Source organism: Aliirhizobium wenxiniae (genome assembly GCF_014201355.1).
GTDB classification, from domain to species: domain Bacteria; phylum Pseudomonadota; class Alphaproteobacteria; order Rhizobiales; family Rhizobiaceae; genus Neorhizobium; species Neorhizobium wenxiniae.
Map to the genome: position 1 here is coordinate 56,640 of NZ_JACHEG010000010.1, position 57,671 is coordinate 114,310.

Here is a 57,671-nt window from a genome sequence, read left to right on the forward strand (position 1 = left end):
TGTCGTTAGCGGATCGCCTGGAGATCGAACTGCGGAGACGTAATCACAATCGGCTCGGCTTTGCCGTCCAGCTATGTCTGATGCGATACCCGGGTCGAGTGCTCGGAGCAGAAGAAACTACGCCTCGTGCCATGCTGAAATATGGTGCGGATCAGATCGGCGCCGCTCCAGACGAATTTGCCCTCTATGCACATCGTGAAGAAACCCGTCGGGACCATATGGCGCGCCTAATGGTCTATCTGGATACGCGGAGCGCGACGCTGCAAGATCGCCGCGCCGCGTTAATGGCGTCAATTCAAGCGGCAACCATGTCCGAGTGCTGCGATAGCTAGCTCTGCTGTCGCAGCGTTTCGCGAACGCGGAGTTCTTCTTCCGGCGATCGACACGATTAAACGCATCGGCGTTGCTGGCCGTGCCATAGCCCGGCGCCGGGCAGAAAGAACTCTGATTGAAGACAACCACTCGATAGGCTTCAATTATTGGAAAGGCTGTTAGAGGTTGACCCGCCGATCGGCCAGACGCGCTTCCGTTGGCTGCGTTCGGCACCAGACGCGCCGGCTGTGTCGAACCTCGTCGGGTTAACCGAGCGCATAGCTTTTCTGCGGCAGTTGGAGATCGTCTGGAACTGCAGGTGCGGGTATCATCCGGACGGTGGGAGCAGATGATCCGGGAGGGCAACGCAACGCCGGCCTGGCCTGCCAGCGACTTCAACGCCTGCCGTCGCTACGCTCTGATCGTGGCTCAAGTCATCAAGCTTTGTCAGAAGCTCACGGACGATGCGGTGACGATGTTCATCAAGCTGATAGGCAAGTTGTTCTCTCAAGCCAACAATCGAAAGAAGCAGCGGCAAATGGACTGCAGAGCGAATACTGCCAAAGCGCTGCGCATGTTTCTAGATACGATCACCGCCCTGCAGTCCGCCAATGACTATGGTCGGAACGCATTCGATGTTCTCGACCAAAAAGCCGGCTGGGACCGACTGCTTCGGATGAAGCCTGAGCTCGAAACGATGGTCGACGACAACGAGGCGCCGTCGTTGATCGTTGCAACCGAGCGATATGCGACCGTCCACAAATATGCCGGCGCGTTCCTCCTAGCCTTCACGTTCTGCTCAGCGCGTCGCCACGATCCGCTTCTTGCGGCAACTGCGCTGCTGAAACGGCTTTATGCCGAAACGGCGGACACTCCCGGATCGCGTACCACTCACCCACCTCTGCCAAACCGATCAGCCACTCATCTTCGATCAGGGAAAACCCAATCGTCGTCTGTACGAGGTTGCCACGCTCGCCGTTTTGCGAGACCGGCTTAGATCTGCAGAAATTTGGGGCGATAGTAGCCGATCTTTCCGGCCGATTGACGAACATCTGATGCCGCGGTCGACATTCATCACGATGAAGGAAGAGGATCGTCTCGGTTTGGGGGTCCAGAGCGACGGCGCGCAGTGGCGAAATCGCGCCTTCTTCCGCTCAAGGCTTGAAATGAGGCGGTAAACGCATTCGGTAAATAGCGTCTATTCCATCTTATCCATAAACGTTCTGCTTTGTCGTTCCCGCATAGTCAGCGTGTGCCCCGGATTGATCACGGAATTGTCGCCGCTCTATGTGCTGAACTTCCTATCGATTTGTTAAGGCTAGCGTCTTCTCAAAAGAGCTAATTCAACAGCTGTTAATCTAACTATGGCTCCCTGCTTCGACCGCGGGGGACCATACATGCATCGCTTACTCATTCTTTTTAGCTTCCTTTTCGCTATGGGACAATCTGTCCACGCCGCACCGACAGAGTGGCAAGTCACTATGACGACAAGACAGGTTAACTACACGACCGATTCGAAAACCTGGCTCACAGTTAAAGTCGGCGATGTAATTCCGAATAAGGCTTGGGTTTCCACAGGACCAAAGGGGAGGGTCCAGCTCTCTCGAGGCGTGGAGTCTGTTTCGTTTCAGCCGAACACGTTGGCAAGCATTACCACCTCCGGTTTTTTTCAAAAGACCACCGAGGTTCGCCAACAGACCGGTACGCTCGACCTCGAAATCGAAAAGCGTAGCAAACCTCATACCACGGTCCAAACACCTTACCTTGCGGCTGTCGTAAAAGGCACAGCGTTCCGCGTGTCAGTCACAAAGACGACGGCGAGCGTTTCTGTAACGCGTGGCCTCGTTCAGGTGAGTTCATTCGCCAGTGGTCAACGCTCCTCCTTGGGGCCTGGACAGCGCGCCGCCGTAGATGGCGTGAAAGGGATGACAGTCGCCGGGACTGTTTCAAAGCCTTCCATCAGTGCTGTGGAACCTTCGGTGGCCAGCGTGCGCTCGGTTGGCGCGACAGCTCTCAACGGACAGACACAGTCAGCGGACTCAAGCAAAAACTCTACGACATCTGGAGCGCCCGGCAGTCGTGCCGACGATGCGGACCATTCCAAAAGCGGCGAGAAAAGTGCCGGGGATGGAAACGGCAGTGGGAACGGCAACGGTAACGGCAACGGCAACGGCAACGGCAACGGGAACGGCAACGGCAACGGCAACGGGAACGGCAACGGCAACGGCAACGGGAACGGGAACGGCAACGGCAACGGCAACGGCAACGGCAACGGCAACGGGAACGGCAACGGCAACGGCAACGGCAACGGGAACGGCAACGGCAACGGCAACGGCAACGGCAACGGCAACGGCAACGGCAACGGGAACGGCAACGGCAACGGGAACGGCAACGGCAACGGCAACGGCAACGGGAACGGGAACGGGAACGGGAACGGGAACGGGAACGGGAACGGGAACGGGAACGGGAACGGGAACGGGAACGGGAACGGGAACGACTAAAGTCGTTACCGGGTGTCTAGGGGGATGTGATGCGTTTCTGGAGAAAAGTGAAAACGTCACTCGCTGTTCGGGCCGCGTTGGTCGCTCTTATGTGCGCCGTGCCAGTTTGGACGGCAGTAAAGCCATTCACCGATTACGTCGACAACGTGATTGCCAGCCTTCGTTTCAAAGCTTTGCAACGGCCGGCGAGTGGCGACGTTGTCTTCGTGGCGATCGATAAGAAAAGTCTTGATGCGATAGGCGTATGGCCCTGGCCACGCGGCATTCACTCGGAGATCATCGATCGACTGGCAGCGGCAGGTGCTCGTGACGTTTTTCTCGATATCGACTTCAGCAGCCCGTCGTCCGTCCCGGAAGATGAGAAACTAAGGCTGTCACTCATTGCTGCCGGCGGAAGCACTGTATTGCCTGTATTCCGGCAGCACGAAAGCGCCGTAGCAGGATCGGCCACAAGCGTAACTAGGCCGATATCCGCCCTCGCCTCGAATGCTTGGCTTGCGTTCGCTAACGTTGAACTTGCGGAAAGCGGGCTGATAACGACATTCAAAATGGCCGACCTATTGGACGGAAGGATGACGCAATCCGTACCTGCCGTATTGGCACAGGTCGACGAAACCTCTGGCACCTATCTCATAGATTATTCTATCGACCCTTCGACAATTCCAACTTTTTCTGCCTCTGATCTGTTGGATGGAACGGTTCCACTAAGCGTTTTTGCCGATAAGGCAGTGGTTGTCGGGGCTTACGCTACAGAACTGAAGGATGCCTACCCGGTACCAATGTACGGGCCTCTAGCGGGCCCCCTGATCCATATCCTAGCGACCGAAACGATTTTGCAGCATCGATTGGCATCGGGCGTCGACCAGACATTACCAGAACTGGTTCTCGCAGCAGCGCTTATTGGGATAGCCATCGGCTTCAGAGTGTATCGTCCCGTCGCTTTTATTGCGACTGCCGTCATACTGATCACAGCGATGGAAACCGTTGCATTCGTTATCCAGACCAATGACGCCTATGCAGTGCGAACGGCAAATGGCTGGATACTTTTAGGTCTTTCCCTCTTACTCGCCCTCAGCGAGAGAAGTAATTTCGCCCACGTCCGAAGCCGGATCGCCGTTGCTGACTATCAAACTTCAAAAATTACCCTCCAGTCCATAATCGCGGACAGCAATGACGTCGTCCTTGTTTTCGATGAAAATCTCTGCGTTCTCGATCGTAGTGCGTCTGCTGATGATCTCGACTCAGAGCATGAGGATGGCAACGACCACCGTCTAACTATTCCAAGCGCGTTGATGCCGCATGTCGAGGAGGCTGTCCTTCGTTTCAGAGCAGGCAGCGCGCCGACCTACTCAGTTTCTACAGACTTTGAGGTGGATCGCGGGGGTTTCGAGGCCCGTTTTGAAGCGTCAATTACGATATCCCGTTCAGAACGTCTCAACGATAGTGGCGAGCAAATCAACGGATTTATCGGAAGCGTTATCGCTCGTGACGTTACTGCCCGTCGAAAATACGAAGCGGACCTCCTTCGAATTTCCCAGGTCGATGAATTAACTGGGCTGCTCAACCGCCGAGAATTCATCAATCGCCTTCAGTCCATGATCGAACCGCAGGTTGTCGTTGCTGTTGGACTGCACAGATTTCCTGAGCTCAGTGCGACTCTGGGCCGCCCAGCGTGCGACCAGCTTCTGCGCGCAATCGCCAGTCGTTTGTCCAGCGTCTCACTCGTTTCGCATCTGGGCCGTGTCAACGGTGATTGCTTCGTGATGTCATTGAGTCTGCCGACCGGGGACTTCCACGAGATGCAAGCGGAAGCTATCCTGAGACAATTCGCGCTTCCTTTTGAAGCCGATGGGTCAGAAATCTACGTTGACGCTCGCCTGGGCATTTCATTGTTCGACGACATTAGGCTTACGGCCGCGTTCGCTGTGGACCACGCCGAAACAGCACTTATCGACGCGAGGTCTAACCCCAATTCCAATTGGATCATCTACGCTGAAAAACGTGCCCAGGATCAACTTCGAGCCAGAAAGCTCGAACAGGCCATGCGCGCCAGTCTGAGGCAGGACGAATTCTTTCTCGCATATCAGCCGCAGGTCGATCTCGCCACGGGACAGATGGTAGGTGCCGAGACGCTCATGCGGTGGAGGCATCCAGATTTTGGCTTGGTTTCGCCAGGTGAGTTTATTCCCGTTGCCGAGAGCAGTGGTGTCGTGTGCGACCTGGGAACATGGGCGCTTCGAAATGCCTGCGCAACTGCGATGACATGGCCACCTCATATGACAGTGGCAGTTAACGTCTCCCCCATTCAGTTTGCCAAAACGGATATCCTGGCGGAGGTTAAGAGAGCTTTGGCGGAAAGCGGGTTGGCCGCCCACCGACTTCACCTGGAGATCACTGAATCCGCTTTTTTGGATGGAACAGAGCGTTTATTGGGCGTCATTTCACAGTTAAGAAGTCTTGGTGTGTGCATAGCGCTCGACGACTTCGGCACCGGCTATTCATCACTCAGCTACATGGCTGGTTTCCCGTTGGACAAGCTGAAGATCGATCAGTCTTTCGTACGCAAGCTGACTACCGACCATCAATCTTTCCTGATCGTAAAAGCAGTGACCTCACTTGCTCATGGCCTTGGGCTGAAGCTTGTCGCTGAGGGTATTGAGAAAGAAGAAGAGCGGCGGATTCTTGCCGAGTTGAAGTGCGAGGAAGGACAAGGCTACCTGTTCGGTAGACCGCAGAGTGCTGAAGAAATTATGCAACAGCTAGCAAGCTTGAATAACACTGAGGCTGCCTGACTGCTAACGGAACTCTGAAGATGGGCATGATCCAAAGATACTGCGATCGAAAAATGACTTGAGCCCACAGCGTGCTTGATGGCGTTCGAACCATCGACCCGCCGAAGCAAGGTAGCGAGACCAACGAAGCGGCAGGAACACACCAGCTAGACGTGATCGCTACCGAAAACAGGTTGCTACTTCTGGATCTGACACATACCTCCAAAAGGGAAAGTGCCAACAGGCCAGGCCGTCAGAAACAGCGAGATCCCAAGCCGAACTCAGCGCCATCGCGGACCGCCGCTACGTCTGAGATCGCTAGGCACAGCTAGATACTCACTTGTCTAAGGCCCGCTGTCGTCTTGAGTGCCGGCTTCTCATCCCCCGCAGGACCGCATCAGAGGTGAATAGATCAACCGATTCCGCCTGCCCATTCCGTGCCTTCGGTCCCGAGCGTCGAACTTTCGCGATCGAAAACGGTCTGTTGTCATTGCAGAGCGAAGGACGTTGACCGGTATCAAACGCATGAGTATTCCCATTCGAGAAGGGGATCACATGACACAATCCAAAAGGACGCTCACTGCGCGCGTGCGTATTCCGATAACCGTCTGAGGACCTTCCTCGTGCAGTCGACGATATGACCCCTGCCGACCAGATGCCGACCAAGGACGATGATTTTCTGAAAGCTGCGTCACGTGCCAGCAATTTCGGCCGGTCGTAACCGGCAATGCGCCTTCTATTAGGGATACGGAATGAAGGTCTTTATCTACGGTACCCTAAAGCGCGGGTTTGCTCTGCACGACAAGGGCCTCAAATCGTCACGGTATCTGGGCAATGTCGTCACGGCTGTCCCCTATCCTCTCTACATCGCCGGAAGTTTCTTCGGCCCAATCACGCTCGATAAACCCGGAGACGGGCTGCCGGTAGAGGGAGAGCTGTTCGAGGTGTTGGAGGACACCCTCCCGAAGTTGGATGAACTCGAAGACGTCGGTCAAGAAGAAAGCTTTCGCAGCGCTATCCGCGTATCCGGATCCGGAACGGAGACAGCATATGCTATTTCAAGAGCGAGATCTGGCTTGACCCCGTTCATTCCAGCTTACTCAGCGACTACCAGGATCGGCGCTTCGTACCGGAGCGATGAGCGTGAGCCACCTGATCCAGATATTTCTGCCTTTCAATGTCGGGGACGCGCGTCAAATGATCGAAGCCGTTGAGAGCGAGCTGCTCGACCGGTTTGGAGGGGTGACGCTCAACATAAATTCGCCGGCCAAAGGGCTATGGGACAGCGGCGCGGGTGTTGAGCGCGACAAGATCATCGTCGTGGAGATCATGACTGAGGAGCTCGACCTCGGGTGTTGGCATAATTATCGTCAGCAATTGGAGCGGACTTTCGATCAGGACGAGATATTGATCCGAGCGGCCCAAGTGAGCCAGCTATGAGAGACGGTGGCTAGAAGCGGAAAAAATCGAACGGAACCGATAGCGCTTTGAAGGAGTTGGCGCGTGCCACTCCAAAGGAGCTATCATGGAAGGGACTGCCAACACCGCCGCCGCAACTCAGACCGCGTTTAGCCAGCTAGGAGCTCTGGCGGTCCATTATGGGCTCTCTTTCATAGGCGCGATCGTCCTGCTTGTCGGTGGCTGGATCCTGTCAGGCTTTATCAGCCGCTGGGCCTATAAGGGTTTATCTCGCATCCATGGGATCGACGAGACGCTTGCTCGATTTTTTGAGAAAGTCATTCATTACGGCTTGCTCATTCTCGTTTTCGTGATGGTCCTGGGTCAGTTCGGCGTTCAGACCACGTCCATCATCGCCGCGCTCGGCGCCGCTGGTTTGGCGATCGGACTTGCGCTTCAGGGCACACTGCAGAACATAGCAGCCGGGATTATGCTGCTCGTTTTGCGCCCGTTCCGGGTTGGCGAATATATCGAGACGTCCAGCGTCAAGGGTAAGATCGTGGATGTAGGCCTGTTCGCAACCGAGCTTCGGACCAGCGAGGGCCTCTATCTGATGGCACCAAACTCAACGTTGTGGAACACGCCGATTGTCAACCACAGCCGCGAGCCCGATCGTCGTCAGGAGCTTTCTATTGCAGTCGGCAATGACGTCGACGTCAGGGAGGTAAAAAACACCCTCCTCGAAATCGTCAACGCGGACGATCGTGTCAAGAACCAGCCGGCACCCCGTGTCTATTCCGACGATCTTAGCGCCGACCGAACCACCCTGAAGATCGAATATTGGGCTAAAACGAGCGACTGGACCGAAACTCGGTACGACATGATCGACGCTTTAAAGGGCGGTCTCAGTTCGAGAGGCATCGCTATCAAATAGCACCGCGGCCCCCCGTGACGCCCTTGCAGCGACGTCACCGGATCCTGGACGTCACTCGGCCTCGTCATGCTGGAATGAACCATCGCGCCGAGCGTCGTCCAAAGCAAAACGGCGACAATGTTCAAGGTACGCCGCCTCGTGGACCGCGACGAGGTCTACGACAGCATTCCATAACCACGACGGGGCTTCAAGCGACGACTGTCTGGTCCGCTCCAATTCCGCTTTCCAGCGTATACGGTCGACCGCGTTTAACTGCCGAGAATGCGCTACGCCGACTACACGAGCGAGAAACTCCGCAACCGTGACCGCCTCTTCCTGGCTCAACGTTTCGATCTCGATCTTCAAATCTTGCGGTAGCAATTCACGGACAAAAACCGACCGCTCCAGCAATCGGCCGGAAATCATTCGTGAGCCCAGAAACGGCGACAGCTTTTTTCGCCCCTTGCTTAACGCGTCCGGCGGGATCCAAGGGCATTTCTGCGGTAGGATCGCTCGGCGCGGCCGGCGCCGTCGCCTCTTTCACATCCATCAGGCAATAGCGCCCACTTTTTCCTTTTCCGAATTGAAGGAGCACGGCTATTCGCAGCCGACCAAGCGAGCTGCATCCCTTGCGCCAATAAGCGGCGTCCTTCACGCGAACCCGCTCGTCGCTCCCGCTTCTAAGTGACGCAACAAGCTGTTTCGCCTCCTCGCTCGAGAAGAACCTTTTTACCTCGACGGTTTCCTTTTCAGACAGAGGCCAAAACCGAGATCCAAGGGGGAGGACAGCGTCTCCTTCGATCCGTTCGTCCGCAAGATGCTTCCATGACCTGCGAGACGCGACATGCATTGTGTGTCGTACGACATCGGGCACTTCGATTTCACTGTGATCACTGGCAGCGCCCGGCTCGAACGCGGATGTATAGCCTTCCACCATCTTTTCGATCATCAATGCAGTGATGACGCCTGGCAGGTCTGAAGAACGAGCAGCCATCGCAAGCGATAGGCCGAGACGCACCAGGTCATGAGCGGGGTTGCCGATGACCGTCTGGTCGAGATCCCGGATCTGAATGGCAAGCTTGCCGTTCCCGTTTCCTATCGGGCCGAGATTTCCAACATGACAGTCGCCGCAGATCCAAATCGGCGGGCCATCCGGCAATTCGACCCTGTCGGTCTGTTGCAGCCATTCGTAGAAACGTCGCGTGCTACCGCGCATATAAGCATGCGCCGAGGCAGCCATTTTCCGGTTTTTATGATTAAGGAGAAGGCGAAGGCGGTCCTGCGGCTCGACTATGGTTTTCATGAAGTTTCCAAGGCAGAACGCACTCCGCCAGTAAGGTAAAATCTTGCTTTAGCGAGTGATGCCGAACAGGAACCCAATCGCACCCGCGATCGCGAGCGACTGCCAAGGTTTGTCGCGGATGATATCTCGTGCTCCATCGAGGCGATCGTTCAACCGGCCCACAACCTGATCCTTCAACTCAATGCCTGCATTTTCGGCCCTGCCCTGAAGGCTGAGCAACTCATCCTTCAACGCGGCGATCTCGTCCTCTGCGAAGCTGGTGCCTCTCTCGCGGGCTCGAATTGTTTCCAAAGCTCGGTCAACTAAGGGCGCGGAAACCGTCGAGTTTGCATATGGCTCAGCTGCTGGTGACCTTTGACCGGTGACGGTGCTGGAGATCGAAACAGGGTCTGACGCCGGGAAGGTATTTTCCAGACCTTCCTGTAGTTCGGTTCTCTCTCCTCGGCCGGCGTGCGCTTTCTCGTTTTCGAACGCGATCACTGCGGGTGATTTTGGATCCTGTGGCATGACAACCTCCATTTTTCACATCAACTCGCCGGAGCGGACGTCAGTTCCGCTCCGGAACGAACGCTGTAATTTCCCGTTTGATGGTGTCATTCGAAAGGATAAAGCCATGGAATGGAAGGGTCGTCGTCAGTCAGACAACGTGGAAGACCTCAGAGGTTCTGGAGGCGGGTTCGGTTCACGTGGCGGTGGCTTCAGGATCCCGATTGGAGGCGGCGGGGCTCGTGGCGGCGGGTTGGGTATCGGCGGTATCGTCATGATCCTGATTGTTTGCTGGATCACCGGCATTAATCCACTGACACTTCTCTCAGAAGGCGGAATGGAATTGCCCGGCACTCAGCAGGAAACGGTTAGCGGCACGCCGGCGAACGACGAGACGAAAGCGTTCGTTCGAACGGTCCTGGCAGAGACGGAGGACACATGGAACAACGTGTTCAAAGCGAATGGCGCTGAATATCAGGAGCCGGCATTGGTCCTGTTTTCAGGCCAGGTGCAATCGGCCTGCGGTTTTGCCTCGTCTGCATCTGGTCCGTTCTACTGCCCACAGGATCGAAAGGTCTATCTCGATACAGCTTTCTTCCGCCAGCTTGACCAGCAGTTCGACGCCGCAGGAGATTTCGCGGAGGCCTATGTTGTCGCGCATGAGGTCGGCCACCACGTCCAGAACCTCCTTGGCGTCCTGCCTCGTTTCAATGAAGCTAGGAAAAGAATGAGCGAGGTCGAAGCAAACCAGATGTCCGTGCGCGTCGAGTTGCAGGCAGACTGTTTTGCCGGTGTCTGGGGTAAGCAGACCGATCAAAAGGGGCTGCTTCAAGGCGGCGATCTCGAAGAGGCTCTCAATGCTGCTCAGCAGATTGGCGACGACACGCTGCAGAAGCGTAGTCAGGGCTACGTCGTGCCCGAATCGTTCAACCACGGAACGTCGCAGCAGCGCGTGGCCTGGTTCAAGCGTGGCTTCGACACCGGTGACATGAAGGCGTGTGATACCTTTTCTAGTCCTATCTGAAAACGGTCTTGCCGGTCCTGATCCATGACCAAAATGCGAATGACAAACCGCAGGAGGAATTATAGGTCAGGCCGAACGTATCGCTAAGTTTGAGGAAACCACGCGCGCAGCATTCGAAACCATCCTCCTCATTGAAGACGAGCCCTTCATCCGGTTGGACGCCGTTGACGCTCTCGGCGATGCCGGTTTCGAGATGCTCGTGGCCTCTTCCGCTTGTTCATATGACGGGATCGTCGGGCGGTTTGGCCCTTAAACACAAGATCAGATTGGAAGGCCTACTGTCGGGGGGGGTATTGCGTCGGGGTTGGCGCGGTCTTCTCAAGCCGGTTTGCCCCGCCAGACGCTTTTCTTCGAGAAGCCCTACGACTATTCTCGCATCATTGGAGCGGTTCGCCAGTTGGCCCGGCCGTAGGTGCCGCAACGGCAATGAACCTTCGAGACGAAACCGCATGCCCTTCGGCAGAAACTCAAGCGTGGTTTTGTCGCGGAAAGCGTTTTTAGTCTGACTGATTCCGCTGGACGATGAGCTGCTTGCTGTGACGTCCGTCGATGTCTTTCCGAAAACAGCCATGAACGGTGTGAGTGGCATCACGTAGTTCGAGTTGATGGTGACAACAAACCGCTTTCCGTTTGCTGAGGTCGTCGTTGTGACCGAGGCAATCGTCGCCTTTAAAATATCGTCGGCATCGCCAGCGGGAAGAAGGTGTTTTATTTGTCCTTTAAAAAACGTAAGAGCGAGCTCCTCGCCGCCTCAGACGTCGCGTTGGGATCACGCGCAAGAGATGTAGCAGCTGCCAGGTCCGCAGCATCGGTCGCCTCTTGCAGGTTTCGTTTCGAGACCATTATGTTCGAGATATCGAGTGCAAGACCTGCCGCTCAAAATAGCACAGGTAGCAGAACCGCTGTGAGGATTGCGAAATTACCTCTCCGATCCGCCAGCAGGCGCTTCAACACGATATAGTCCCCATCAAAGTAGATGTCCCTAATATTACAACAAACTTAAAAAGGCTTGAGACTAAGCGGGCTTATTTATGCCAACCGCCCAGTCACGGTTTGTGAATTAGCGGCCCGAGAGGTGTCTGAGTAGTAAATATGACCTGGCAGCACGCATGCGATTTTAAGTAATAGATAAAGATAGGTCGATTTCTTGCGAAATAACTCGATCAATATCTTTTAATCGTCTGGTTCCGTTGAAGGGATGTGAACCTGCGACCAGCGATATGATCTGATCTGATCTGATCTGATCTGATCTAAGTAGAATCGGCAAATGGTCAATCAAGTGGCAACAGTTGAATTGAGGCAGATTTAGGCTGTCGTTTTCGCAGTCAATTAAAGTTTAGTCATCTGGATGAAGTGGTTGGCTATCGCCGACCTTTTACGAGTGAAATCACCTCGCCTAAGCTACAGGGCTCCCGCAAACGGCCATCCTAGGGCCTACTCCCAAAATGATGCGTCCTCAGTGGCGTATTTCTCTGGCGTTCCGCCATCGCTCACGTAAACCGACCAATAGCTAGGAGCGACATCGGCAGCGTAGCCACCCGGATCGCGACCGAATGGCAGCCTGCCGTCCCGAAAGCCAATGGCGATCACCGCCCGGATGAAGCGGTTCCTGAATTGATCTTCAGTCAGATCAGGATAAATTCGCGCGTGCGTCATGCTGCTGAACCGCAATCCGATAACACGAGAACGTCAGCAATCCGCGACCTCTGACTTCCGACTAGCGAGGTGCCCCCAAAGACTAGGTCGACTGCGGCTTTGAAACTCGCCATTCGAACGCTCTCCGCTTCAAGGAGGCAAGCTTAGCCGTTTTGCAGTAGCTTATTCCACTGGGTACGGTGGCGTACATTTGGTCGGAGATCGTGGCAGCTTCGCGGTCCAGCATCAATTAGGTTGATGGAGCGACTGGCTGACCGATATCTCAGCGCCTGCGGCAGAATAGCGACAGGCCAGCACTGAGCAGGCGCGGCGCCGACCAAAATGTGTCTGAGACGGGACGCTTGACGCTGATCTCGGGAAGCGTCTCGACGGGATTGATCGGGGCAGGAACAAGCTCTTCCTTTGTCGGGGCAGCTCGCATCCCCATGCCCCACTCGAAGGCGGGGACGTAGCCGCCTTTTGGTTTGGTTATTACAACCGGTTCGCCTGGACCGGAGACAAGATAATAGTGCTCGATCCCCCGCCTGATCCGTCCGGCTTCTATGCGTACCGCTGGATCAGACTGCGCATCGAAGTTGCGCCTCCCGAATAGAGCAGCGTCCCTATCTCCGCGCTGAAACGCTTCGACCGCTGCGATCTCGAGTTTGTCGAGTTCTTCCGCATCCGCTTCAATCTTTCTCAGTACGTTGGCCTCGGCCTGTGGCAGCCCTTTTCATAAGAGTCGCTCTGTCGCCATTTCCCGGCGTCGCTCACTCTCCTCGTCGGCGCAGAATGCGTTGAGATGACGTTCTTCGCTGCGCATCACGAACAGCCTCGCTCGTCGGATCGGACCTCCGCGCCAAGTGCGAGCTCTTCCGCCATACTATCCAGTGTCAGATGTTCTTCGACCGCGACGCTTCTTCGACCGCGCTGCGGGTTGACATGATGAAGGCCCCGCCGGAAAAAGCCGTCAAAACGACCGTAACCTCGTAAGCCCAGTTGTTTGTCCTTTGCAGCATTGAGATCCGCTGATTTAGAGGGAACTAAATAGAACCTGCATTGTTTGAAGGGCGCGATCAGGCTTGAACCACCTGATCCACCTCCAGAAGTCGCTGGTACAGGTCCAATCTCCTCCATTCGATTGGACCTGTACGTGCCGCTTTAGAGTTTCCCCGAACCTCAACTAGACCCGCTCGGCGGGTCTTTTTGTTCTGCCTGATGATCGGAAAATCTTACTAGCTTAACATCTCGCGAACGCTTGTGGACGAAGCGTGGCTATCACCGGAACAGAATGCTCAAGCAAAGTCTGAACGGTACGCCAGCGTACATTCAAAAGAGGAGTTCGACACTCTATCAGGAAAGGATTATATACCAACTATCGTTACCAACCGGGACCGTTGGCGGTGGCGACTGAGGGTTACTAAGTGCGCTCGCCTTCGAAGAAGAGAGAGGAGCGTCATGCCTTCTTCCTTAAACGACAACAGCCATTCTCGTAGTTTCGACCTGCGCCCAATGTTGCGCGAGTGGGCATCAAGGTTCACACAGGACGCAAATCTCCGAGAGCGCATCGTGGACGCGACCATCTTTAAAGTCGCAGACGCGCCCGAGCGACTTAGTGGCTCATCCATCAGGAGATCGCTCTACAAGATCGTCGTTCGGACAGCGCAGGAAACTGTTGCGTCGATAGACCGGCGCAAGGGACCACTCGATGTAGAGATGTATCCGGACGGCGAGTTTTACGTTGTGCGCTTGGCAGACGGCCAAAAGTCTGAAGAGATGAAATTCATCAGCGAACGATCAGCGCGCAAGTACCTGAGAACACTCAAGCGGCGGTCTGTGATCACTCGGAAGGCGAAGCCCAATTAAGTTGCTTGCGGCTCTTCGTTCGTGAGCCGTCCCACCACTTCGTTTGCTTGATCAATCGCCTCATGTAATTGCATCAGGGGCTTAGAGAGTTCAATGAGGGCTTCTGCTTCCACTTTGACCTCACGTCGTTATTGCGCGAGGGTCAACCCTTTCCGGGCGTCCGCTTACGCTCTTCCTCCGACGTTTTGCTAGTGTCTACCTTCTCGGTGTATCGCCCGTCGCGACTGACGTTGAGCCGTCCTTGTTCCGTCCTGTTGACCAACCCGTTGGGACCGGCTTCTGAAATTTCCGAGTAGGTTGAACAGCGTCGTTCGATAAATCTATTGGCTTTTTGCCATCTTGCTCAGCGATCTGGCTCAACAAGGGGCCCGGGAGATAGTTCCCGCAGGTCTGCAAACGCCCCCGACGATTCCACTCGCCCAAAGCGACATTACCCCTCGATCGTTAAGAGACTGAGCGATATAGACGTCGGCATGTCAGAAGAAGAATTCCGTTGTCGTTTCGTGCAGGCAGTCGTGACGAAATGCTTCCAGAGCGGAAAGTTGCCATTTGGGCGAAACCCAGGTGAGTACACCGAGGAGGTCGCGGCGAGCTATTGGCTGGAGTTTCTAAGCGACGGTGGGACACCTGAAAAATACGCTGACGAAGACTCGTTGTTCTGGATCTGACTGACCCCGCCCCCCTGACATCGTCCCATGCGACCCACGACGCGGAACTATTCTCAACGAGCAAGGTTCGAGCCATGTAGGGTCAACGAGGAAACAATCCAAATGTTGAAAATTCTTGCGGTAACAGCGCTGTCGATCGGTCTGGCAACTTCGGCACTGGCTCAGAGCTCGAGCGGCGGCAACAACGGTGGCGGAGGCAACAACAGCGGAAGCGGCGGCAACAGCAGTGGGACCAGCAGCGATAGCAACTCGTCTGGTGCGAATAATTCTGGCGGGATGAGCAATTCCGGCAATCAAGGAAAAGACATGGGTAGCTCGAATACCAATTGCGGTGCTCCCGGTGGCACTCAGGGCGCAGCCCAGTCTCAGCAGAATAACGGCGGCAGCACTAATCCGGGCGCGGGTACGGCAGGAACTTCCTGCTAAAACCAGCGCTTAAAAGTGCAAGGGAAAAGGCCTCGTTTCAACGGGGCTTTTTTATCGGCGGATTGCTTCACTGCCCTGACATCAAAATGCCCCGCTGCGGCTTTGGGATCGCAGCGGGGCCGGCCTTATTCTCGATGTGTACGCAACAAGAGTCTGGCGGCCATCTAACGGCGAACACCGCAAAAGGTTCCGTTTCTTTTCGCCACCGCCCTGACATCGAGTAGATGGCCGGCCCAAGCATTTTCCACTGCCGATGGAACTCGGGATCCTGAGGCAGGTTAGCGGCTAGGATTGGCAGACACCGCTGATCCGCAACAAGCACGGTGCAAGTCTGGCCTTTCACTCGGGCTGGACTTGCATCTTTCAGTTAAGCTTCCCAGGAATTTGTTCTGCGGCTTAGCTTAAATAAACCTCTCTCCCAGCGATGCACGGTGGTCGAGAAAGGGCAGACCATCCGAAGAAGAGTGTCGGGTATCGTATGTAGGCGGATTAACGTGGACGGGCTAAGGAATGTGATTTAGGCTCTGCTTACGAACGCTGGCGCGAGCAGCTGGCGGCGTTGACTTGGGGGCTTTTGCGCCTTCGCCACCTATGAAAGGGGCACGATGATTTCTTACTATCCAGACGCAGATCGGCGGCAAACGTCGGACCTCCGCCCGATGCTTCACAGATGGGCGGCACGCTACACATGCGATGCCCACTTGCGCGAGCAGCTCGTGTCAGCGACCGTTTTCACTCTCGCGGAAGATCCTTATCTCATTGATCGTGACCACGTTCGGAGATCTGTCCTGAAGGTGCTGGTTCGCATTGCGAGAGAAGCAATGAGTAAGACCGATTGGCGCAAAGGACCGTTCGATGTCGAATTGTATCCTGAGGGCGAGCGCTACATCGTTCGATTGAGGAAAGGATATATTATAGAGAAGATGCGCTTCATCAACCGGCGCTGCGCCAGTGATTACGTAAAAGCACTCAAGAAGCGGTCGCTTGTTCGCAAAGAATTGCGACTTGACTGCTAAGACCGTTTTACCGGGTGGACATTAACTTCGCCACCACGGTCGAGAAAAATGAGTCATCATCAAATGGGACAGTGACTAGCAGCACGTCTGCAAGGGTAACCGTATCTAAGTCGCCCTCTCGGCTCGCAATCTGACGGATTCCAATTCGACGTCCCTGCGCGAAGTCTTGAACCGCGAGCGTGCACAATGACGCGAACGCTTCTGTTCTCGCGGCCGCAAGATCAGCAAAGGGGCTTCCTTCCGGATCAAGAGCACTCCAATCGGCATAGACTGCATTTAGGTGAAAATTCTGCATGTAAACCCTTTCTCTCTAGGGTCAACATCCCGCTTCTTCATCTTGTTCCGGTTGTATCTGGCTTAAATCCGCCTAAACCCCCGCTTGCTTGCAGAACTTAGCGACCGCCGAGATGTTAGTGAGCGTGTCCTGCCAACCGGTTGGCCGACAGCCCGCCACCTTCTCCGGCCACTCGCAAATCCCATCCGCGTTCACATATCCTATCCAATGGGCGCTCGTCAGGTGGTCGAACTCAAGGAAGACCAGTTTGTTGGCAGCTAACGAAGACACAGGTCGCCAAACCATCTCGAATCCCTCTCGCTCAGTACTTACCGCGATCGGTATATGCCAAGACTTGCTTAAAGCTGGCCGCGTCACAGGGGCTTGATTGGATCGGCCACCGCCCTGACATCAGGTGAACAGTGGGCCGGACTAAAACGCTGTCCGGCCCTTTCAGCTGTCCAAGAGGGGTAATGACAGCTACCGGAGGATGGTCGAATTTGCTTGCGCGAAGCTGCTCACTTTGAAGACCAATACCGGTGTTCGTTATCATTAGACGGTTCTACGAACACGTGATCCAATATTTCGTCAGCATAGACGAACACAATATCGGGCTCAGCTGGGCGGATGGAAAGCGGCACATTTTTTACGGGTGTCTTCGGGCGCTTCCGAAATGTAAGTCTCGGAGAACGGACAGTATAAAGCCTTTTGCCTGCCATAATATGCCTCGCGATTGAACGAGGTAATATTCAGGTAACTATCTAGGTCCGCAAGAGACTATTCGAATAATAGTAAGCGTGAAGGCTCAATTCTGCTGCTGCTGCCCTAAAATAAAAAGCCCCGCTACAACTTCGTGGGAAGTAGCGGAGCTTGTTACCCAGCCCCGGAGCGGACGCAACGAGGGTTTGGCGGGTTAAAACTACGAAGGCCGTGAAAAGGTTCCGCTGCCCACCCAGAATCTAATGGATGGACCCCGTATGAGAAGTCCGCCAGAACCAAACACTCCAACCGGTACCTCGATAGGCCCCGCAAACAGCGTCTGTCTCAAGCATCGCAACCGCTTCCATTGCCTCAGCATACACATCCACATTGTCGACTATATCACCGATGAGCTCGGCAATCGTTAGATCACGGACGAAGGATAGGGTCGGGCTTTCAAAGCCAGCGTGCACAATTTCGCTCATTTCCGCAATCTGCTGTCGTAATATCAACTGGGTGCCCGCACCGCTTCGGTTGATGCAGCAACATGTAAAATGCTTAGAGATTACTGTAGTTGGAAGGAGACTAGCCTCCATTGCACCCACACAATCGATATAGCCGTGATACATCGGAGAGGAAAGAGTGCGAGACCGTACACGCAAATTGCCCCTCGGGTGGTTCCGAGGGGCTAGAAAGACTGCAAGTCAGAGGCGCGCCAAAAACGGCACACAACCAGGAAGCCACAAGAATTGACTTTTGTCCATTACGGGAGAAGGCACCGATCACCCGACAGCCATGTTCAAAGATAGATCGCAGCCACCGGCTCGCTATCTCTTGACTGGACAGGTACTACTGTCATTGGGGACACTGCGATTGGGAAGGGACCAGCCTAACATCAAGGCCGATAAGCTACTCACCTGGTGGCGCTCCCACGGAACGCCACCGTTGAAACACTGGTCTTGAAAGGATGTGAACCGGTGACCTGACAAAACTCCTTCTAATAGAACACAGGACAAGGCCCCAAGCTCAAGGCCAGCGGATTCGGCGACTTGCCGCCGACGATTCCGACAAACGGACCGTTGCGAAGAAGCTCGGAGGTAACGACCCACAGAGAAGGAATTCCTCACCGACTGGTCGTGATAACAGTCAGGAAAGAAGTCATAGGGGTCACAGTCTAAGCTTCGCCTCTTGCACGCATACCGACGCATTCGATCAGCCGGTAAGCCCTTTCGCGGAACGCACCCCTAGACTTAAAGCCCGCACTCAACAGCACGCTTAAGGTTACGCCAACCATGTCCGCGATATGAGAGGTGATTTAAAGGATCTAATAAAGACCACGCTGTAGGCTTTGACGTAAGGCAGGCAGAGCAATGCAGATCGATTTACAAACCCTTTGGTACTTAACCGTCGGAACGCTGCTGGTGTCAGCGTCGCTTCTCCTTTGGGAAAGGCAAGCTCATCCAGGTCGCGCACGCGTGATCGGTGTTCTGGCCACGGCACTCTTCGCGTTCGTTCTCGGCAGCATGCTTGCAATGAACCGCAGCCACTTTCCGGTCGCGCTCGGCATGGGGGCGACCAACATCCTAATGATGTTCGGCTATCTTCTGGTCCTTAACGCCAGCGCCGCCTTGGACGGTCACCGCTATTTCTGGTCGTCCGTCGCAGCGCTAAGCTTCCTAGCCATCGTCTGGGCGATCGCTGGCACGCACTTTCCTGCCGCCTTCTGGAACCATGTCTCGTCTATCCCCATCGCGCTGACCTGCGGCCTGACAGCATGGATACTTCTACGCAGCCCCACGATCCAGCAATTGCGGTCCCGTCCGATCGCCGTATCGATCTCGGCCGTCCATACCGTGTTCTACCTTGGTCGGGCGTTTATTGCCCCTGTTCTCGTTCAGCAGTACGGGCAAGATATTATCTCGATCGTCGGGAAGGCGACGATGTACGAGGCCGTCTTGTACTCGGTCGCGATGCCGATGTCCTTTCTGATGATTATTCGAGAGGAGGAAAAGCTCCAGCTGCTCCGCATGTCACAAACCGATCAGCTGACTGGGCTTGCAAACCGTCACGCCTTTTTTGAGCAGGCAGATCGGATCCTACGGGAGCGGCATGGTGACCCCGTCTCCCTACTCGCCTTCGACCTCGATCATTTCAAGGCGATCAACGACCGTCACGGACATCCAACCGGAGATAAGGTTCTGCAGCTGTTCGCCGAAACCGCACGCGAAGAAGCGGGCCCCGACGCGCTTATTGCCCGGCTGGGCGGTGAGGAATTCGCTGCGCTTCTGCCACGATGCGACCATTCCCAAGCTCTCAGTCGCGGCTCGGCGATCGCAAGCCGGTTTGCCAAAGCAGCCGCTCGGGCAGAGGGCTTGAAAACCCGGGCCACCGTCAGTATTGGCCTTGCGGCACCGGACTGCCACGACCTCGCCGGGATGCTTGCAAGCGCCGATGGCGCGCTCTACCGGGCGAAGGCCCTTGGGCGGAATCGCGTTGAAACCACAGGACCAAACGAATTGCTGCTGCAACCGCAAGCCGATCCCTTGCATCGTCAGTTGCGGGTAGTGGCGACGGAGGCGTCCTAACTCGATGTAGCGCTTTTGGACAAGCGCGCCTTGAGTGCAATCAAACAGTCTTTCACCTAGAGAGAATGACCTAGGTTAAGGTATTTAAGCCGGAGAAACGATTTATTTCTACAGCAACAGCGAGTAGCGGGTATGCCGTCGTTCGCCCGTGCGCGTCAGGGCACCGATCTCCACGAGATGCTGAAGATCGCGTGTCGCTGTTGCGCGGGATGTGCCTGTGATCGAGATGTAGTTTTCAGCACTTAGCCCCCCCTCGAAGCCTGCCGTGCCTTCCTTGAAAATGCGCGCGATCACCTTTTCCTGCCGCTCGTTCAGTTTGCCTTGAAAACGGTCGTAGAACTTTGTTTTCTTGATGAAGAAATCTACGCGCTCAAGCGTTGCACGTTGAGCATCCAGGATCGTTTCCGAGAAAAAAATGACCCAATCGGTGATGTCGAGTGTACGCTGGTGGCGCTCAAGTTCGGAATAGTAGGCCTTTCGGTTCTTCTCGATTGTGAAGGCGAGCGATATGAGACTTGGCTGCCCTATGTTTTGCGCCAGGGATTTCTCAGCAAGCGCCCGCCCAATTCGGCCATTGCCATCCTCAAATGGATGTATGCTTTCAAAGTAAAGATGGCCGATAGCTGCGCGCGCCAAAGCTTGAAGCGGAGTTTCATTGGTTGGCCCAGATTGATTGAACCATGCGATGAAGGTCTCCATCTCAACTGTAACCTGACGAGATGGGGGAGCCTCGAAATGGATTGTGGGCTTGTCCAATCGACCTGACACGATCTGCATGGCGTCTTCATGCTTGCGGTAAGCACCAACCGTTTCGATATATCGATTTCCTGCCATCAGCATTGAGTGCCAGTGGAACAGTTTTTCATGGTGCAGCGGCCCGTGCCAGCTTCGATAGACGTCAGCCATCATCTCGGCGATCCCCCGCTCCTGGGGACGGACCTGTCGATCATCGCTATTGAGCCCGAACTGCCGGCGGAGTGATGATTGGACGCTTACGCGGTCGAGAAACTCCCCCTCGATCTCTGAGGTCTTGATCGCTTCGTCGCTCAACAATTCAATGCGAAGCTGGCTGCTGTCGTCCTCGTCGAAATGCCGAACGGCACCGATGACTTCGCCGGCGGATTGCAGGAATTTCTGCTCCAATGGTAAGAGGCTTGCAGCTTCGTACCTGAAGTTTGGCCAATCGGCGCTCTGCCAGTTCCACTGCATGAGTTATAGCCCATATTTCTATAACTCAGAAATATCCACGTATATGAGCCATGGCAAGCCTATCTATCGCTCAGCTATAAAAATCCCACGTGCTTCACTGCAGCGTGACAATCTGAAAAAGCTGCCTTTTGCCGAACATACTTTATTAAAGGGCACATCCTATTTCCGCTCGCCCTCGGCATTACCGCCGAGAGAAACGGAATGATTATGGCCAACGACATTTCATCAAGCCATTTTGAGCCGAGAGCATCGTCCGCTTGACGCCCAGCCGTTTTGTCAGGAACGGAGCGATCGAAGTAATCGATCCACTATCGTCCACCATCTTTCCGAAGATCCCGCCGAGCAGGAACATCGGAAACCTTTGCGTGACGAAGCGCGCTGTCCCGTTCATGGGTATCCAGCCCCTGCAGTGCGGTGCGCGAAAATCGTGCGCAACTGTCGGCTTCTCCATCGAGGCAAAGAAGTTCTAACCGCTGATCGAACAACCACCAGGCTCATCGCCGCGGGGTCAGCTTCGGGGATTATTGGCTGAAGCCGTTCGGCCGGCTCCACCAACTAACGCGTCTGGTCGTTCGTCAGCGCTTACTAGTCGAAGTTTAACAGGATTGCTGGTCGCGTAGGCCGAATGTATCTCACTACGGTACTATCCGTTCATCAGGTGCGTGATTTGCGACCGTTGGCTTTATGTGTGGCACGGCAGCAAGCTTTGTACCGAAGGCCTGAGCCGCAAGGGCAGAGGTCGCTACTCCGGCGCTGCAAACGGCCAACAACAAACAGCAGAAAACCTGTTGGTAACATTCTCGCAGTCGTGGCTGCGATCTTTGCCGAAAAACCTGGAATTACAAGTCGACGTCCTGACTTGAAACCGTGCCAGACGTGCTCGGCTACGTAGGGAGCCGGGTATCTGGGAAGAATTTTGAATAACGATACTTTTCCGGCTCCAGAGTGATCTAGGAATTCAGTAGCGACAGGTCCCGGCGCGGCGCAGGTTACGGTCACACCGGTAAAGCGAAGCTCGGCATTCAGAGCTTCGGAAAACGAACGCACGAAGTTCTTGCTCGCGTAGTACATAGCCATATTGGGGCCTGGAAGGAAGCTCGCAACAGATGCCAGATTGATCACACCACCTTGCCTTCGCCTCAACATTCCTGGCAGGAAATGGAGCGTCAGCTCACTTAACGCCCGAATATTGACGTCAATGATACCGATCTGCTTGTCGATCGGCAGGACGCTCGCAGCGCCGCGCAACCCGTATCCGGCGCTATTGACGAGCACATCACAGAGAAGCCCCTTCTCCGTTAGGAACTCTTCCAAATGCGCCGGGGCACCGGCCAAACAGAGGTCCAGATCCAGAATAAACGCCTCGCCTCCCTCGATGCGAATCTCGCTGGCAGCCTCAGCGAGATGTTCGAGCGAGCGGGCAACGAGTACGACAGGACGACCCTCGCTGGCAGCAACCTTGGCGATCGCTTTCCCAATCCCACGTGATCCGCCGACGACCACAACGGCATGTCTGGATGCTTTTTCATCAATCATTCCATTGTGCCGGTTTTGGAGGTAGTCATGATTGTTTCTTCGCCGGGGAGTTGCTTGACTTCGGATGCGACATCATCGTTCAAGATCGCCTCAAAACGCGCTAGCGCGCGCGCGACCGTTGCGCCGTCCATTACCCGGTGATCGTAAAGAATTCGAACGCTGATGGTTCCATCTTCTTCGATCGGCCCCCAATTGAGAAGCGTGGTGAGCGGCGTCAGTGGGTTCAATGATTCCGCGCCTAGACCCGAATAGACCGAAAGCTGAAACGTACCGAAAAATCGTTCGCGCTGTCTTGCGAGATTAAGACCAAGCCACATTAATAGCCACCTCACCGGCCCGGGCAGTTTGGCGAACCGCAAAGCGCGCCGGAATTGCTTGATCGTCAGGATAGGCTCTGAGCGCGTTTCTTCGACGATCTGCTGGATGGAGGATATCGAACGGCTTTCAGGATGCCTGATGGTAGCAAGCAAAACAGCACGCTCGCCTTGATGCTCGCGCTCGTAAGCGACAGAAGCAACACTCTTCGAATACTCGTAGAAATGCGGCCAGGGGAGTTTGACGTAAGCGCGGCGAAGTTCAGGTATCTCCTGAGCAAGGACTCCATATCCCTTTAGGAAAAGTACTGTCCAGGAGGGACGTCGGGTCCGCGTGTTCCGTGCCGCCAACAGGAGTCCGAGATCCATTTTTCTTTGGACAGTTACCCTGGGTATTCCAATCGAAAACCGCATCAGATCTCCGACGAGCCGGCGTGACGCAGATATTTTAAGGGCACGGCCTCGCATATGCGCCTCAATAGAAATAGGGAATGATCCGCTTCGTTGTTTTCGCGTAGTTTCGATAATCATTGCCGAAGGTTTCCATCATCATGTGTTCCTCTTTTCCTACCCGGAGAAAGAATAGCACAGAGAAGCCCAGAAGCCCTGCCAGTCCTACAGCCCAGTTGGGCAGCAGGAACATCTGACCAAATGCCAACAACAGGAATGAGCTGTACATTGGGTGACGGACGCGTGAATAAGGGCCTGTGTGCACCAATTTGTGCTTGTCACGAATTTCCAAGCTGATCGACCAGTTCTTGCCGAGTTCCTTATGAGTTTTCCGAAAAAGCCACAGACCGGAAAAGAACAGGACAGTGCCAAGGGCGGTAGCCCATATGTGGGCAGGATAGTCCGCAACGGCCGGCATGCCTGTCGCTATATAAACACCCGGGACAAGACCTTGCCCCAGGACTGCCGCCCACAAGCCAACTCTATCGACGACAGAACGACGATTATCGATAACGCGAATGGCCCTGGCCCGCCGTTCGAAAGGGCGGCGAATAATATACCAACATATGATGCCGGCCACCCAAATAGACTCGCCGATAATGGCTGAGGATGCATTCATCTAAGGCACCCAGGGCGATCGGCTAGTGGTCGCTTTCTCGGTCTAGCGCTCTGCTTATCCATTCTCATCCCCCGTTCAGCTCGCGAAGCTTCGTGATGAACTGTTGAGGTCTAAGATAGATCGAAGGTGCTTTGTAACCCATGGAACGCGCAATATCTGCCACGAAGGCATTGCAGTTGCTCACGGACGCCAGCCAGACCTTTGATTTGGCTTTGAGCATGCGGATATGGGCTACGACTTTCTCATACTCAGCCCTGGTCAGCACGACGCGCCAACTTGCCGAACGATATTCCTCCTCCAGATCGCCATCACTTTCACCCGTCTCGGCAGGTACCGGAATGAAGTGACCAAGGACGTAGGGGAGCGGATCGTTTGTAGCTGGTGCTAACCCGGCCACCTCGCGAGTAATCGCCTGGCCGTTGGCTCCCAATTGTCCAAAAATGACATAGGAATGCCCATAAGTCAGCGCGTAGCGTGAACGAAATTCAATGAAATACCGACGTTCAGGACGTCGAGAGGCGATGGCGGGTGAATCGGAGCTGTTTTGGTAAGTCGATATGTAACGCGGTAGCGGCGGTTTGTCGTCACCTTGGCAGGAAACCATAAACAGAGACAGGCAGACCATGAGGGACGCGAAGTACTTTCTACCCGGCATCAACCTGCTCTTTCCCTTGGACGCCAGAATTCGAGCGAGAGCTGCCAGCCTCTCAATTCGAACGCGAATGATTGGAAGAAATTGACATATTTCATACGACGGGGAGCATCGGCGGATGCTCCCCGTCGATCTCGAAAGCTACTTGTACACGGCTGTCTGCGCTGCAGGCGGCGGGGCCTTCCCCTTGCCCTTACCAATCATCCCGCATCCGCTCAGGCTGGCGACTGACACGATTGCGACTGCGATAATCATAAGTCTGCTCATAAAGATGTCCTCTCCTATTTCGGAATCGGGTCCTTCAGGCAACGCTTTATTTCATAACCGTAAAAAACTACCACGAATAGCATATAAATGTCACACAACCTTTTCATTCGTTGAACGGTGTTCTCATTTCGGTCAGTGCGCTATGTGAAACCAACCTGGTGCAGTCCTTGCAAATCGGCGTCATCAGTAAATCAAAACCTGCGTCCCGAGAGGTGTCAGTGAGTATAGATGGACGATGTCGTTGTTGGTCAGCCGCACGCAGCCATTCGAAACCGCATGTCCTATCGACCAGGGTTCGTTTGTGCCATGAAGACGGTACATCGTGTCCTCGCCGTCCCGATAGAGATAAAGTGCAGCGGCTCCAAGCGGGTTATGAAGGCCGCCCTCAACGCCTCCCGCATATTGCTCCAGACGCGGCTTGCGCTGGATCATGCTGGCAGTCGGTGTCCACGACGGCCACTCCGCCTTTCGACCCACTGTCGCTCGCCCCTTCAGCGAGAGGCCGGCCTCTCCGACGGCCACACCATATCGCGTTGCCCGACCGCCATATTCGACGTGATAAAGGTACCGCTCGGCCGTGTCGACGATGATCGTGCCAGGCGCCTCGCCGCCATCATATGGAACGCGTCGACGTCGGTATTCGGCAGGCAGCCGATAACTCGTAACGGCGAACGGCGACCAAGCCATTGAAGTACAACCGGATGCCGAAGCGCTCAAACTGAAGAGCATAAAGCTTCGGCGCGTCATGAGGATCGTGCTCATGCCTACCTATCGCGTTCGTTGAAAATCTGTCTCGATGCGATGCCAGTCTTTTGTAAGGTCGGGTCTCGGGACCTCCATTCTATTACAGCAAAGCTTTTGCCATCAAACCGACAAGCAAAGTTAGTGATTGCTTTTTCTTCCGTCTCTGCAACCTTACCGGTACGCTATGGAAAGTAAACCGTGATTCCGTAAGCAGGGCACGAGACTGCTTCAGGCGTCGACAAAGAGTTATCTACCCAAACATCCTGCTTCGGATCGTGTTTTAACTTGGGGGACGATCTGGTGAAAGCTGATATGCGGGGGAAGATCGCGATCGTGACCGGCGGCGGTTCTGGCATCGGTGCGGCCATATGCCGGCGTCTGGCAGAGGAAGGCGCTGAAATCATCGTAGCGGATGTGAATGATGACGCGGCGCGCAGGATTGCGTCTGAAATTTCCGCTTGCGGACATCTCGCCCACGACATGGCTGTCGATGTTACGAACCCGGAAGCTGTCGAGGCCATGATTAATGATGTTACCGTGAGGTTTGGCGGTCTTCATCTGGCAATCAACAATGCCGGCAGCTATGGCGGTCAGGTCGATACCGCTGGCTATTCGCTCGATGAGTGGCATCGGGTGATGGATGTCAATCTCAACGCCGTTTTCTATTGCATGAAATACGAAATTGCTGCGATGCTTAAGTTCGGCCAAGGAGCGATTGTCAATGTCGCTTCCGTGCTTGGCTCGGTAGCACTGCCAGCAACTGCGGCATATACCGCAAGCAAGCACGGAGTTATCGGGCTGACCAAGGTTGCGGCGATCGAATATGCGAGGCGCGGCATTCGCGTCAATGCCGTTTGTCCAGGTTGGATTGCGACACCGCTCCTCGAGGCCGCTTACAAGAATTTTTCCAATAACCGGCGTATGGAGGCATTACAGCCCATGGGCCGCAGCGGAACACCGGATGAGGTAGCCGCCCTCGTTTGCTTCCTGTTGTCAGATCAAGCAAGCTTCATTACCGGAAGCTGTCATCTTGTCGATGGCGCGTACAGCGCTCATTGACCAAGGTGTGAGCCTGACGAATAATCAGCAGCGCAAGGCTACGACGGAGGCTCCTCGCACCGATCCCTCGTCTGGCGACTGAAAGCCGACCCAGCTACGTTTACCGAGCGGATGAGCAGCAGTTCAGACTTAGCGGAGGAGTAGGTTCCGGTACACTGGCTGAGGTAGCTCTTGATAAAAATTGAGCGCGCGTTTCTCGGAGTGACCTAGAATACCTGGTTGAATGAATGGGACTGAAGTGACCAGTCGCTCGCAAACGCACTATCCTTTTCAGTTGAAAGCCAGATGAGGGACAATGCGGCGACTAAATCTGGCGTTGCTTCAGAGGTTTCCGAACCTTCGGTTCGGCCAGCGTCACGCGGGGGAACCGATCGAAGGGATCGTAACGTGCAACATCCATATTGGTTCTCCTTTGGCTTCGGCGGCTTTGCAGGAGAACGTCCAACAGGCAGCCGTCCTGCTCAGCTGGGCGCCACAGCGGGACGGTCTGATGTGAGGCATTATCCCGCGGGCAGCCAGCAGGTTCTCGACCGTGCGTAGGCTCAGAGGTAAACGGAAACAAAAGCCATGCTGCACGGCGGCGTATCCGGCGCGTTGATTGGCAACGTCGCAGATCAGCCGGGGCGTTGCTACCATCGCGATCGAAACGGCAACAGGTACATCTTGATCAACCGTTATCCATCTCAAATCTAGTTTACATGCCCGTCGCATTATCTGGCGCTGAAGTATGCTGCTACAGCTGAAATATCATCGGCCGTGAGTTCCTTGGCAGCCCCGCTCATCAGATGGTGGTATTCAGAGCCACCGCGCCCACCGGATTGAAATAGCGCCAACTGATTTTGCAGATAAGCTGAGTTTTGACCGGATAGTTTTGGGTAGGCCGGATTGGCATCTGCTTTATCGTGGCAACTCAGGCACGCCGGGATCTTGTCGGCACGACGGCCCTGCTCCGCGAGTATCCTACCCTTCTCGATCAAAATTGGATCATGAACAGCACCTGCACGAGCCGCCGGAGTCTGGTTGGCATAATAGGCAGCCAGTTTTGGCAGTCCCTCAACGGACAATGCACCGACCGCCACCTGCATGATACCACTTGGACGCGTCTTTTCGGCATAGGCCTTGAGAGAATTCAGCAGATAGGCCTCGGACTGCCCCGCAAGCCGCGGGATGTCGCTGCCATCATTCAACTTTGCTTCGGCATGACAGCTTTCGCAGGTGATCGGCAAAGGCGAGACCTCGCCAGCATGACCGAGGCCGTGCAGGCCGGATGCCCGGATATAGGCCTGTGCATCCATATCCGGCAGCTTTCGGAGAAAAGCCACCATCGACCATACCTCATCGTCGCGCGACTGGACGGGCCATGCCGGCATGCCAGTGAAACGGACACCGTGCTTGACGATCTCGAACAGTTCGGCATCCGTCCATTCAGGCACCACGACCTTCAGGTCCGGCGGCGGGGGCAACATGGCGAGCACTGAATCCGGCCGCGGTTGAGCCGGCGAACCGTGACAGACTGCACAGCCGGTTTCGAAATGGCCGGCCGCACCCGGGACCAGCCCAGGATCGTTGAGCGGCGGCACGTCGCCGGTTGCGACCGCTCTGGCCGAGACAGAGTTGCGCATCACCCAATGCAGGAACCAGTCAGTGACCGCCCAGTGTCCAGTAGAGGCGCGCACACTCATCAGCCCCGACCAACCGACTGCCAGCCCGAGGAGAGGTGCGAGCACTACAAGCACGATCAGATGTTTCCAGCGAATGATCATCAGCCTCTCCTGCGCAATGCTCGGGGAATGCCGGAATTGAGTGTCGTGGCCAGAAGTGAGACGCCCCCCGCGAGATAGACAGCTGCTCCAACCAGCAACATGATGACGCCACCGGCCTGCTGATCGACGACCGGGCCAAGCGGGACGCCGAGACAACTTACCTCGCTATCGCCGTAAAGTGCTCGCGGCGACAGAGCCAGCAATGCGCCGAGCAGAGTCATATGCATGGAGGTGAAGAGCAGGCCGGCGGCGCCTGCCATGCGCCGGCCGTCCCTGCCCGCTTCCAGCCCGCCGAGGCAGGAGAGCCACAGCGCCAAGCCCGCAGCGAGAAAGGTGGCCTGCTCAAGTGCGGCGACGAGCGGAGAGCTTTCCGACAACGCCCGAAGGACAGGAGTGTGCCAGAGCCAGACAGCAACGAGTTCCACGATCGAGGCAACGATCGGCGAAAACCACGGCCAGCGTGCCGGGAGATCTATGCGCGTTCCCGAGAGGCCGATGGCGATGAGCGGTGCTGCGCCGGCAACGACACCCATATGGGCGATCATGTGGATGGTGAACGAGGCCCGGTCGGCGAAGGGAAGCAGAAGGCCCCAAAGCGCGCCCAATAAAACCACACCGGCAAAAAGCGAGGCGCGTTTCATCGTTGGCACTCCGCGATGAGGATCAGCGGAATGGCGGCGTAGACGACAGCGACAAAGCTGAGCCCCGAAAGAAGCAGCGTCGCATATCCCTGAAACAAGGTGCGGCCTTTCCTCGTCGGCTCATCATGCGGCGGGTCATGCACGCCAAAACCCCATTGTCGCCAGGCGAGCCAGGCGGAAAGCACGATGACGGCCAATGCGAACACAGTAAAGCCTGCCAGAAGAAGCCGCACTGTATCGAAGCCGAAATCGAGAGATGCAGCCTTGGCGCAGTAGATGGCGACGGTCGCATAACAGCCAATGAAATGCACCGCCCAGATGGTCGGGGCGGTGAATAGGGTCCAGAGGCTTTCCACTTCGCGCGGGATGACGCTCTTCATACGTTCACCATTGGAAAGAGGCCCAGCACCGCGAAGGTGATGACGGCGGTAAAGGCCACGAAATGCCAGTAGAGCGTCACATTGCGGATATCCTGGTCATAGGCCACGGTGACGCGACCGGTAAGGCTGCCGACAAGGCAATAGGCCTGCATGATCACCCCGACAGCACCATGGACGACAGTCCAGATGGCTATGATCCAGACCGTGGCGGGATAGACGTTGGAGGTCGGGTCCATGCCGTGAAAAAAAGGACCGGCAAGCCCTGCGAGACAGGCTGCGATGGTGACGAGCATGCCGGCGACGAGCGCTATGCGGCAGCCAGCAGGTCCCTTCTCGTTCAGTTCTCGTGCCGCGATGGTCAGGAGCCATGCGACGACGAAGAGGACGAGCGCCGCTATCGGCCAAATTACGCCCGGGCCTGCTGCACCGGATGTGAAATCGTCATGCACCGTCCAGTAGAAGAAATAGCCGAAGATCAGGCTGGCAAAGGCCGTGCCGTCGCCGACCATGGTGATGAACATCGCCCACCAGCCAACAGAGGCCGGGCCAGACACATAGACCGGCAGTTTTTGTCCAAGCCCGACATCGACCTCTTCCGCTTCCGGGATCTGCGCCGTCCCCGTCCAGAGCCAGACCATGATGGAAATGAAGGTTATGACGGCGCAGATGAGGGTCGGAATCCACCAGTGAAAAGTCAGCGCGATGAAGACGCCGCCGAGCGCCAGGGCGGAAACCATCGGCACTAGGGAGACACCACCAACGCGCAGGCACTGGATCGGCTCGGCATCAAGTACGGAGGTCACAAGCGTCTCGCGCTGGCCCGACTTCGCGTCGGGGAGATAGTAGCGCCCCGCCTCGATATCGGCCTGCAGGTTCGGCTGCTCCCAGAGCGGATAGCGACTGGTGATGATTGGCACCGAACGCATGCCCCAGCTTTCATCAGGATCGTTGGTCCATTCCAGTGTGCCGGCATTCCAGGGGTTGAGATTTCGTTCCACGGGTTTGGGCTTCGGTCGGAAGATATCGATCACGAAGGTCATGACCCCGGCGGCAAAGACAAAGGCGCCGATCGTCGAGATCATGTTGAACAGGTCCCAGCCGAACTCTTCCGGATAGGTGAAGACGCGGCGCGGCATGCCGCGTAACCCGGAAAAATGCATCGGGAAGAAGCCGACATTGAAGCCGACGAACATCAGCCAGAAGGCCACCTTGCCCCAGGCATCGGAAAGCTTCTTGCCCGTGACGAAGGGGAAATAATAGTAGATGCCGGCGACGATCGGGAAGAACATGCCGCCGATGATCACGTAGTGCAGATGCGCAACGATGAAATACGTATCATGCGCCTGCCAATCGAAAGGTACGAGCGCCACCATCACACCAGTCAGGCCGCCGATGGTGAAGATCGCAAGGCCCCCTGCCCCGAACAGCATCGGCACGGAAAAGATCACGCGGCCGGCCAGCATGGTGGCGATGAAGACGAAGATTTGGACGCCTGTGGGGATCGCCACGGCCTCCGATGCGGCGGAAAAGAAGGCAAGCGATATCTGCGGCAGGCCGGTGGTGAACATGTGGTGCACCCACAGGCCGAAACTGAGAAAGCCTGTGCCGACCGCCGCCAGCACGATCCACGAATAGCCGACGATCGGCCGCTGCGAAAATGTCGGCACGATCATCGCCATCAGCGCGATGGCTGGAAGAAAGATGATGTAGACTTCCGGGTGGCCGAAGATCCAGAACAGATGCTGCCATAAGAGTGGATCCCCGCCGCGCGAGACGTCGAAGAAAGGCCAGTCGAACATCCGCTCCATTTCGAACAGGATGTCTCCTGCGATCAGCGGTGGAAAGGCGAAGAGGATCATGCCAGCGACGATCAGTAGATACCAAGCGAACATCGGCATCATATTGATGCGCATGCCCGGCGCGCGGCACTTCATGATGCCGACGATGATCTCGACGGCAGCGGCGATAGAGGCAACTTCAATAAAGGACAGGCCGAGTAACCAAATATCGGCGCCGATGCCGGCATATTCCTTGTCGGTCGCGAGCGGGGGATACATGAACCAGCCGGCGTTGGGTGCCGCATTGAAGAAGATCGAGCCGCAGACAAAGATACCGCCGAGCAGAAAGCTCCAATAGCCGAAGGCAGAAAGACGCGGGAACGGCAATTCGCGTGCGCCCAGCATGGAGGGCAGGAGGAAGATCGCGATTGCCTCGAAGATCGGTACCGCGAAGAGGAACATCATCACCGTGCCATGCAGGGTAAAGGCCTGGTTGAAGAGATCGGCGGAGATGAGATCGTTGTTCGGCACCGCGAGCTGGGCGCGCATCAGCAGTCCGAGCAGTCCGGCAAACAGCATGAAGGCGAAGGCGGTGACGCCGTACCAGAGGCCGATCTCGCTATTGTTGACCGAGGTCCAGTACCGCCAGCCGCCCGGTGTCTTCCACACCCTGCGCAGCCGCTCCTCCTGCGCCACCCGCTCCTCGGGCGAAAAATTGCCGAGCTCCGCCATTATTTGAGCTCCTTCAGGAAGGCCGCAATTGTCTTGATGTCGTCCTCGGGAAGCATGCCGAAATGCGGCATCTTCACACCCGGCTTGATCACGCCCGGATAGGCGACGAAACGAGCGATGTCCTCGGCGGTGTGGCGTAGTGTTGCGGCGGCAAGCGTCGTGCGCTCGCCAAAGGCCGTCAGATCAGGGCCGATGCGACCATTGGCGGGCGTGCCGGAAATGGCATGACAGGCGCCGCAGCCATTGTTGAGGAAGATGGCAAGCCCTTCGGCATCCTGCGAACCGGATACCCGGCGCTCGGCTAGCCAGGCCTCATGCTCATCGGGCGCCACCGCGCGCACCGTAAAAGCCATCAGCGCATGGGATTCGCCGCAGAATTCGGCGCATACGCCTCGGTAGGTACCTTCCCTGTCGGCCGTCAGCGTCAGCGGATTGGTGCGGCCGGGGATCATGTCCATCTTGCCGCCGAGCGACGGCACCCAAAAGGAATGGATGACATCTGCCGCCTTGAGAGAGAAATGTGCCGGTTCGCCGACGGGGATGCGCACCTCGTTGGCTGTCTCGAACATCGTCTCGCCAGCCTCATCCAGATAGCGCACCCGCCACCAAAACTGTTCGCCGGTTACTTCTATACGGCGCACCTGCTGATCGTCGGGCACCCAAGGTCGGATCGCCGGCATGAGCCACATGCCATAGGAGAGGAGCGCGCAGAGGATGATCGTTGGGATAACTGCCCCACCCCAAAGGATGACACGGCCGGCGCTCTCCTCGCTGTGCTCCCGCTTTTTTCGGGCAGAGTAGATCAGGGCGGCGACAAGTCCGACCCAGATGACTACGCCGCCGGCCAGCATGACGAAGAAAAGCTGCGCGACGTTTGCAGCCTCCGGGCCGGCGGGGTCGAGTGCGGAGTGAGTACCGGAGCAGGATGTGAGCGGAAGGACGAGGAGTGCGATGAAACCGGGACAGAGCCGCGACAAATGCCTTTGCGACCGTCTCGATTGGAGTAGGCCTGCCACCCAGCCATCTGTCATTCAGAACTGCCCCTCTGCATCTGAACACTCGTGGCGAAACGGTGGCGCAACGTCATTGTTCCAAGTGACTGTCATTTTCATGTCGCCTGTTCATAGGGGCCTGTGCTTTGGAGCCTATGCTGTCCAGACGCGACTGCCGGCGGGAACAATTCGCGCTCTGATGCGGTTGATTTGCACAAGCTTCCTGTGCCCCGGAGTGACAGATGGCCGTCCTTTCCTCTCCAAACCGCGATTCCGCCGCATACCCTTTGCAGTCGCTCTTCGTCCCTTTCCCCCTTGTCTGCTTCACGCTCACGCTGGCAGCAGACATCGCTTACTGGCAAAGCGGCGGTAACCTGATCTGGTTGGCCTTTGCCTCATGGCTGCTGTTTGCCGGTCTGATGTTTGGAGCGATCGGCCTGCTGGCGGGTATGATTGATGTTCTCCGGCGGCGAACGCGGCCCCTTCGCCCCGGTTTCATGGCCATCCTCCTTTATATCGCGATCCTGTTGCTCGCCTTCGTCAACAGCCTCCTTCATGCCCGTGACGGGTGGACGGCAGTCATTCCGTTCGGTCTGGCGATCTCGGCCGCAACATTCGTGCTTGCCGTCCTCGCGGCCATCACGTCGGCAAGAAAATACGCAAGACTGGCCTGGAGGGTCTGAGATGAAATCGTTCTTTCCTGGCGTTTCCGCCCTTGCCCTGACGGTTAGCCTCGCGGGCACTGCGATGGCGCAGACTGCAGCGTTCGATACCTTCCAGCAGATCGGTCCTGACCCGGTCCTGCCGGAACCGCAGCAGGAGTTGCTACCGGATCTCAAGGTGGCAAAGGTGGTTGGCTGGAAGGATGGCGAGACGCCGTCCGTGCCGGAGGGCCTCAAGGTGACCGCTTACGCCAACGACCTCGCCAACCCACGCACGGTCCACACGCTCCCGAATGGCGATGTGCTGGTGGTGCAGTCAAAGGCACCAGAGGGAAAGCCGCTCAGTCGTCCGAAGGACTTCATCCGCGGCTGGATCATGGCGATGGCTTCCGGCGGTGGCGGCGAGCAGAAGGAAACTAATCTCATCACTCTGCTGCGCGACACCAATCGCGATGGAGAGGTAGATGAACGTCATGATCTTCTGACCGGCCTCGATTCTCCCTTTGGCCTCGCTTGGGCCGACAACACGCTCTATGTAGCGTCTGCCAGTGCCGTTCTCGCCTATCCTTACGAACTCGGCCAGAATCAGGTCAGCGAGGCGCCGCGGACCCTTACGCCGCTTCCCGGTGGTCCGTTGAACCATCACTGGACGAAGGATATGGCGCTCAGTCCGGACGGGCGCATGCTCTATGTTTCCGTGGGTTCGAACTCGAACGCCGCCGAGAACGGGCTTGAGGCGGAAAAAGGCCGGGCCGCCATCTGGCAGATCGACCGACAGACGGGTGCCGCACGCGTCTTCGCGTCCGGCCTGCGCAATCCGAACGGGCTGACATTCCATCCGCAGACCGGCGAACTCTGGACGGTGGTCAACGAGCGCGACGAGCTCGGCCCCAACCTTGTGCCGGACTATATGACATCGGTTGAGGATGGCGGCTTTTATGGCTGGCCGTGGAGCTACTATGGCGATCACGTCGATCCGCGCGTTTACCCCCCGCGTCCGGACATGGTCGAAAAGGCAATCAAGCCTGACTATGCGCTTTCGAGCCATGTCGCGGCACTGGGCATGGCCTTCACCGAAGGCTCGGCCATGCCGCAAGTCTATGCGAACGGAGCATTTGTCGGCAACCGTGGCAGTTGGAACCGCAATAGCTTCAACGGCTACAAGGTCGTCTATATTCCCTTCGAGAACGGCAAGCCATCAGCCAAGACACAGGACGTCGTAACCGGCTTCATCAGTGGTGAGGAGGCTCGCGGTCGTCCCGTCGGCCTTGGTATCGATGGCACCGGCGCACTGCTCGTGGCCGATGACGCAGGCAATACGGTCTGGCGTGTCGCGTCTTCGGACGGCACCGTCATTCCGCAGACGAGAGGGACTGACGGTGTCCCTACGAACGTTCAAGGCTCCACAAATTTGAGGACCGGTCGCATTGCCGATACGGCTTCCGCGATCGCATCCGATACAGGCACGCCGCAAACATCGCAGGAGCGACTGACGGGACAGGAGGCAATTTCTAGCGCACCTGAAAAACTGCGCCCCGCCCAGATGCAGATCGCACCTGCAACAGGGCCATAGGAACCGATCAAATGTGGGACTTGTTGCCGCTTGTACTTAGAGTTCAGTGTCTCCCACGCGGATCTTCGCTCTGGCGTCGGGTCGGTAATGTCGAACCGTTGAAGCCCCATTGCAGGCTATGATCGGCGCCCGGCGGACACCGCTCCATAGGAGCCGCCCGCAGACGAGAGGGGAACATTTGCCAATCCACTAGGTTACTCCTCCTCAATGGGAGGACATAAAATGACTGATCGGAAGCTTGTTGAAAATGCGACGGATGCCCGTCAGGGAAAGACAGGAAAGCCAGTACTGATCGTGCTGTGTGCTGGCCTTTGCCTCGCAGCGGTCGCTTGGGTTGGTGCTGAGTTCTGGGGTGAGGCGACCGATGCTCCCGCCGAACAGACTGCTACACCGCCCGCCGGTGACAACACTCCAAAATCCGCAGCAAGCCCGAGCGAGCCCACGACGACGGCCACTTCGGTCGATCGGGCGCCGCATGCCGAAAGCGGCACTGGCGGATCGTCGCAAAGCCATGCACCCTCAGGGAATACCACTAAACCATAACGGACAAGCGTCGCCGCTGTTTACAATGAACGGACAGAACGTACAAATGTGTAAAAAGATAGGTTGGAGGCAGAGCTAGCCGCCGCAATACTCAATCTTTTTCGAAAAGGAAACGACACAGTACCGACGTTGCGTGAAGCCGTGCCCGGACACTGTGGGCTGGATTAATTGCGGCATGATCTGATTTGATTCAACGTTTTTTTTGTAATCGACCATCGAAAAACTCCAGGAACAAACCAGCGAATTCGTGGTTCATCCTCTGCAAACAAAACGCACGGAGGAGACGACATGGACCACACCAATCACGTTCGCCTGAACCCCGCGGAACTGACACCAGCTGTTCTCGAAGGTGCAACCATATATGGCGCGGACGACCATAAGGTCGGAAAGGTAGATCACATCCATGGGACGGGTCCCGGCAGTTCTGCAGTCATTGATGTCGGCGGGTTTCTTGGGATCGGCGCAAAACCTGTTGCTGTTCCGCTAACGGACCTTCAGTTCATGCGCGACGAGGATGGTGAAGTTCATGCGGTGACTGCATGGACGAAGGATCAGCTGAAAGAAATGCCAGAGCATCATCACTGACTGATACCCACATGCAGGCCCGGCTCCAAAGCCGGGCTTTTTCACGCTCCCTCTGAATTGCAATATTTAGCTCTGATCTGTCTTGCCGCCTTCGCTTTCCGTCAGCATCGACGCCAGTGTTCGCCACGCAATCGAGATCATGCTCGCGCGAGGGGTGAACGGACTGCCTGTCATCGATAGCGAAGGTGCACTTGTTGGCATGGTGACCAAAGGCGACCTCATGACACGGGAGGAGATCGGCCCCGTACTGCTGCATATCCCTGAGCCCCCTCTGAAGGATGAGGAGCCACTCAAAAAGTTCATCAAGGGCCATAATTGGAGGGTCGGCGATGTGATGACAAAAAGTGGTCGCGGTCTCTCCGCAATGTCCGTCACGACAATCGGTGAGATCTTTCTCCTGTACCACGTAAAGCGCGTTCCCGTCGTCCAAGATGGTGCCTTGCTCGGCATAGACAGCCGGCGTGACCTGCTGCGTGCGGCGACAATCGCTCCACCTCGCCGTGCGAGGATGAGGGATGAAGAGATGGAAATCGCGGTGAAGGCACGCCTCCGTGCAGACCTTGGATATGGACCGAACGAAGCCAGTGTGATCGTCCACGACAATATCGTTCACGTCATACGCGCGGTCTAGACGATCTGCAGCGAAGGGCGATCCAGATGCGTTGTCGAAAGTCTGCCAGAAACAACTTACAGGGAACGCGACTTTTCACGGACATAAGGCAGCAACAAGGACCTCTGTAACAACAATAGCAAGTTCTTGATGTGAACGGGAATCGAACCGGCGACCCGCGATAGGCATGGTGGCAATGGTCGGCTTGAGAGGCGTAGATCATTGCACCAATTGGTGCTATGAGCGTTTCAACATCTGGGCGCTGCCTATGCGATCTACTATTACTTGCTCTATTCTTCAGAGCGTGAGCACCTCCTCACTGTGCTCCGCCACGCCGCCGCACGGCGGGCACCCAGAGTGGAGGTTATCCCTGTTTTTGTAGCGCAGTAGCAGTAACCTCCACCAATCTTCTCCGTACGGTTTCGCACAGTTGCTGTCTGACGCTGAGGCACTACTTCGCCCGTGTCGAGTGAGGGAAGACGCTCGACAGGTGGAGGTTTGAGCTTCTTAGAAGTAGGTTGTTCGCCTCCACCAACCATCGCGTTAATTGCAGCGTAGAATCGTTCGAGAGATTGATGTTGGAGCGCTTACCCCGTAGGCTTTCAAACTGGCGACTGTTCTTTCTTGATGATGGACAGTCGCCTTCGCTCGGTACGATATCGTACGGGTCAATTTGGTATCTTCCTGACCAAACCGGATCATGCTCATATGCTGTAGTCGCGAGGTAGGCACCTACGACTTCGGTGGGGATCGTGCTCTGGCTTTACAGCGATCTCCACCTAGCCTGATCTGAGGACCAAACGAAATCACAGCTTCCCAAAATCCTTTTTCGCTTTTGGATTGGGAGATTAGGTAGCTGCCTCTCTTACGACTGCCCCCGACGGGCAGCCAATGTCATCCAGGGAACGATCCGCAACCCGTCTCCACCCTAGCTTATCGCTAACGGATGCTGAACGGAAAATACTTCGCGTTGATCCTGTCATATGTCCCGTCAGCCTCAATTGTCCCAAGCGCCTGATTGAGACGGCGTAGAAGATCGGCATCATCCGGGCGCACAGCGATGCCGGCGCCTTCTCCAAAATAATTCGGGTCCTTGACGTCTTCACCGCGGAATTCGCAGCAGCCACCTGCTTTGGTATTCGTCAGCCAATCGTAGACCGCCAGCTTGTCCTCCAAAATGACGTCGACTTCCTTAGCCTCGAGCGCTTTGTAGAGGTCAGGCGACGAAGGATAGACGACGCGTTCCACGCCATTGTAATGATCGTTGGCGTAGCTTGCCTGGGAGGTCGACAACGTCACGCCGAGCTTTTTGCCGGCGAGATCGCTGGGCTGCATGCGTTTGAGCGGGGACGATTTCTGAACAATAAATACTGACGGGCTATCATAATACGGGTTTGTGAACTTGACGTTTTTCTTGCGCTCCGCACTCATCGACATCGAGGAAATGATCGTGTCGTATTTTTTTGCGAGAAGGTTAGGGATCATGCCATCCCAATCCTGGACGACAAATTCGCATTTCAGCCCTGCTACACTGCAGAGCGCTTTCGCGATCTCGACGTCAAATCCCTGAAGTTTGTTATTAGAGTCGAGATAGTTGAACGGTGGAAAGATGCCTTCGATGGCGACCTTGGTTATGGTCTCCTGCGCCTCGGATGCCGCCGGCACTGCAGTGCCGGATATGCCTAATCCGACTACAATTCTTGAGAGTAGGTTTGTGGTCCTGCCGCCCATGTTCTTGAACATTCCGCATCCCCTGTTGTGCGCCATTCTTTGTGACACGTACAGATTAATATGAGCTGTTGAGCGATCGCTTAAATTCCGACTGCATTTATAAGTGTTTCGAAATCTTTTTGCTGAATTCTGCCACTCAAAACCCGTGGGCAGAATTGCTTGAGCATCTATCTGGTGTGGTGTCGAAGAGCTTTTCTCGCCGCAAAAATTCTAGACTGATCTTCGTACCCATCATTGCTATCGGCATCGCTGCGGCCTTGCTTGCAGTGGTGGCAACGCTCTGGGCCGGGGTCGAGAGCGATCTGGCAGCGCTGGAACGCCAGAAGGAACTGGTCACGACCAAGCTCGCCGATCAGGTCAATCAGGTGGCTGCGGATGTGGCAGTGATTGCCAATGGCTACGCTTCACTTCTTCCAGGCAGTGTTCCCGGCAGCAAGAGTTCAGACTATGGTGAGGTGAGAAGATTTGGCGAAACTATCACCGCGGTGTTCGGCATGGAGCAAATGCTTCTTGTTGATCGACAGGGCGACCTGATCCTTGATGGAGACGCTGCGATCGCACGGCGGTATCAGTGGGTGAGGCCTCTTCTCGCAGACTTCTTCGAGAGAGTTCGGGACGACCGTCTTCGAACAACAGCGGGTAGACAGGACAACGGTTCACCCGTCGCTTCTCGTGCCGAGATCTTGCGCCTCGAGGGCCGAGCTTCGATCACGAGCATATCGCCCGTCAATTTCAGCGGCCCCGATGGAACGATAGAGCCACAAGCCCAGTATTTTCTCATCGCATTCCGTTTCCTGGACGGTATCGTACTTGACGAGCTCAGTCGCGAGATGGGCTTGAAGGGCGCGCGATATGCCCGCACCCTGGATGCAACAGATGGGGAGGTCGCATTTCAGGTAGAAGCGAGTGCCACAGGAGACCCCATCGGCGTGATCATCTGGACACCGGACCTGCCGGGTTCCCGGGTCATAGAGAAGCTCACGCCTTATCTATGTGCCGCCATCGCGGTGATCGGCGGTTTGTTCTGGCTACTGGTACGACGCCTTAATCGAAGCTGGAAAGAGCTGCGTCGCAGCGAGCAACACGCCAAGGAACTTGCTCTCCTGGACGTGTTGACCCGTCTTCCCAACCGCGATCTATTCGCCCGAAGGCTTGACGAGTGCTCCGCATCCACCTCCTCGGACATCGGCATTGTTGTGGGGTTCATCGATCTCGACCGTTTCAAGGCCGTCAACGATTCCTTTGGTCATGCTGTTGGCGACGAGTTGATCATCGAGGCCGCTGCGCGCATGAATGAGGTGCTCCATGGACGTGGCACACTCGCCCGCCTCGGCGGCGACGAATTCGCTGTACTCCTTATGCTGCAACAACAGGACATCGCTTTCCACGCCGACGTCTTCGAGAAAATCATTTCGGAGATCCGTCGACCTTTCTCCCTGCGCCAAAGCGAGATTACGGCTTACATAGGCTGCTCGATCGGGATCGCTTCAAGTACAGGTCGCCACTGCCCGCCAGAAGAACTGCTTCGCCGTGCAGATGTCGCGCTTTATCAGGCGAAGGCCAAAGGACGCGGGTGCCTCGTGGTCTATCACGCTGAGATCGAAACCGCGCAGCGTGAGCGGGAGCGCCTGGTTGACGAGCTGCGGACGGAACTTTCTAGGATCGGGGCTGCGTCGCTTCGAAACAGCGACATGGGCGCATCATCCCGCCCTGCCCTCGAAGTACATTTTCAGACCATCCATCGGGCCGGAGACGAGAGCAAGGTATCTGGTGCCGAAGCGCTTGTTCGCTGGCGCCACCCTCGGCTTGGGCTCCTGTCGCCAGACAGGTTCATACCGCTCGCAGAGAGTACAGGGCTAATCGATGAGCTAGGAGAATTCATCCTGAAGCAGGCTTGTCTGATTGGACGGTCCCGCCTGCCGAATAAAACTATCGCCGTGAATGTATCGCCAAGGCAGCTGAGGAACTCTCGCTTTGCCGACAGCGTCCTGGCTATACTGAGGAGAGCCGAATTTGCGCCCTCCTGCCTGGAACTTGAGCTGACTGAAACAGCGCTCGTGGATAATCCAGAACAGGCGAAAGAAACCTTAAGTCAGCTTCGGGGCGAAGGCGTAAAGATAGCGCTTGATGACTTTGGAACAGGCTATTCATCGCTAAGCCATCTCATCCATTTCGGCATAGACCGCATTAAGATCGACCGTTCTTTCGTGCGGTTGCTCGATACACAGAGCAATGGGGCTGCAGTTGCCGCGGCCGTCACGAGCCTTGCACGCAATCTCGGAATTGAAACCACCGCTGAGGGCGTCGAGACAAAGGGCCAAAGGGATTTCCTGGTTGCTATCGGGTGTAACGATCTCCAGGGGTTTCTGTTTTCGCGACCGGTTATCGCAGAAGAGCTCAAGGCACACGAACACGAAACACAGGTTTCTCGACCGACCCACGAGTTCTAGAGTATCGCCCGAGGTCGCCTTCACGCCTGTTTGACAGAAATTAGGGCGAAGGCTGCAGCCTTGGAACGAAATACCAACAATACGTTTCTTATCTTCAACGCGGGAGAACAAGATGGCGAACCGTAAAGTTGTCGAGACTGGCACAGAAGCGCGACAGGGCAGAACAGGTCGTCCCATCCTGATTGTTCTCATCGCTGGCCTGGCGCTAAGCTGGGATAGCGTGGCTCGGAGCGGAAATTTGGGGGGAGTCGACCGACGCTCCGGCGGAAAACACTGCAATCCCGCCCGCCCAAACCAATTCATCAACACAGCCGGCGGCGCCCAGTACGGGGCCTGCTGTCTCGGCGCCAAGTGATCGGGCCCCGCATCCAGACGGCGGCACAGGCGGTCCTTCTCAGTCAAACCAGCCAGCGGGTAGCACGACACGACCGTAAGATGCAATTATCCGGCCGGCGGGTCACGGAGTCTGTACCGTAGCGATTATAGATAAATGCAACTCTTCGTGGCGTCATAACTGTAAGGCGTATTTGGGGCGCCGTTGACTTGCAGTCCTTCCTCGACCTTCGGAACCACCCGAGGGGCTATTCGTCTGTACGGTCTCGTACTCTTTTCTTCGAAAGCATGGCGACTATATCGATGGTCTGGGTGCGATGGAGGCTAGTCTCTCTCCAACTACCGTTTCTCTAGGCAATTGACATGTTGCTGCATCAACTGAAGCGGTGCAGGCACCCGCAAAATGCCAGCGCCTCTGGGTGAGGGATGCAGCAGTGCACCCGCCAAAGCGAGGCGTCTTTTCTGCCCTTTGACGTCCGTCCTTGGATATCCGCGCCCTATGCATCCAAGGCCGCTCCTGCTATCAGATGCCTCCAGCGGCCGCTCGTCAGCAGCGCCGTCACGTTATTCGTGGCGTTAAGCATATGCTCGCCATCGCAACGGTACACCAACCGGCGCAATCGAAAGCATAGAGGTATGATCCGCTGTGCGGCTTGAGATGACAGGTTGTTGGTGACGATGGAACCGAAGCCCCGCTCTCGCATTCTCGCTTCCGTTAGCCACTCACATTTCAGAGGAAATGATTATGAACAACATCGTTTGGCTCGTTGGAGCCGTCGTCATCGTACTCGCAATCCTTAGCTTCTTCGGATTGCGGTAAAAGTTAAGCCCGCATTCAGAGGCTGCAAAAAGGTAAAGCGCAACGGGGCGTCCAGTCCAACTTCAGTGTGCAGGGTTGACATGGGGATCGCGCATAGTGCGCGCCTCCTTCGATCCCATAGGGGCACCGGTTGCAAGAAAATTCCCCGAAGCCTCAGCTGCGTACGCCGCCAACTTTGTAGCTTCATCGAAGTTATTGTTGTCGCAACCACGAGTCGCCTCCTCGCGTTTTTTTATGACGGCCTCATATCCATAAACTTCACCTAGTTGGCGAAGGCTCATTGCTGCAACCGCCTCGGCCGGTACACTAACATGCCGATCTGGCGTCGCAGCCAGCGCGCGACTGAACGTGTCGCGCTTCGCGTGCCTGGTGCAGATGTCCTGCCAAGCCTCGTTGCCGGTCACCCTTCTTTTCTTTTGCCAACCGACCCGTCACCGGACTGCCTGTGGTTTAGTGTTAGTTTTCGGGAACCTCCACCCAGCGACCGGGTTATTTGACGTCGGACTAACGTCTGACACATTGGGTGAAGGAGCATGCCATGCAGAAAGTCTTTTGGGATAAACCAGTAGTCGCCGGCCAGAGATTAATTTTCGGTCCAATGGAGGCGCAGCGTTTCCTTCACGCCAATTGGCCTTATGCAAAGAACCTAGATTATGCCGCTGCCGATCTTTGCATCCTCAAGGCGCTTGACGGTCGAGCTACCCCTGATGAAGCGCGCGAAATGTTCGAGGTTGCTGTCCAGTCTGCCGATCCGGCTCGTCACCCCGACGCGTTGAAACTAGCGGGCTAGCGTGGCCGGATTGCAGATCTCATGACCAGCGTCTCTGTCGGAACATCGCTCCGGTGCGGCCGTTTGGATAAAAAATGAGGATAGCCCAATGACCACCATGACTTTTGCGCCGATGATTGCGCTCGCGGTCTTTCTGATCGTCGTTATCGGTGTTTTCACCTTCATCATCCTGCGACGCGGAAAGCTGAAGGACCGTAACCCTAGCCAGGTCGACCCAGACAAACCGACCGCCGAATGGCTGAAGCGCGAAGCTGCCAAGGGGAAGCGCCCGTTCTGATCCCTTTCTCCGTTGTTTTCAGTTCAGAAACTAAAGAGGTTCCATGTCGACATATTTACCCATGAGTATCCTTGCGGCCATTTTGCTCTGCGCCTTGGCTGCTACCGCGATCGCGATTTACAGCCGGTGGCGGCGAAGCCAGGCACCATCTCCACAGGTACCACCTGAAGAGCCGACCCATGAATGGCTGACGCGTGAAGCGCATAACGGTGTCGACCAGCGCGCGTCGAAAAAATAGGGCGGGCACTAGGGCAGGTGAACCGTGCATGCCCCTCGGATTCACCAGAGTGCTTTCTAAGCAGATAAGTGCCGCTTTCGTACGGTCAAAGCCGAGATGGCCGAACGTGAGGTTCGCTCGATCGCCTATCACATGAAGGCTGCTCGCTTCCCGGCCTATAAGGACATCTCCGGGTTCGACTTCGCCGCCAGCGAAATCAATGAAGCGACGGTGCACCAACTGCACCAATGCGAGTTCATGAACGGGGCGCACAATATCGTGCTCGTCGATGGGCCGGGCACAGGAAAAACACATGTCGCGACTGCCCTAGGGGTCCAGGCGATCGAGCATCACCGCCGGAAGGTCCGCTTCTTCTCGACCATCGAATTGGTCGATGCGTTCGAACAGGAGAAGGCCAAATGCAAGACAGGACAGATCGCTGAGACCCTGGTTCGCCTCGATCTCCTGATCCTCGATGAATTAGGATACCTTCCGTTCAGTGCCTCAGGGGGAGCGCTGCTCTTCCACCTGCTAAGCAAGCTCTACGAGCGCACTAGCGTCATTATCACGACCAACCTCAGCTTCATCGAATGGGCAACCGTCTTTGGTGATGCCAAGATGACCACGGCTTTGCTCGACCGCCTGCCCCATCGGTGCCATATCCTGGTAACAGGAAACGACAGCTTCCGCTTCAAGGCCAGCTCGGCCGCCGCAGCTCAGAGGAGAGGAGAAAAGGCCAATCCCTTGACCAAAACCTGATCAAAAAACCATACTCAGAGGCGGCTCACTTCTCGGTGGAAAAAAGGGCTCAGTTCCGCGTGGAAACCAACACACTGCTACAGATCGAGCCCACAGGCGTAAACATCCATGTCTGGATTTCCGCGCGTACATCGATGCTGCGCCGTTTATTCACTCCGATTTGCGAATGTTGGCGCCAGAAAACAACGTCAAAAAGCTCCGCCAAGGGCGGAGCGTCTGTGAGTTGCAATGTCCTCGGATCAGCTTGGGAGCACCTATTGACCGTTGAAAGCGACGTTCCCAAGTTACTCCGCTACGAGATCTGTTCCAAACCATTGAACACTGAGCTTTTTTAATGTTCCGTCGAGGGAGATGGCTTCAAGTGCATCATTAAATCTAGCGGCAAGCTCCTCGTCGGTTTTTCGCAAACCGATGCCAATACCCGGGCCAAAGAGGCCGCCTGACAAACGAGGTCCATAAAGCTCTACCGCCGCACCATCCGCAGTATCGAGAAAGCTCTTCCAAACAGAAAAGTCGGCCAGTCCGGCATCTATACGGCCTGCTACGAGATCCAGGTTCAAATTATCCTGCTTGTCGTAGACCCGGATATCGACGCCGTCGCCGAAATACTTCTGGACGAATGCCTCGGCGTTGGTCGAGCCCTGCACGCCGATCACCTTGCCCTGCAGATTTGTTTTTAGTTTCTGCAACAACGCACTGTTCTCTTCTGTCTTTGCGGAAAGATCGACCTTCGTATCCGACCCGAGTGATGCGATATTGCTGGATCGAGCAACGACGAAATAGTTGGATGTCAGGGCATAGGGTCGCGAAAACGCAATGACCTGTCTGCGCTTTTCTGTGATCGACATGCCGGCCATGATCGCATCGAACTTCCCCACTGTAAGTGCCGGAATAATGCCATCCCAGGCCTGAGTTACGAAGTCGCAACTGAGCCTGGCACGCTCGCAAAGCGCTCTGCCTACATCGATATCGAAGCCGATCGGCTCGCCGGATTTATCGACCGCGTTCCAGGGCGGGAAAGCGCCCTCGGTCGCAATCCTTATATGCCTTTCCTGCTGCGCATTCGCTTGCCACGCAACCGATGGCATCAGAGACAGCAAAATTACGATAATGTGTATTCTCATGATATTCCCCTTCTTGCTGGTTTCCTTAGAGATAGATCTTCGGGATGTGATCCCGAAGCAGGCCGTAGAGCCCGACGACGTCCGTTCCCCATTGGGATGCGATCTCTTCATGGGTGATCGTCTGATGCGCCTGCTTGCCGAGCAGCACGACTTCATCGCCAAAGCGGGCGTCAGGGACATCGCTCAAGTCGATCCGGATGTGTTCGAGATGGCTGGGTGGTAGAAGTCGCGCACGTCGTCCTCTCACGAGCGCGGTGACGTTCGGCGGAAGTTGCCTGGGCAGGCCATCTCCCCATCCCATCCCAATAACGCCAAGCAGCATTCCTCGACGCAACCCGGCAATCTCGGGAACGGTTCCAAGCGATCGATCCACACGCTTGACCGATACCAGCCGCGTGCGAACAGTCTTCAGCGCAGGTTGCAGTGGCATGGAGCGGGACCCCAACGACCCTTCCGCGACGCCAAAGAACAAAGCCCCGGGATCGACCGCGTCGAAATCCATTTCGGGATGGTTCAACACGCCGTTCGTGCTCGACATCATGACCAATGGCGGGCGAAGGCCAAGGCGTTCAGCATGCATGACGACTGCACGCATCCTGCCGTATTGTGCCTGAGCCATTTGTGATCCTGCTGGTGGAAGTTCACTCATATGGGCATAAATTCCCTCGACGCGAACGCGCTGATCATCCTCTGCCGCTGCAAGTAAATCGCAAACGGACAACGGCGTCGCTCCGGCTCGGAAGAAACCCAAGTCGACCTTGATGAATACACTTAGCGATCCGATGACCGATCGCCATTGTCGCAATTCGTCAATGCTAGAAATGCTGACCGTCAGACCAAGCGCTTCAATCGTTCGGGCTGCAGCTATGCCTGGGCCCGGATAAAGCAGAAGTGGATGTGAAACACCTTCGCGTCGGATCGCAATCGCATCCATGAGCGACGCGACGGCAAAGCCATAAGCACCTTCGCTCGCGAGTGCAGCGGCGACCGGTCCTGCCCCACAGCCGTATCCATTCCGTTTCAGACAGGCATAGACTTTTACGTGTCCGCCAAGTTGTGCTCGGAGCTGGCGGTAATTATGCCGTATTGCCTCCAGATCAATCTCGTAGCAACTTCCTCTCAAGGTAGCATCGTCGCACATACCTGTCTGATCGAGGAGCGGTCGTGAATTCGCAATCGTCGTCATCGCGACACACTCCCTGGCAAGCGCGGGCGGCGTATCGTTGCGGTCATTTCGGCAAGCCGGGAATTGCCAGTTTGAGAATTACGCTGCTGATGTTTCGCGAGATGACGCTCGAATTTTGCAAAGACATGTGAGATCACTAGCGTGATCCCGAGATAGATAAGCGCGGCAGAAATGAAGACTTCATAGGGAGAGAATGTCTGTGCGACGATCTTCCGTGCGCTGCCGGTCAATTCCATCAATGTGATCGTGCTTGCAAGCGAACTTGCCTTCAACATCAGCACGACTTCGTTGGCATATGCAGGCAAGGCGAGCCTGATCGCGGCCGGCAGGACCACTCGCCGCGTTCGCAGCGCATAGGACATTCCAAGCGCTTTGGCCGCCTCGACGTCGCCGAACGGAACCGCCCTTATGCCTCCTCGCAGAATCTCGGTCGTATAGGCCGCATGATTGAGCGAGAACGCGATCAGCGCACACCAGAATGGCTCCCTCAGGATTACCCAGGCGGCACTCGACCTTATCCAGTCGATCTGGCCTGCTCCGTAATAAACGAGGAACAGCTGGACGAGCAGCGGTGTGCCGCGAAACACGAACGTGTAGACGAGGACGGGAACGAATAGGAAAACGGTCGACGACGTGCGCATCAGGGATAGTGGCAATGCAATGAAAGCGCCAAGGATGATCGAGACCGTAGTCAGTTTTGCCGTGAGGATCATGCCATCTGCGAGCAGCGGCAATACGTCGAGGATGAGTGACAGGTTCATGATTATTCTCCGATCACGCGGTGCGAAGGCCGCGATACGACCGTCTCTCGAGGGCTGCGAGCGCAACGAGCGATATTGAGGTGAATAGCAGGTAGACGAACGCCGCGGCCGAATAGAATGTCAGCGGGTCGTGGGTTACCCCGGCTGCGAGGCTTGCCTTGCGCATCAGGTCGTCCAGTCCGACAACCGAGATGAGCGCCGTGTCCTTTAGAAGGGTCAGCCAGAGATTTCCCAGGCCGGGCAGCGCGTAGCGCCACATCTGCGGCAGAATGATGAGAAGCCAGATTGATATTCTCGACAATCCGAGAGCCCGGGCGGCCTCGATTTGTCCAGCCGGGATCGACTGAATGGCCGCCCTGAACACTTCGGTCGCATAAGCACCGAACACGATCGTCAGGGCAAAAACACCTGCTGAAAACGCATCGACCTCGACATAGTGACCGAACAGAGCCGAAAGTGCGGCTGTCCCTCCGAAATACAGGATCAGGATGATGAGAAGTTCCGGAACACCACGCACGATCGTCGTGTAGGCGCCGGCAAATGATCTTATCGCGCGCGAGCTTGCGCGTTTCGCAGCAGCCCCACACAGACCGAGCCCAATGCCGAGGACGAGGCTTGCACCCGCAGTTTGCAATGTCGTAAGCGCGCCGATCGCAATCTGGTCGGCAAATCCTTGCATGTTCATCATGACCGCAAGGCTCCGACATGGGCTGCCAGGAACTTCCTCAACCGCGAGGAGGACGGGTCTTCGAAGAGGGTGTCTGGGCTGCCTTCCTCTTCGACCTGACCCTTATGGAGAAACATGATGCGGTCAGAAACCTGTCTGGCAAAGCCGAGTTCATGCGTCACAACGAGCATTGTCCGACCTTCCTCGGCCAGCGCCCGGATGACCTTGAGGACCTCGCCCACCAGTTCGGGATCGAGCGCTGATGTCGGCTCGTCAAACAACAGGATCTCCGGCTCCATTGCCAGGGTTCGGGCGATGGCGATCCGCTGCTGTTGCCCACCTGAGAGGTGCGACGGAAAGGCATTCCGCCTGTCCGCCAGCCCGACCTTGTCTAACAACGCTTCTGCGCGTTCGATCGCCTCAACCCTGGAGAGGCCAAGAACGTGGAGAGGCCCTTCGATGATGTTGTCGAGAACTGTCTTGTGGGACCAGAGGTTGAATGTTTGGAAGACCATGCCGAGCCGGGCACGAAGCGCATTGATCTGCCTCTGTCCGGCGAGCCCTTCCCGCATCCTCACATGCTGACCTGACACCCAAACCTCGCCGCCGCTAGGCGCCTCCAGAAAGTTCAGGCAACGCAGGAACGTACTTTTCCCTGATCCGCTGCTCCCCAGGATCGAAATAACGTCTCCGCGCCGGGCCGTCAGAGATACGCCTCTGAGAACCTCGACCGGGCCGAACCGTTTCTTGAGATCGATGACACGCAATGCTGGTTGCACGTCCTCGGCGGCCGCGTGAGATACACCGGCACTCTGTTGATTGATCATTTCGCCCCCTCGGCTGTTTTCCCGAGGATGCCGTGGCTCAAGGGCTGCGTGCTAGTTGCAAATTGATAAGGCTGTGGGATCCGATCAGGAAATCACTCGCTAGCCTTGCTGGGCCAGCTCGCCCTGTAGGCGAGCGGGGTCATTCCGACTTCGCGCCGGAAAATGTTGGAGAAGTGGCTGGAATCAGAAAACCCTGAGAAAAGGGCGATTTCGGTGATCGTCATCGCGGTCTGACGCAGATGATCCTTGGCCCGTTCGATCCGACGGCGAATGAGAAACGCATAGGGTGAGCAGCCCGTCGACTGCCTGAACGCCCGACAGAAATGCGGCACGCTGAACCCAGCCATGCTCGCGAGGTCCGTCAGAGAAAGGTTCGTCGTGAGTTGATTTTCGATCCTGTCGATCACGCGATTTAGCAGTGCCGGCGCAAGGCCGCCTTTCTTGGGGGTTTGTGTGTAGCTCCGTTTGCGCATCAGTTGCGCGAATATCGTCGTAACATAACCTTCGATCAGCATAGTACCCGCCGGGTTCCGGTCATCGATTTCTGTCCCGATCGCGCGAGCGGCATTCATGATGATCGGATCCTCGAAACCGAGATCTGGAACAAGCGATGGCAGTACCTGCGTCGGCGACTGCGAGATCAGCTGTGATACGAAAGCCGGATCGACGCTGATCGACAGATAAGCTGCCGTCGCCGCACCGACCTCCCAACCGCTCCAGTGGCAGCCGGCCGGCACGAACAGCAGTGCACCGGGCTTTCTGGGCACGAAACCGGCATTCTTCCCGTCGATGAAATATTCTCCCTCCTCCGAGGCTCCCTTCAAATTGAGAAGAACAAGGTGGCGTTTTGAGTTAAAGGAGGTCTCCTCCTTCTTCAGCCCACTTCGCTCAACGAGATCGGCCCGAGTATTTCGCCATGTCCGGGAGCGGCGGGTAACGGTTCGACACATCCCCTGCTTGAACCCCGATTTCATATCCTGGCTACTGGTGTTCATCCCTTCGTCTCCTCGCTCGAGATACGTGCGCTGGAGAGTTCGATGCCGATGGTTTCGGCCAGCGTTGCGATACGACGCCGCAATTGTGGACTGAGTGCTAGGAGAACATCATTCAGACGCTGTCCCTCAACACTCGACAGGAACGCGAGGTGTTCCTGTTTGTGAGGAGAACCGAACTCACTTTCTATGTCGGCTTCGGGAAGTCCGTCGAACAACCGGCCAACCGGAACGCCGAGGCATAAGGCGATCTGGTGCAGCATCGATGCACTGATCCGATTTTTGGCGTTTTCGTATTTCTGGATCTGCTGGACGCTGACGCCGACTTTGAGTGCAAGTTCGGACTGCGTCATTCGTACTTGCGATCGCAACCGGGCGACCCGATTGCCGACATGCCGATCCGTTGGATGCGGCCCTTCTCGGCGCGCCGGATCCGGCTGCCTTTCTGTCTGCGGGATTTTCCTGTGCTGCATTCTGCACTCCCCGGCCAAGAGAGTTATTCGCGGTGCGTCCCCGCGATAGACTCACTAAACCTCCGAATGATCGGGGAGTTGGAAACCGTCCGAGACAGTCCTGTAGCCTTTAGTTCCGAGGAACCTGGACATACGCCACAGGCTCCCCGACCCGAAAGGTCACGGAGTTTGATGCTGAACCGACCAGCATCAGTCGCTCGGAGGGGTTTCCACACCCCAAGGCAGCACGTACTGCCTCAAAAGTTAAATTAGCCCATAGCAGCCCTTACCGCCAGTGTTTTATGACAAGGGGGCAAGGGAAATAACTCGATTTAGCAGGAACTTAGATAAGGTCGTTGTCATTCGACAGAGCCGGGTTGGTCCCCACGGCCATCATGCTGCGAGCGGAAAACCACGAGAATGATCGCCATGATCGACACAACCGCGGAGAACATCAGGAATACGGTCGAGGGCGCAAATCGATCGCCGCTCAGCGAGACGAACCCGAAGATGATCAGACCGACCGATACACCGGAACAGTGGAAGAGGCCCTTCGCACGCCCCAGCGCACCATGTGGGGCAATCGTCTGCAGGATAACTTCGACCGCCACCCTGCCAAAATTGTAGACCACACCAAGCGCTGCAAAAATCAGAAGCGACCATGGTAGTATCGACAGTTTGACAGAGGCGAACAGGAGAGCTGTAAAGAACAGAATGGCGATGAGAAGGAAACCCTGTTGTGCAAAACGAGCAAGAGGGATGAGGAGAATAGCGCCGATAATAGAGCCGGCCGACCACGCGCTTTCGAGCGCACCGAAGTCGAGCACATCGCCCGACAGCTCATCAAAAACGAAGCCGGGCCCCATGGTGCTGACCAAAAGCCCCCCGCCATAGAGAATGGCGTAAACGGCACCCAGATGGATCAGGCGGAGATCCATTGGCAACTTCACTCGATCTTGCGTTCTTGCCGGCGTAGACGAACCACCATCAGCGACAGCGGCCCAGATAGAGCCCACAGACAGCGCGAATGCAGCCGATATTACAATGAACACCATGGCGGCGGAGGTGATGTGCAGCAAGACTCCCACAAGTATTGCAGCGACAAGCCCTCCTACCTGCATGGAGAAGAATGTCACGGAGTTTGACGTACTGGGTGCAAGATGTTTTCCAACCATCGGAATCATCGCCTGCGACGTCGTCAATGCGATGCGATCACAGCAGGAAAACAGTACCGCAGACCAGCAAATCAACCATGCGGAGCTTGTTAAGGCCATTATCGCCGCCGCCAGGCATCGCACACAATCCGCGACGATGAATACGCGACGGCGATCAAAGCGATCAGATATCCAACCTGCCCCAGGACTAACCAACAATTCGGTCAGGCTGACAGTCGCAAAGAACGCAGCAACTGTGGCACTGCCATCACCAGAAGCGACAAGTATCCAGGCACAGGCGATGGCATAGCCGTTGCGTCCCAATGACGAGACGAAGGTGCTGGCGAGAAACCAGTTGAAACCGCGAGAGCCGAGGCCACGGCTTAAACGGGTATGAATGTTCGCGAAGGGTGCCATTGGCGACGCTTGAAACTACGGTTGTTCGTCCCCGTACCAAACGACCATCACCGCCGCTTTCAATATTCCGCCACATTAGCACAGAAGTGCCAAAAAAACGTCATTGCCGCCAGTAGCGACGATAGTCGAGTGGGCCGGTCCCGAACGCTTTCTTAAAGCTTCTCGTAAGATGACTGGAGCTGCTAAAGCCGCTTTCGAATGCAATGTCGGTGGCGGACATTTCCGTATTCCGCAAGAGATCGGCGGCGTGCTCAACCCTTTGTGCGACAAGATAGGAGTGCGGCGTCTTACCCGTCGATTGCTTGAAGGCTCGGAAGAAGTGTCGTTCACTTAACCCGATCTCCTTTGCCAACTCCTCCAGGCCGAGCGGATCTGCAAACCTTGCCTCCATGATCGCGACCACTCGCTTTAGATCAAAAGCCGACAGACCACCTCGCGCCGGCCCGAGGTCAAGAAGGTGCATTCGAACAAGCCGAACAAACAGCTGGATCGCCTGGCTTTTCACCATGAGGATGCTGACATCGTCGGGGCTGAGAAGTTCAGCGCCAATTCTTTGAAGTGATGCCTCGATTGTCGCGTCCCGAAACCCGACAATCGGCTTCAATCCGCTCAAATGCTCACATCCCAAAGATCGCGCTATGAAGGTACTGTCGATGGTAACAAGCAGATAGGAACCGGTCCGATCACCTTCGTCCCACCCGCTCCATTCACTTCGAGCCGGGACAAATACAATGGACCCCCGATGCCGTGGAGTGAATGTGATCCGCTTGCCCTCGATAAAGTCCTCGCCGGTCCGCGCCTCACCATGTAGATTGATTAGGAAGGCATGGTGTTTTGGTGCGAGCCTTGTTTCCTGGCGTGATAACCCGGTTCGTTTTACCAAATCGGCTTTGACAGGCCCCCAGTCCATATGGTGGTGGACGAGCGTTCGGCGATCGGAACGACGCACTTCATCCGGCTGAAAATCATCCGTCTCAGACAAACTCTGAAAAGCCTCTATGAAAATACTCTTATATGTCAACGACATGAAACCCCATCAGGAGTTGGCACGCAATGGACCTTTAACCGCAGGTTGGGCGATGATGGCACTTTTGTGACAAAACGGCAGTTGGATGAAAGCGCTGACAAGGTGGCAGTCATACCCTCGGGTATCACGCTGACATTCGGACAGGCTCCGCATCCGCTTAACAAACTAAGGGAAGAGCCAACGTCAGCGTGGCACCGCAACGCCAGTTAGTCAGGTGATTTACGATGCACGCTTCAGACGACTTTCTACGAGAATGTGATGACAGCCCCAGGCTGAACGAGTTGGCACGCTTCTTCATGGAAACTGCCGCGGGAAGGAGCGGAATGCCAATCAGGCCACCAATCGCCGACAGGCGGCTTTTGCCAGACGATACCCTTCTCCATCAGTTCATCGATCTTCACGTTCGTCGGCAAGGAAATTTCGACCAGCACTACCACGCAAGTATTCCTTACCGGCTCGAAGAGGAGTGCCGGATGGGACATGCCCTGCTCCGCTATAGCCAGACAATCCCCAGCGAGATGTTTTTCTACAGCCTCGGGACCGCGGAAGGGACAATGGCAAGGGTTGTATCGGAACTCAGCGATGGGAAGGTCCAGTCGCTTGCTTGCAGCCCAAACGAAGAGAACTACAAATGCTTCATGGCGTTCGGCGAGCCGCTCGGAGCAAGCTTTTTCGTTGGCCCTTTTCACCGGTTAACCAAGGAGCACCTGCATTCGCAGAATAGGCTTGAGCGTTTCGCTGTCGGCTTCGACGTCATCCTGGAGGACACAACTTTCCAGATGTACTCACCCAATCGCCGGGATCAGATCGGCTTTGTTAAACAACATCTCAAACCGAACGGCATTTTTCTGTCCGTTGAGAAATTCCGAAGCAACGACGAAAATGCCTATCAGAGCCGAGAAGAACAGAAAAATCTCGGGTTTAAGTCGAACTACTTCGGAACAGATGAGATCGCCAGAAAAACCGAACTCGTCCTCAACACCATGCATGCTTGCGAGGTAACGCTTGCCGAGATGGCGGATGCAGTCAGCCCGCATTTCAAGCATTGTGTCGTAACTTGGAACAGCGGCAATTTCTATGGTCTCGCTGCCAGTAACGATGCTGCCAATCTTGGGCGGTACCTTTCAACAATGGTCCAACCCGCAATACCGGTCGAATATGTCTACGAGCCCAGGCCCTACTGCGACCTTGTGAGCTGGCTCCAACGGCAGCAGACACTGGTCGAGGTTGCCTGACAGACAGCCGTGAACCAAGATCTGGGTCTGGTTACAGACGCTTGAAGACAGCTCGGGGCATCCTTGTGCCATCCGTCATATTGCATCGGCGAGATGAACTCATCCCTACCTACCCATCCAGAGCTGTAAATTCGAGATGCCGGGGTAGGTTAGCGAGCGGGACTATATTTTTAAATTTCTAGAGGCCGAGTTTTGAAAATGACATACAGAGCTGAAGACATTGTGAGGTTTAGGAAGCTTGGATCACGTGGTCTTGTTGTGTTTGAGCGGGACGGCATCCTCCTTAAAACGAAGCGCCTATCCAAAGATCTGGCCGTAAATGACCTCAATCGTCCTCTGATCGTGATGTTGAGACACTTCAGGACCCAAGGAATCCGTTTCGGCTTTCTTTCAAATGATAGGGGTATGGATGCCAACAGTGGTGGGCGGGTCGCCGCATTGGCTTTGATGGACTTGATCGATACCATCTTACGGGTCGATAACGCAGAGCCGGATTTCTGGATGGCAATGCCGTTCTCAAAACCGACATGCAGCCCAAACGCTCGCGAGGCTCGAGATGATGCACGCAGCTCCTTCATGCTCCTGCGCGCAATCGAATGGTACGGGATTGAAAGAGAGCAGGTTATCCTCGTAACCAATTCTTCCGCTCGCACAATAGCGGCGAGTCCGGCTGGCGTGACGACAGTAAAGTTTTCAGCCCTATCGCCGCGGGCAGACGGAACCGCAGACCTGCTCGAAATCCAACGAATGGACAGTGCGGTCAAAGTGTCCTTAGGTCTTTAGATCCGTCGTTACCACCTACGACGGAACAGCCTGGGAGATACCTTCTCGTCAACGGCTGCGCTCGTTGCCTCTGTCCCGAGGGGGACGCAACTTGACTGATTTCGCTTTATTCCGGTCATTGTGAGGCGACCGGTCGTGATCTTGATCCATTGCATTCGAACGTGCGATCCGCGACGCATCCGCCGACCGATCGCTCGAACTTTTGTTGACATTACCAAGCTCAGAAACATGATCGCGCCCACCAGACGACTTCGTGTTAAGGGTTCCTGATTGACGAGGAGCACTGCGGTCGTGGTTTTTCACGACCCGAGAATCGAGCTGAAGGCCGACAACCTTGCCGATGATTTTCGTCGCCTGCTCAAAGATCAGACGGTCTGAAGGGTCGGAGATCTTCGCAGCAACATTCAACGCTGTAGTGGCCAATGTCTGTTTTGCGGCTTTTGCCTGCGCCGCACTGATCGGTGTAGAACGCAGCATGTTGTCTTGTCCTTTCTCTTTAGCGGGATCTCTCCCCTGGTGAATAGCGGTTTCAAGCCGTTGGTGTTCACGCCTTAGCCCGACCGCTAGATCCTGGCTCAGCTCTCGAACTGTACTCGGAGCGCTCCTGTTTCGCCCGAGGCCATCGAGCATTTCAATGATACGCCCTATGGAGTGGCGTGTTTGGTCAACCCTTCGTTTCGCCTCATGCCGACGCGGTTCAGTCGGCCTATCCCATATTTTCGAGACCACTTTGTCGACCACACTAGCTGGAGCTGTCGCCCCCATGCGCTGAAACATCTCCCATTCCCACCGCTTGACAGGAGGCGGAGCAGCACGTTCGATCCGTTTCTGCCTATCAATCGGCATCCCCCGATCACGTGCCTTTTCGGCAAAGTGAACCCGCCATTCCGTGAAGTCGCGTATGTTCGGATTGAGTGTGCGTCCGCCAGCGTTGCGCAGTGCAACGATGACATGCAGATGCGGGTGCTTTTGCATGTCAGTGCGGTTGTGGACAGCATAGGCGTAGCGGTGGCCGGCGAACTGCTCGCGCAGAAAATCGCGGCCCGCAAGGACAAAGCTGTCGCGATCGACATTTGCCGGCCCTGATAAGAGTAGATGCATAAAATCTCGCGGCTGACGTGTCTGCAGAAGCGATCCCACCAACTGACCGTGCTTCGTCAATTCCCGGTGATCAGTTGCAGTCAATTCTCGACGGTCTTTACCCCGCTCGTAACGTCCGCTTTTTCCCGGTCTCTCGACCATCTCGGTTTTCGTTGAGACCGTTACCTCTGCATCCTTGCGCCGCATGGCATGAAGCGCGGCGGTGAAGCCTCTCGGCCCAGACGAAAAATCGGCCGGGTAGCGCGAAATTGGAGCGATCCCTGCGCTCCGCATGGCCATCTCCAGCCGATGGTCGATCACCTGCACGTTATCGATATTAGCGGCAATCCTGTTGACCTGGCTACGATCCGACCTGTCGCTCTTCTCATGCGCGACGACCAGCACGAACTGTAACCGTGTCTGTCCCTTAACTCCGTCGCTCACACTGAACGCATAGGTACGATCCGTGTCACCCTCCCGGTAGAATCCGTCATCGGCAAGCGACCGAAGAACGTCTTTGACTTTTTCTCGATCCTTAACCGCCAGTTCGTAGGTAAGGCGCAGTACATCAACGCTTCCCTTCCGGTTGCCAAACTCCCGCTCCCATGACCGCACCGCTGCGTCGATGTCGGTGACCTCCTGCCCATCCTGATCGCGGGCTTTCTCTTCCTTGCTCTGGTAGGCGAGGATACTCTTTGCAGACCTCGCCCCTGCCCCGTAGGACAACACCTTCACGACGACGGCATTATTGCCGGTTGCGCGGCTGAACGCCGATGCAGCGCCCGCATATTTCACTATCGTCGGCTGCCTACCCGCCGCGCGCGACCCTTTGTTCGCACCGCCACCACCACGCCGACGGTTCTCTTCGTCAATCAGATCGAAATAGCTCGGCAGTCTGCGCTCAGTTGACCTAGACGTCGAGCGGCTGTTGGATCGGTCGTTCATCATGCTTCCTGATAAGATCGGCGATAAAGCTCGATGGGCGGACGAAGCCCGCCACTCGAATTGCATCCAGGGCGGCCATCACCTCCCGTAATCCCTCCATGATCGCTTCACTCGCTGCGAACCCGTCGCCGTCCAGCAGAAGATCTTCGTTTCGGAACGCAAGCTCGCGCAGGAATTGATGCATGTTCGCGAGCTGCCGGTCGTGCTCCTCAAGCATCGCCGGGATCCGCGTGACCTCGCGTGTCACGATTAACTTCGCGACGATGTTGCTGGACACATCGAGCCGCTTTGCGAGCCGATCGAGATTGCCGAGAACGGGTCCGGGCAAACGGAACATGATGGCCGGTTCTCGCATCAGTCTCAAAGCCCCCGCGCCCTCAAGGCTTCCAAGATGAGCCGATGGGTTGCCGCAGATAGTTGCTCATGCTGCTCAAGCGACACCTGGAAAATTTTCGTCAGGACCTCGTCTTCTAGATAGAGAGAAATTCGCTTTCTTCTGGCAACGTCTCTGATCGTCTCCGTTGACGTTTTGGTCACCGCTTCCTCACGGCGATGACGCGCTCTGTTCGCGGCGATGTCAGCCGTCGCGAGCTTCTCAATATCAGCAGGACGCTCCCCTGGGCTTTGTTGATCGGGCAACCACGTATCGAGGTCGATA

The 57,671-nt window shown here is 56.1% G+C and carries 50 protein-coding genes and 5 pseudogenes (2 of these 55 cut by a window edge); 23 read left to right on the forward strand and 32 right to left on the reverse strand.

Annotated elements, in window-relative coordinates; genetic code table 11:
* A pseudogene (locus tag HNQ72_RS26495) lies at positions 1 to 1,445 on the forward strand (DUF4158 domain-containing protein); its annotated part reaches 91 nt to the left of the window's first position; the annotation flags it as partial.
* 348 nt (positions 1,446 to 1,793) lie between these two features.
* Positions 1,794 to 2,099 (forward strand): annotated as a pseudogene (locus HNQ72_RS31165) (FecR family protein); the annotation flags it as partial.
* 252 nt (positions 2,100 to 2,351) lie between these two features.
* Here HNQ72_RS31165 and HNQ72_RS31170 read toward each other — a convergent pair.
* On the reverse strand, positions 2,352 to 2,873 hold the full coding sequence (locus HNQ72_RS31170) for a hypothetical protein (RefSeq protein WP_308422373.1): 522 nt from the start codon (positions 2,871 to 2,873) through the stop codon (positions 2,352 to 2,354).
* Between HNQ72_RS31170 and HNQ72_RS26505 the strand changes: the two genes are divergently transcribed.
* From HNQ72_RS26505 to HNQ72_RS26520, 4 genes are all read left to right on the forward strand, one after another.
* Entirely contained in the window at positions 2,843 to 5,605 is a 2,763-nt protein-coding gene (locus tag HNQ72_RS26505; RefSeq protein ID WP_183996984.1) for an EAL domain-containing protein, read from the forward strand. The two genes, HNQ72_RS31170 and HNQ72_RS26505, sit on opposite strands and share 31 nt — an antisense overlap.
* Positions 5,606 to 6,336: 731 nt before the next feature.
* Positions 6,337 to 6,798 carry a gamma-glutamylcyclotransferase family protein gene (locus HNQ72_RS31395; RefSeq protein ID WP_183996986.1) on the forward strand — a complete coding sequence of 154 codons (462 nt, stop codon included), beginning with the start codon at positions 6,337 to 6,339 and terminating at the stop codon, positions 6,796 to 6,798.
* Entirely contained in the window at positions 6,728 to 7,024 is a 297-nt protein-coding gene (locus HNQ72_RS26515; protein ID WP_183996988.1) for a hypothetical protein, read from the forward strand. The genes HNQ72_RS31395 and HNQ72_RS26515 overlap by 71 nt, the downstream gene beginning before the upstream one ends.
* An 82-nt stretch (positions 7,025 to 7,106) precedes the next feature.
* On the forward strand, positions 7,107 to 7,916 hold the full coding sequence (locus HNQ72_RS26520; RefSeq protein ID WP_373289509.1) for a mechanosensitive ion channel family protein: 810 nt from the start codon (positions 7,107 to 7,109) through the stop codon (positions 7,914 to 7,916).
* Positions 7,917 to 7,967: 51 nt separating this feature from the next.
* Here the strand turns inward: HNQ72_RS26520 and HNQ72_RS26525 are convergent.
* Positions 7,968 to 9,198 (reverse strand): annotated as a pseudogene (locus HNQ72_RS26525) (DUF2252 family protein).
* 48 nt (positions 9,199 to 9,246) lie between these two features.
* Positions 9,247 to 9,705, reverse strand: coding sequence for an ElaB/YgaM/YqjD family protein (locus HNQ72_RS26530; protein ID WP_183996992.1), 459 nt, complete (start codon positions 9,703 to 9,705; stop codon positions 9,247 to 9,249).
* Between the two features lie 106 nt (positions 9,706 to 9,811).
* Between HNQ72_RS26530 and ypfJ the strand changes: the two genes are divergently transcribed.
* Positions 9,812 to 10,708, forward strand: coding sequence for a KPN_02809 family neutral zinc metallopeptidase (gene ypfJ / locus HNQ72_RS26535; protein ID WP_183997228.1), 897 nt, complete (start codon positions 9,812 to 9,814; stop codon positions 10,706 to 10,708).
* A 708-nt stretch (positions 10,709 to 11,416) separates the two neighbouring features.
* Here the strand turns inward: ypfJ and HNQ72_RS31400 are convergent.
* Positions 11,417 to 11,572: pseudogene (locus tag HNQ72_RS31400) on the reverse strand (hypothetical protein); the annotation flags it as partial.
* 1,664 nt (positions 11,573 to 13,236) lie between these two features.
* Positions 13,237 to 13,362, reverse strand: a complete 126-nt coding sequence (locus HNQ72_RS31015) for a hypothetical protein (protein WP_280518295.1) — start codon at positions 13,360 to 13,362, stop codon at positions 13,237 to 13,239.
* Between the two features lie 439 nt (positions 13,363 to 13,801).
* On the opposite strand from HNQ72_RS31015, the gene HNQ72_RS26545 reads away from it, so the two are divergent.
* The 3 genes from HNQ72_RS26545 to HNQ72_RS26555 all read left to right on the forward strand — a co-directional run bounded on the left by HNQ72_RS26545 (position 13,802) and on the right by HNQ72_RS26555 (position 16,319).
* Complete coding sequence (locus HNQ72_RS26545) at positions 13,802 to 14,209, forward strand: hypothetical protein (protein ID WP_183996996.1); 408 nt, start codon at positions 13,802 to 13,804, stop codon at positions 14,207 to 14,209.
* Between the two features lie 770 nt (positions 14,210 to 14,979).
* A complete protein-coding gene (locus HNQ72_RS26550) occupies positions 14,980 to 15,303 on the forward strand; it encodes an oxidoreductase (protein WP_183996998.1) in 324 nt (107 codons plus the stop codon).
* Positions 15,304 to 16,124: 821 nt separating this feature from the next.
* Positions 16,125 to 16,319, forward strand: a complete 195-nt coding sequence (locus tag HNQ72_RS26555) for a hypothetical protein (RefSeq protein WP_183997000.1) — start codon at positions 16,125 to 16,127, stop codon at positions 16,317 to 16,319.
* 7 nt (positions 16,320 to 16,326) lie between these two features.
* On the opposite strand, the gene HNQ72_RS30445 is transcribed toward HNQ72_RS26555, so the two are convergent.
* Entirely contained in the window at positions 16,327 to 16,614 is a 288-nt protein-coding gene (locus HNQ72_RS30445) for a hypothetical protein (protein ID WP_188868375.1), read from the reverse strand.
* 2,048 nt (positions 16,615 to 18,662) lie between these two features.
* On the opposite strand from HNQ72_RS30445, the gene HNQ72_RS26560 reads away from it, so the two are divergent.
* Positions 18,663 to 19,877, forward strand: a complete 1,215-nt coding sequence (locus HNQ72_RS26560; protein ID WP_183997002.1) for a GGDEF domain-containing protein — start codon at positions 18,663 to 18,665, stop codon at positions 19,875 to 19,877.
* Between the two features lie 108 nt (positions 19,878 to 19,985).
* Here HNQ72_RS26560 and HNQ72_RS26565 read toward each other — a convergent pair whose 3' ends face one another.
* The 7 genes from HNQ72_RS26565 to HNQ72_RS26590 all read right to left on the reverse strand — a co-directional run bounded on the left by HNQ72_RS26565 (position 19,986) and on the right by HNQ72_RS26590 (position 25,686).
* Positions 19,986 to 21,086: a Fic family protein gene (locus tag HNQ72_RS26565; protein ID WP_183997004.1), complete on the reverse strand. Its 1,101-nt coding sequence runs from the start codon at positions 21,084 to 21,086 to the stop codon at positions 19,986 to 19,988.
* 654 nt (positions 21,087 to 21,740) lie between these two features.
* Positions 21,741 to 22,622 carry an SDR family NAD(P)-dependent oxidoreductase gene (locus HNQ72_RS26570; protein WP_183997006.1) on the reverse strand — a complete coding sequence of 294 codons (882 nt, stop codon included), beginning with the start codon at positions 22,620 to 22,622 and terminating at the stop codon, positions 21,741 to 21,743.
* Positions 22,619 to 23,404, reverse strand: coding sequence for a hypothetical protein (locus HNQ72_RS26575; protein WP_183997230.1), 786 nt, complete (start codon positions 23,402 to 23,404; stop codon positions 22,619 to 22,621). Before HNQ72_RS26575 ends, HNQ72_RS26570 begins: the two co-directional genes overlap by 4 nt.
* Before the next feature lie 7 nt (positions 23,405 to 23,411).
* Positions 23,412 to 24,005 (reverse strand): protein-S-isoprenylcysteine O-methyltransferase, encoded by a 594-nt coding sequence (locus HNQ72_RS26580; RefSeq protein WP_183997008.1) that lies wholly within the window; start codon positions 24,003 to 24,005, stop codon positions 23,412 to 23,414.
* A gap of 64 nt (positions 24,006 to 24,069) precedes the next feature.
* Positions 24,070 to 24,660 (reverse strand): hypothetical protein, encoded by a 591-nt coding sequence (locus HNQ72_RS26585; RefSeq protein WP_183997010.1) that lies wholly within the window; start codon positions 24,658 to 24,660, stop codon positions 24,070 to 24,072.
* Between the two features lie 138 nt (positions 24,661 to 24,798).
* Complete coding sequence (locus HNQ72_RS30765) at positions 24,799 to 24,924, reverse strand: ABC transporter (protein ID WP_244654578.1); 126 nt, start codon at positions 24,922 to 24,924, stop codon at positions 24,799 to 24,801.
* A gap of 183 nt (positions 24,925 to 25,107) precedes the next feature.
* A complete protein-coding gene (locus tag HNQ72_RS26590) occupies positions 25,108 to 25,686 on the reverse strand; it encodes a L,D-transpeptidase (RefSeq protein ID WP_244654577.1) in 579 nt (192 codons plus the stop codon).
* A 282-nt stretch (positions 25,687 to 25,968) separates the two neighbouring features.
* Here HNQ72_RS26590 and HNQ72_RS26595 point away from each other — a divergent pair, with 282 nt between their 5' ends.
* On the forward strand, positions 25,969 to 26,727 hold the full coding sequence (locus HNQ72_RS26595; RefSeq protein ID WP_183997234.1) for an SDR family NAD(P)-dependent oxidoreductase: 759 nt from the start codon (positions 25,969 to 25,971) through the stop codon (positions 26,725 to 26,727).
* Positions 26,728 to 27,437: 710 nt separating this feature from the next.
* On the opposite strand, the gene HNQ72_RS26600 is transcribed toward HNQ72_RS26595, so the two are convergent.
* Genes HNQ72_RS26600 through coxB form a run of 5 tightly spaced genes read right to left on the reverse strand, consistent with a single transcriptional unit; the run spans position 27,438 to position 33,052 of the window.
* A complete protein-coding gene (locus HNQ72_RS26600; RefSeq protein ID WP_183997011.1) occupies positions 27,438 to 28,490 on the reverse strand; it encodes a c-type cytochrome in 1,053 nt (350 codons plus the stop codon).
* Positions 28,490 to 29,131 carry a cytochrome c oxidase assembly protein gene (locus tag HNQ72_RS26605; RefSeq protein ID WP_210319728.1) on the reverse strand — a complete coding sequence of 214 codons (642 nt, stop codon included), beginning with the start codon at positions 29,129 to 29,131 and terminating at the stop codon, positions 28,490 to 28,492. Before HNQ72_RS26605 ends, HNQ72_RS26600 begins: the two co-directional genes overlap by 1 nt.
* Positions 29,128 to 29,511, reverse strand: coding sequence for a hypothetical protein (locus tag HNQ72_RS26610; RefSeq protein ID WP_183997013.1), 384 nt, complete (start codon positions 29,509 to 29,511; stop codon positions 29,128 to 29,130). Before HNQ72_RS26610 ends, HNQ72_RS26605 begins: the two co-directional genes overlap by 4 nt.
* A complete protein-coding gene (gene ctaD, locus HNQ72_RS26615; protein WP_183997015.1) occupies positions 29,508 to 32,021 on the reverse strand; it encodes a cytochrome c oxidase subunit I in 2,514 nt (837 codons plus the stop codon). The genes HNQ72_RS26610 and ctaD overlap by 4 nt, the downstream gene beginning before the upstream one ends.
* A complete protein-coding gene (coxB, locus tag HNQ72_RS26620; RefSeq protein WP_183997017.1) occupies positions 32,021 to 33,052 on the reverse strand; it encodes a cytochrome c oxidase subunit II in 1,032 nt (343 codons plus the stop codon). The genes ctaD and coxB overlap by 1 nt, the downstream gene beginning before the upstream one ends.
* Positions 33,053 to 33,255: 203 nt before the next feature.
* On the opposite strand from coxB, the gene HNQ72_RS26625 reads away from it, so the two are divergent.
* From HNQ72_RS26625 to HNQ72_RS26645, 5 genes are all read left to right on the forward strand, one after another.
* On the forward strand, positions 33,256 to 33,696 hold the full coding sequence (locus HNQ72_RS26625; protein ID WP_183997019.1) for a DUF2231 domain-containing protein: 441 nt from the start codon (positions 33,256 to 33,258) through the stop codon (positions 33,694 to 33,696).
* A gap of 1 nt (position 33,697) precedes the next feature.
* Positions 33,698 to 35,248: a PQQ-dependent sugar dehydrogenase gene (locus HNQ72_RS26630; RefSeq protein ID WP_183997021.1), complete on the forward strand. Its 1,551-nt coding sequence runs from the start codon at positions 33,698 to 33,700 to the stop codon at positions 35,246 to 35,248.
* A gap of 222 nt (positions 35,249 to 35,470) precedes the next feature.
* Complete coding sequence (locus HNQ72_RS26635) at positions 35,471 to 35,791, forward strand: hypothetical protein (RefSeq protein ID WP_183997023.1); 321 nt, start codon at positions 35,471 to 35,473, stop codon at positions 35,789 to 35,791.
* A 288-nt stretch (positions 35,792 to 36,079) separates the two neighbouring features.
* Entirely contained in the window at positions 36,080 to 36,376 is a 297-nt protein-coding gene (locus HNQ72_RS26640) for a PRC-barrel domain-containing protein (protein ID WP_183997025.1), read from the forward strand.
* A gap of 82 nt (positions 36,377 to 36,458) precedes the next feature.
* On the forward strand, positions 36,459 to 37,007 hold the full coding sequence (locus HNQ72_RS26645; RefSeq protein ID WP_183997027.1) for a CBS domain-containing protein: 549 nt from the start codon (positions 36,459 to 36,461) through the stop codon (positions 37,005 to 37,007).
* A gap of 918 nt (positions 37,008 to 37,925) precedes the next feature.
* Here HNQ72_RS26645 and HNQ72_RS26650 read toward each other — a convergent pair.
* On the reverse strand, positions 37,926 to 38,717 hold the full coding sequence (locus tag HNQ72_RS26650) for a transporter substrate-binding domain-containing protein (protein ID WP_183997238.1): 792 nt from the start codon (positions 38,715 to 38,717) through the stop codon (positions 37,926 to 37,928).
* A gap of 68 nt (positions 38,718 to 38,785) precedes the next feature.
* Here HNQ72_RS26650 and HNQ72_RS26655 point away from each other — a divergent pair, with 68 nt between their 5' ends.
* Positions 38,786 to 41,167, forward strand: a complete 2,382-nt coding sequence (locus HNQ72_RS26655; RefSeq protein ID WP_183997029.1) for a putative bifunctional diguanylate cyclase/phosphodiesterase — start codon at positions 38,786 to 38,788, stop codon at positions 41,165 to 41,167.
* 1,215 nt (positions 41,168 to 42,382) lie between these two features.
* On the opposite strand, the gene HNQ72_RS26660 is transcribed toward HNQ72_RS26655, so the two are convergent.
* Positions 42,383 to 42,724, reverse strand: coding sequence for a hypothetical protein (locus tag HNQ72_RS26660; protein ID WP_183997031.1), 342 nt, complete (start codon positions 42,722 to 42,724; stop codon positions 42,383 to 42,385).
* 134 nt (positions 42,725 to 42,858) lie between these two features.
* Between HNQ72_RS26660 and HNQ72_RS26665 the strand changes: the two genes are divergently transcribed.
* The 3 genes and pseudogenes from HNQ72_RS26665 to istB all read left to right on the forward strand — a co-directional run.
* Positions 42,859 to 43,110 (forward strand): DUF982 domain-containing protein, encoded by a 252-nt coding sequence (locus HNQ72_RS26665; RefSeq protein ID WP_183997033.1) that lies wholly within the window; start codon positions 42,859 to 42,861, stop codon positions 43,108 to 43,110.
* 88 nt (positions 43,111 to 43,198) lie between these two features.
* On the forward strand, positions 43,199 to 43,387 hold the full coding sequence (locus HNQ72_RS26670; RefSeq protein WP_183997035.1) for a hypothetical protein: 189 nt from the start codon (positions 43,199 to 43,201) through the stop codon (positions 43,385 to 43,387).
* A 322-nt stretch (positions 43,388 to 43,709) separates the two neighbouring features.
* Positions 43,710 to 44,363, forward strand: a pseudogene (gene istB, locus HNQ72_RS26675) (IS21-like element helper ATPase IstB); the annotation flags it as partial.
* A 284-nt stretch (positions 44,364 to 44,647) separates the two neighbouring features.
* Here the strand turns inward: istB and HNQ72_RS26680 are convergent.
* From HNQ72_RS26680 to HNQ72_RS26720, 9 genes are all read right to left on the reverse strand, one after another.
* A complete protein-coding gene (locus tag HNQ72_RS26680; RefSeq protein WP_373289508.1) occupies positions 44,648 to 45,451 on the reverse strand; it encodes a transporter substrate-binding domain-containing protein in 804 nt (267 codons plus the stop codon).
* A 61-nt stretch (positions 45,452 to 45,512) separates the two neighbouring features.
* Positions 45,513 to 46,673, reverse strand: coding sequence for an alanine racemase (locus tag HNQ72_RS26685; RefSeq protein ID WP_244654574.1), 1,161 nt, complete (start codon positions 46,671 to 46,673; stop codon positions 45,513 to 45,515).
* Complete coding sequence (locus HNQ72_RS26690) at positions 46,670 to 47,434, reverse strand: ABC transporter permease (RefSeq protein ID WP_183997037.1); 765 nt, start codon at positions 47,432 to 47,434, stop codon at positions 46,670 to 46,672. Before HNQ72_RS26690 ends, HNQ72_RS26685 begins: the two co-directional genes overlap by 4 nt.
* Before the next feature lie 13 nt (positions 47,435 to 47,447).
* Positions 47,448 to 48,122, reverse strand: coding sequence for an ABC transporter permease (locus HNQ72_RS26695; protein ID WP_183997039.1), 675 nt, complete (start codon positions 48,120 to 48,122; stop codon positions 47,448 to 47,450).
* The gene (locus tag HNQ72_RS26700) at positions 48,119 to 48,928 is read right to left on the reverse strand and encodes an ABC transporter ATP-binding protein (protein ID WP_183997041.1); all 810 of its coding nucleotides are present in this window, start codon (positions 48,926 to 48,928) and stop codon (positions 48,119 to 48,121) included. The genes HNQ72_RS26695 and HNQ72_RS26700 overlap by 4 nt, the downstream gene beginning before the upstream one ends.
* 92 nt (positions 48,929 to 49,020) lie before the next feature.
* Positions 49,021 to 49,923 carry a helix-turn-helix domain-containing protein gene (locus tag HNQ72_RS26705; protein WP_183997043.1) on the reverse strand — a complete coding sequence of 301 codons (903 nt, stop codon included), beginning with the start codon at positions 49,921 to 49,923 and terminating at the stop codon, positions 49,021 to 49,023.
* A complete protein-coding gene (locus HNQ72_RS26710; RefSeq protein ID WP_183997044.1) occupies positions 49,920 to 50,273 on the reverse strand; it encodes a helix-turn-helix domain-containing protein in 354 nt (117 codons plus the stop codon). The genes HNQ72_RS26705 and HNQ72_RS26710 overlap by 4 nt, the downstream gene beginning before the upstream one ends.
* 458 nt (positions 50,274 to 50,731) lie before the next feature.
* Positions 50,732 to 51,943, reverse strand: coding sequence for an MFS transporter (locus HNQ72_RS26715; protein ID WP_183997046.1), 1,212 nt, complete (start codon positions 51,941 to 51,943; stop codon positions 50,732 to 50,734).
* Between the two features lie 100 nt (positions 51,944 to 52,043).
* Positions 52,044 to 52,970 (reverse strand): AraC family transcriptional regulator, encoded by a 927-nt coding sequence (locus tag HNQ72_RS26720; RefSeq protein WP_183997048.1) that lies wholly within the window; start codon positions 52,968 to 52,970, stop codon positions 52,044 to 52,046.
* A gap of 224 nt (positions 52,971 to 53,194) precedes the next feature.
* Here HNQ72_RS26720 and HNQ72_RS26725 point away from each other — a divergent pair, with 224 nt between their 5' ends.
* Both HNQ72_RS26725 and HNQ72_RS26730 read left to right on the forward strand, forming a co-directional pair.
* On the forward strand, positions 53,195 to 54,205 hold the full coding sequence (locus HNQ72_RS26725) for a class I SAM-dependent methyltransferase (protein ID WP_183997050.1): 1,011 nt from the start codon (positions 53,195 to 53,197) through the stop codon (positions 54,203 to 54,205).
* A 198-nt stretch (positions 54,206 to 54,403) separates the two neighbouring features.
* Positions 54,404 to 54,988, forward strand: coding sequence for an HAD family hydrolase (locus HNQ72_RS26730; RefSeq protein WP_183997052.1), 585 nt, complete (start codon positions 54,404 to 54,406; stop codon positions 54,986 to 54,988).
* 48 nt (positions 54,989 to 55,036) lie between these two features.
* Here the strand turns inward: HNQ72_RS26730 and HNQ72_RS26735 are convergent, their stop codons facing one another.
* The 3 genes in view from HNQ72_RS26735 to HNQ72_RS26745 are tightly spaced (at most 23 nt apart) and all read right to left on the reverse strand, a layout consistent with a single transcriptional unit that may run on beyond the window.
* Positions 55,037 to 57,013, reverse strand: coding sequence for a relaxase/mobilization nuclease domain-containing protein (locus HNQ72_RS26735; protein ID WP_183997054.1), 1,977 nt, complete (start codon positions 57,011 to 57,013; stop codon positions 55,037 to 55,039).
* A complete protein-coding gene (locus HNQ72_RS26740; protein WP_244654572.1) occupies positions 56,979 to 57,350 on the reverse strand; it encodes a hypothetical protein in 372 nt (123 codons plus the stop codon). The genes HNQ72_RS26735 and HNQ72_RS26740 overlap by 35 nt, the downstream gene beginning before the upstream one ends.
* A gap of 23 nt (positions 57,351 to 57,373) precedes the next feature.
* A protein-coding gene (locus HNQ72_RS26745) for a hypothetical protein (protein WP_244654571.1) crosses the window boundary here: on the reverse strand, positions 57,374 to 57,671 show its 3' portion. Its footprint extends 11 nt past the window's final position; only the last 298 of its 309 coding nucleotides appear in the window; its start codon lies beyond the right edge, outside the window; the stop codon is at positions 57,374 to 57,376.

Coding starts and splice junctions, on each gene's coding strand:
- HNQ72_RS26680 (WP_373289508.1), bottom strand. CDS start 45,451: ATGCCATCGGTTGCGTGGCAAGCGAATGCGCAGCAGGAAAGGCATATA.
- HNQ72_RS30765 (WP_244654578.1), bottom strand. CDS start 24,924: ATGAGCAGACTTATGATTATCGCAGTCGCAATCGTGTCAGTCGCCAGC.
- HNQ72_RS26575 (WP_183997230.1), bottom strand. CDS start 23,404: ATGCGAGGCCGTGCCCTTAAAATATCTGCGTCACGCCGGCTCGTCGGA.
- HNQ72_RS26545 (WP_183996996.1), top strand. CDS start 13,802: ATGCCTTCTTCCTTAAACGACAACAGCCATTCTCGTAGTTTCGACCTG.
- HNQ72_RS26505 (WP_183996984.1), top strand. CDS start 2,843: ATGCGTTTCTGGAGAAAAGTGAAAACGTCACTCGCTGTTCGGGCCGCG.
- HNQ72_RS26720 (WP_183997048.1), bottom strand. CDS start 52,970: ATGTCGTTGACATATAAGAGTATTTTCATAGAGGCTTTTCAGAGTTTG.
- HNQ72_RS26705 (WP_183997043.1), bottom strand. CDS start 49,923: ATGAACACCAGTAGCCAGGATATGAAATCGGGGTTCAAGCAGGGGATG.
- HNQ72_RS26530 (WP_183996992.1), bottom strand. CDS start 9,705: ATGCCACAGGATCCAAAATCACCCGCAGTGATCGCGTTCGAAAACGAG.
- HNQ72_RS26730 (WP_183997052.1), top strand. CDS start 54,404: ATGACATACAGAGCTGAAGACATTGTGAGGTTTAGGAAGCTTGGATCA.
- HNQ72_RS31395 (WP_183996986.1), top strand. CDS start 6,337: ATGAAGGTCTTTATCTACGGTACCCTAAAGCGCGGGTTTGCTCTGCAC.
- HNQ72_RS26725 (WP_183997050.1), top strand. CDS start 53,195: ATGCACGCTTCAGACGACTTTCTACGAGAATGTGATGACAGCCCCAGG.
- HNQ72_RS26565 (WP_183997004.1), bottom strand. CDS start 21,086: ATGCAGTGGAACTGGCAGAGCGCCGATTGGCCAAACTTCAGGTACGAA.
- HNQ72_RS26610 (WP_183997013.1), bottom strand. CDS start 29,511: ATGAAGAGCGTCATCCCGCGCGAAGTGGAAAGCCTCTGGACCCTATTC.
- HNQ72_RS26685 (WP_244654574.1), bottom strand. CDS start 46,673: ATGACGACGATTGCGAATTCACGACCGCTCCTCGATCAGACAGGTATG.
- HNQ72_RS26690 (WP_183997037.1), bottom strand. CDS start 47,434: ATGAACCTGTCACTCATCCTCGACGTATTGCCGCTGCTCGCAGATGGC.
- HNQ72_RS26740 (WP_244654572.1), bottom strand. CDS start 57,350: ATGTTCCGTTTGCCCGGACCCGTTCTCGGCAATCTCGATCGGCTCGCA.
- ypfJ (WP_183997228.1), top strand. CDS start 9,812: ATGGAATGGAAGGGTCGTCGTCAGTCAGACAACGTGGAAGACCTCAGA.
- HNQ72_RS26670 (WP_183997035.1), top strand. CDS start 43,199: ATGACCACCATGACTTTTGCGCCGATGATTGCGCTCGCGGTCTTTCTG.
- HNQ72_RS26590 (WP_244654577.1), bottom strand. CDS start 25,686: ATGAGCACGATCCTCATGACGCGCCGAAGCTTTATGCTCTTCAGTTTG.
- HNQ72_RS30445 (WP_188868375.1), bottom strand. CDS start 16,614: ATGCAGAATTTTCACCTAAATGCAGTCTATGCCGATTGGAGTGCTCTT.
- HNQ72_RS31015 (WP_280518295.1), bottom strand. CDS start 13,362: ATGCTGCAAAGGACAAACAACTGGGCTTACGAGGTTACGGTCGTTTTG.
- HNQ72_RS26580 (WP_183997008.1), bottom strand. CDS start 24,005: ATGAATGCATCCTCAGCCATTATCGGCGAGTCTATTTGGGTGGCCGGC.
- HNQ72_RS26635 (WP_183997023.1), top strand. CDS start 35,471: ATGACTGATCGGAAGCTTGTTGAAAATGCGACGGATGCCCGTCAGGGA.
- HNQ72_RS26630 (WP_183997021.1), top strand. CDS start 33,698: ATGAAATCGTTCTTTCCTGGCGTTTCCGCCCTTGCCCTGACGGTTAGC.
- HNQ72_RS26585 (WP_183997010.1), bottom strand. CDS start 24,660: ATGCCGGGTAGAAAGTACTTCGCGTCCCTCATGGTCTGCCTGTCTCTG.
- HNQ72_RS26650 (WP_183997238.1), bottom strand. CDS start 38,717: ATGGGCGGCAGGACCACAAACCTACTCTCAAGAATTGTAGTCGGATTA.
- HNQ72_RS26560 (WP_183997002.1), top strand. CDS start 18,663: ATGCAGATCGATTTACAAACCCTTTGGTACTTAACCGTCGGAACGCTG.
- ctaD (WP_183997015.1), bottom strand. CDS start 32,021: ATGGCGGAGCTCGGCAATTTTTCGCCCGAGGAGCGGGTGGCGCAGGAG.
- HNQ72_RS26555 (WP_183997000.1), top strand. CDS start 16,125: ATGAGTAAGACCGATTGGCGCAAAGGACCGTTCGATGTCGAATTGTAT.
- HNQ72_RS26550 (WP_183996998.1), top strand. CDS start 14,980: ATGTTGAAAATTCTTGCGGTAACAGCGCTGTCGATCGGTCTGGCAACT.
- HNQ72_RS26710 (WP_183997044.1), bottom strand. CDS start 50,273: ATGACGCAGTCCGAACTTGCACTCAAAGTCGGCGTCAGCGTCCAGCAG.
- HNQ72_RS26700 (WP_183997041.1), bottom strand. CDS start 48,928: ATGATCAATCAACAGAGTGCCGGTGTATCTCACGCGGCCGCCGAGGAC.
- HNQ72_RS26735 (WP_183997054.1), bottom strand. CDS start 57,013: ATGAACGACCGATCCAACAGCCGCTCGACGTCTAGGTCAACTGAGCGC.
- HNQ72_RS26600 (WP_183997011.1), bottom strand. CDS start 28,490: ATGATCATTCGCTGGAAACATCTGATCGTGCTTGTAGTGCTCGCACCT.
- HNQ72_RS26715 (WP_183997046.1), bottom strand. CDS start 51,943: ATGGCACCCTTCGCGAACATTCATACCCGTTTAAGCCGTGGCCTCGGC.
- HNQ72_RS26625 (WP_183997019.1), top strand. CDS start 33,256: ATGGCCGTCCTTTCCTCTCCAAACCGCGATTCCGCCGCATACCCTTTG.
- coxB (WP_183997017.1), bottom strand. CDS start 33,052: ATGACAGATGGCTGGGTGGCAGGCCTACTCCAATCGAGACGGTCGCAA.
- HNQ72_RS26665 (WP_183997033.1), top strand. CDS start 42,859: ATGCAGAAAGTCTTTTGGGATAAACCAGTAGTCGCCGGCCAGAGATTA.
- HNQ72_RS26640 (WP_183997025.1), top strand. CDS start 36,080: ATGGACCACACCAATCACGTTCGCCTGAACCCCGCGGAACTGACACCA.
- HNQ72_RS26605 (WP_210319728.1), bottom strand. CDS start 29,131: ATGAAACGCGCCTCGCTTTTTGCCGGTGTGGTTTTATTGGGCGCGCTT.
- HNQ72_RS26695 (WP_183997039.1), bottom strand. CDS start 48,122: ATGATGAACATGCAAGGATTTGCCGACCAGATTGCGATCGGCGCGCTT.
- HNQ72_RS26570 (WP_183997006.1), bottom strand. CDS start 22,622: ATGATTGATGAAAAAGCATCCAGACATGCCGTTGTGGTCGTCGGCGGA.